Genomic DNA, 55,674 nt, shown 5'->3' with positions numbered 1-55,674 from the left:
ATCGCATCGCCGAGCACATCCACGACGAACTCCTCGACCGGCACGTCATCGAAGAATTCACTGTCGTAGAGGATCGTGGCCAGGTCCGCTGTTCCCGGCCTTCACCGGCGAACTGGCCTACGCTCCCGGCGACTACCCAAGAGCCGAAGAGCTCCACCACACCACCCTCGTGTGCCGTTCAGGCCGACGTGACTCCCTGTTTGGCATCGAGACGAGGACCTGCCGCTCGTCGACCGCTACGTCGAAGCGCTCTACAAAGTCATCACCCACCACGCCGATTTGAAGGGGTAGAACTCGATGATCGAGACCACGCTGCTGGAGAAGTTGACGCGGGAAGCCGACCGGGACGAGGTGCAACAACTCGCCGTGGGAGCTGTCGTCCAACACAGCGGCAAAGTCCTTCTGCTGCAACGCCCCGCCGACGACTTCATGGGTGGGATCTGGGAACTTCCCAGCGGCAAAGTCGATTCCGGCGAATCCATCGACCAAGCCCTGATCCGGGAAGTCAAGGAAGAGACCGCAACTGGCGGTCGCAACAACGTCACGGATCAGGGACGGCGGACAGGAATTGCCACGCGCGCGTTGCGGCTTGGAGATTGAATCGGATATTCACATCACGTAGGTCGAAGCCGGTGAGTTCGCGGATGCGGCCGAGGCGATAGCGCAGGGTGCTGCGATGGATGTGTAACACGGCGGCGGAATCGTTATAGTTGCCGCCGCATTCGAGATACTGGGCCAGGGTGTACACGAGGTCCGAGTTCCGGGTGGCGTCGTAATCCAGGAGGGCACCGAGCCATTCGCGCATGAAGTCGTCGACTTGACCGTCGGCGCGCGCCGCGTCGACCAGACGATAGAAGCCGAGTTCTTCGAATGCCGTCGCGCCGTCCGGTATCCGCGACCGCAGCCGGATTTGGACGGCACGGAGTGCGTCGGCGAACGATCGCGCGAAATCGCTCGGCTGCTCGCACCGGCCGCTGATGCCGATGGTTATCGGCGTCGCGTCGACGCGTTCGCGGATTGCGTGGTGGAAGGCGCCCGGATCCGGTCTGCGGTCGGTGATCAGCACGACCGTGCCGCCGTGGCGGCCCAGGATATATTGCAGACTCAGGGCCGACGCGGCGTGGCTCGCGGCCTCTGCGATCGTGTCGTCGGCGCGGCGCGCGCTGTGCACCAGGACGACGTAGTGCGGTCCGCGCAGGTCGTGTCCCAATGCTTCTGCGCGGGCGTAGGCGCTGTCATTGTCGGTGCCGGAGGCGAGATCGTCGACGAGCTCGCGACGTAGCCGCAGTTCGATCTCGGCGAGATTGCGTTGATGTGCGAGTTCGAGGGCGAGCATGGTGCTGCCGTACACCAGTGCGAACAGCTGAGCCTCGACCACGCGCTGGTCCGGGTCGATCAGTGCGAGCGTGCCGAGGACCTCGGTACGTGGTTTCACCAGCATGATCACCCGATCTTGGACCCGCAGCGGCGCATTGTGGGTCGCGAGACGATGCAGCAGTTGATCACGCTGCTCCGGTGCGGCTTTGGGATAGGGTTCCGGTCGGCCGGGTCCAGACCAGGCCCGCAGATTGCCGAAGGGGTCCTCGACCGCGACGGGCAAATCGGTCAGCTGAGCGAGGGCGTCGGCGATACCCTGTTCGCCCTGTCCGTACGCGGCGGCTCCGGCGAGCACCTCGTGCACCCGCGTCTGCCGTTCGAGGCGTCGCACCGTGGCGGTCAAGCGCTCGTTGATCTGGGTGAGCTCGGTCGCGTGGGCGGAAGCCCGTTCGTGCGTGGTCGCATTGGCCAGCGCCGCACCGGTGAGCTGCGCCAGCACTTCCAGCAGGAATATCTCGTCTGGCCGCGGCGCGCGGTCGGAGCCGACAATGAGTGAACCGACCGCTCCGGACGAACTTCGCAGGACGAACGCCCACCCCCACTTCTCGTCGGCCAGGTTCACGCTGCCCTCGCCGCCCTGGGCACTGACCTGCGTGTCCAGGCCGGGCTGTGCGGGTCGCGTCTGCGGGTACCGCAGGAATTCGCCGTCTACCCGGTGATAGCTCGCCCGCGTGCGACACGAGCCGAGGGACGGGACAGCCGCACCGGCCATTCGAAGTATTTCGACTTCTTCGTGCTCGCTCGACAGCGCCGCCGACAGCGTGCACAGCCCGTGCAGCGACGCCAGTTGTGCGCGCACCAAGCTGTCGGCGATTGGATAACTCAACAATTGCTGATTCATGGCGGGTTCTGGCCTGTGGCAGCAGGTTTCGAGGTCGGACCCGGCGCTGCGGCGTCCTCGGCCGCGCCCACCCCGAAATTTTCGGCCGTTCCACTCGCCGCCACGCGCACCGATCCACTTCGAACGACAACATCCAGGTGCGGATTAATTCTGCGGGCGTTGATCATCGACGGTACACCGATCAATCCGGCGTTTGCCGCCCATGCCGAATATGCCGTTGCCGCATCAAAGCAGCCGATGAAATATCTCGAATACCACGGACCATTCGGCGGTTCCCGGATTCTTGACCTTCGGTGCGATCGCGACGAACGTCTGCGCGAGCGCCACGCTCAGACCACCGGCGATCAGCGGCAGCCGACGCTCGGTGTCGTCCGAGAGGGCGAGGTCGAGCGGCGGGCGCGCGGCGAGTTGGTCGAGCAGCGGTTGCAGCTCGATCTCCTCATCCAGCTTCTCGAACCGATGGATGCTCTGCTGCAGTCCCGCGGTGATCGGCAGGTCCCACGATTCGATCACATCGCGCGAGTTCGCCTTCGCCGACGCCTTGGCAACGACGAACAGGTCATAGATCTTGTCGTCGATGAATTCGGTGTAGCGCTTGAGATCATTGCGGTCCACCTGCAGCCCGGCCGCGGCTCGGAAGAAACGCTGAAATTTGACAACGCCCATTACCGGCATTTCGGTCAGCTCCTCTCGAAGTACTCGTGAATATGGCGCACCGCCATCGCGCCTTCACCGACGGCGGACGCGACTCGTTTGACCGAGCCACTACGGACATCGCCCACCGCGAAGACGCCGGGCCTGCTTGTTTCGAGCGGTAGCGGTCGACGGCCGGAATCGCGCTGATCCTCGGCCGGGTACACCGCATCCGGACCGGTCCGGACGAAGCCGTGCGCGTCTAGCGCGACAGTGTCCGCCAACCAAACTGTGCACGGCACGGCCCCGATGAAAACGAACAGGGCGCGCACCGCGAGCTCCTCCCGCTCCCCGGTGCGATTGTTCTCGACTACGATTTCTTCGAGTTCGCTGACACCGGCTACCTCGCGCACCTCGGTGTTGCGGTGCACCGTCACACGCGGGTGCTGCTCGATCTGCTCGACCAGATACCGGGACATGCTCTTGCCGAGATCGCCATCCCGGATGAGTAGGTGCACGTGCTCGACGTGACCGGCGAGAAACACCGTTGCCTGCCCTGCGGAGTTACCGCCGCCGACGATCGCCACCGGGTCCACGCCGCACATCGACGCCTCCTGATGGGTCGCGGCGTAGTACACGCCGGCGCCTTCGAAGCGCTCGATTCCGGTCACGGCGAGTCTGCGATAGCGGGCGCCGGTGGCCAGGACGACGGTGCGGCCGAGCAGCGCGCCGCCACCGGCCAACCGCAGCAGATGGTGTCCATCCTCGGCTTCCAGCCCGACTACCTCCGCGGACACCAGCAATCGAGCACCGAACTTTCCGGCCTGGATGACCGCTCGCTCGGCCAACTCGGTGCCGGAGATGCCCGCGGGAAAGCCCAGGTAGTTCTCGATGCGCGAAGAGGTGCCCGCCTGTCCACCCGCCGCAATCGCCTCCAGCATCGAGGTGTCGAGCCCGTCCGAGGCGCCGTACACCGAGGCGGCCAGGCCGGCCGGGCCAGCACCCACCACGATGAGGTCGCACACCTCGCGCAGCGTGTCCGGCACCGGTAGGCCGATGAGGCGCCCCAATTCGGCATTCGTCGGATTGCGCAGCACCCGCTCGCCACGCCAGATGACGACTGGAGTGTCCTCGGGTGCGACCCCGAGATCACGCAGGAGTTTTTCGGCCCGACTGTCGCGCTCGAGGTCGATCCAGGTGTGCGGCAATCGGTTTCGCATCGCGAACTCGCGTAGCCGCCGGGTGTCGGGCGAGTAGCAGGAACCGATGATTCGGAACCCGGAGACGATACCGAGCAGCTGGCAGCGGCGGATCAGATACGCGCGCAGAATGAGGTCGCTGAGCACCGGATCGTGTTCGACCAGCGCGCGTACCCGCTGGATCGGGACGACCAGCACCTCGCCGTCTTCGATCATCTCTGCGGTGTAGAACGCGACCTGACCTTCCAGCAGGCCCAGCTCGCCGAGGAATCGGCCGGGCCCGTGGATGCGCAGCACCCGGCGTTCCCCCGCATCGTCATCGACGATCGCGACGTTGCCGGACAGGATCACGAAGAACTCGTCGCTCGGCGCGCCGGCGCGCACCAACGTCTCACCGGCACGCACCGCTCGCCGGGCGCCGCCGACGGCGAGCGTCGCCACCTGCGCGTCCGACAATCGCGGAAACGCGCCGACATCGTCCGGGGTTTCGACGTTCATCAGACGAAGTTCTGGTGGACGTAGCACCAGCGCCAATTCTCGCCGGGTTCCATCGATTGGACGATGGGGTGGTCGATCCCGGTGGCGTGCGCTCGCGCGTGCCGCATCGGGGATGAGTCACAGCAGCCGACGTGCCCGCAAGTCAGGCACAGCCGCAGATGCAGCCATGGCGTGCCGAGCCGAAGACACTCTTCGCAGCCCTGCGGTGTCCGCGGCGCCACCGGCTGGATCGCCGCGACGTGGGGATCGGTATAGATGGAGGTCATGCGGTCACCCCCTTATCCGCTCGATCGGAGAGGCCCTGGTCCAGCCACCTCCGCAGTTCCGGTACCGGAGCGGCGCCCGCCTGCCGGGCCAGCACCTCGCCGTGGTCGAGCACGAGCAAGGTCGGCACCGCCCGCACGACGAACCGCTCGGCGGTGCGGGGTGCGGCATCGACGTCGACCTTGACCAGCTTCAGCCGACCGGCACGTTCGGTCGCGAGCTGTTCGAGCGCAGGGCTGACCATCAGACAGGGCCGACACCAGGTCGCCCACAGGTCGACAAGGACTGGCACCGAAGACTTTTCGGTCACCTCGGTGAAGTCGTCGTCCCCCGCCGCGACGATCCATGGCAGCGGTTTGTGGCAGTTACCGCATCGCGGTGTGCCCTCCGCCGCGGCCGGAACCCGGTTGAACTTCCCACAGTTGGGGCATTTGATCTTCGCGGTTTCCATCGTCGTACCTCGTTTTCATGCCGCGATCGCGGGCGCGGTGTACGCGACCGCGAGATCGGCACCGTCCACGGTGACCGTGACGGCGCCGCCCTGACCGATATCGCCGCGCATGAGCGCCCGGCCTATCTTCGTCTCGACTTCGTGCGCGATGTAGCGGCGCAACGGCCGCGCACCGTAGACCGGATCGAATCCGTGCTGGGCAATGAGCCTGCGCGCCTCCGGAGTGATGTCGAGCCTGATCTGCCGTTCCGCCAGGCGCTGTCGGAGTTCTTCGAGTTGCAGCTCGACGATGTGCTCGATCTGCGGCAGCGTCAGCGGCGTGAACAGCACGATGTCGTCGACGCGGTTGAGAAACTCGGGACGGAAGTGTCCCCGCAGCTCGGCGAGTACCCGATCCCGCGCGTCCGGCTTGATTTCGCCGTGGGCGGTGACACCCTCGAGTAGATGGTGGGAGCCGATATTCGAGGTCATGATGATCACGGTGTTGCGGAAATCGACCTGTCGGCCTTGCGAATCGGTGATCCGACCGTCGTCGAGCACCTGCAACAGAGTATTGAACACGTCGGCGTGCGCCTTCTCGATCTCGTCGAACAGCACCACCGAATACGGCTTGCGGCGCACCGCCTCGGTGAGCTGCCCGCCCTCGTCATAACCGACGTAGCCGGGAGGCGCACCGATCAACCTGCTGACCGTATGCCGCTCCTGGTACTCGCTCATGTCCAGGCGCACCATATTGTCTTCGCTGTCGAAAAGCGCCGCGGCCAAGGTCTTCGCGAGTTCCGTCTTGCCGACGCCGGTGGGTCCGAGGAAGATGAACGATCCGATCGGCCTGCGTGGATCGCGGATTCCCGACCGGGCCCGGATCACCGCGTCCGCGACAAGTTGCACCGCCTCCTCCTGCCCGACCACCCGCTCGTGCAGGATTTCATCGAGCCGTAGCAACTTCTCCCGCTCGCCCTCTTTTAGCCGGGCTACCGGGATTCCGGTCCACGCGGCGACGATTTCGGCGATCTCGTCCTCGGTGACAACCTCTTGCAGCAGCGGCTGCTTGCCCTGCTTGGTTCGCAATTGTTCCTCTGCCGCTTGCAGATTGCGTTCCAGCTTGGTGATCTCGCCGTAGCGCAACTCGGCCGCGCGATTAAGGTCGTAATTGCGTTCGGCCTCTTCGGCTTCGTGGCGCAGTTGCTCGAGTTGTCCACGCAATTCCTGCACCCGCCGGATCGCTTGCCGTTCGGCCTCCCATTGGGCGTGTCTCGAGTCGGCCTCGGCCCGCAGATCGGCAAGTTCCTTTCGGAGCTCCTCGAGACGAGCCTTGCTTGCCGCGTCCGTCTCCTTGGACAGTGCCGCCTCTTCGATCTCCAGCCGGGTCACCTTCCTGGTGAGTTCATCGAGTTCCGCTGGCATCGAGTCGATTTCGGTGCGCAGCCGAGCACATGCCTCGTCGACCAGGTCGATGGCTTTGTCCGGCAGGAAGCGGTCGGTGATGTAGCGATGCGACAGGGTCACGGCCGCCACCAGCGCGCCGTCCTGGATCTTCACGCCGTGGAAGACCTCGAGGCGTTCGCGCAGGCCGCGCAGGATGGACACCGCATCCTCCATGCTGGGCTCGTCCACCAGCACAGTCTGGAATCGACGTTCCAGTGCCGCATCGGATTCGATGTGTTTGCGGTACTCGTCCATGGTGGTGGCGCCGATCATGTGCAGCTCGCCGCGGGCGAGCATCGGCTTGAGCATATTGCCCGCGTCGAGGGATCCTTCACCGCCGACCGATCCCGCGCCGACCACGGAATGTAGCTCGTCGACGAAGAGCAGAATGCGGCCCTCGGCCGCCTTCACCTCCGACAGCACGGCTTGCAGACGCTCCTCGAACTCGCCTCGATATTTCGCCCCCGCCACCAACGAACCCATATCGAGGGAGAAGATCGTCTTGTCGCGCAGGCCTTCTGGCACATCGCCACGGACGATGCGCTGGGCCAAGCCCTCCACGATCGCGGTCTTGCCGACGCCGGGATCACCGATCAATACCGGATTGTTCTTGGTCTTCCTGCTCAAAATCTGTGTCACCCTGCGGATCTCGGCGTCCCGGCCGATAACGGGGTCCAGCTTGCCCGCGCTGGCTTCGGCGACGAGGTCGCGGCCGTATTTCTCCAGTGCCTCGTAAGCGCCCTCCGGGGTCGCCGAGGTCACCCGCTGATTACCACGAACCGCGGTGAGCGCCTGCAAGAACGACTCTCCGGTGATGCCCTGACCCGCGAGGAGCCGGCCCGCCACAGTGCCCGATCCCTCTTCGGTCAGCGCCTTTACCAGGTGCTCCACCGAAACATAGGAGTCCTTGAGCCGCTTGGCTTCTCGTTCGGCCGATTCGAGCAGCGCCGCCAACCGCCGGGTGACCATCACCTGCCCCGGCGCGGCGCCCGGCCCGCTGACCTTGGGTCGGCGGACCAACTCGCGATTCAGGTCAGCGCGCAACGCGTCGAGATCCGCGCCCGCCTGGTCGAGCAGCCGGGGCACCAGCCCGTCCGGCTGGTCGATCAAGGCGAGCAGCAGATGTTCGCCGTCGACCTCGCTGTGCCCCAATCGCGTCGCTGCGTTCTGCGCTTCGCTCAAGGCTTCCCGAGACTTCTCCGTCAACTTGCTGGTGTCCATCGGGACGTCCTCCTTCTACGAGGATCGGCTTCGAGTTCTTCGATTCGGTCCAGCAGATCGAGCACCAACCCGATTGCCGCATAGTTCAATCCGAGCCCGGACCGCAAGCGCTGGATTCGGGCGACAACGGCCACCGCGGACGGTTCGAAGCGAAGTTCGGTACCTTCGCGGGCACCGTCGAGCAGTCCGAGCGCGACCAATCTGCGCACCATGTCCGGATGCAGACCGGACCGCTGTGCGAAATCGTCGAGCCGCAGCCCCGGTTGCCGCACGATCACGTATTGCGGTGTGGGCGCGCTCATTGCTCTCTCCTCGGATCGAAGGTCGATTCGGCGGCCAACTGCTCGAACAGCTCCCGTTCCCGCGCGGTCGGTTTCGACGGCACTATGACCTTGACCTCGGCGTACAGGTTGCCGTCGGCGCCGCGGGCATTGGGCATGCCCGCGCCACGCAATCGCAGCTTGCGCCCGGTCGAGGAGCCCGGCGCCACTTTGACTTTTGCCTCGCCGCCCGGAGTCGGGACCGCGACGGTGGCGCCGAGCACCGCCTCCCACGGGGACACGGGCAGATCGACGTAGATGTCGCGGCCAACCAACCGGAAGCGCGGATGCGGCTTGATGTGCACGACCAGGTAGAGGTCCCCAGCAGGCGCGTCGCCACTGCCCCTGCCGCCCTGCCCGGCCAGCCGGATCCGCTGGCCGTCTATCACCCCGGCCGGGATATCAACGTCGTAGCTGCGCCCGTCGAGCCCGAGCTTGCGCTTGCCGCCGCGGTAGGCCTCCTCAACGGTCAGCTCCAGGACCGCCTCCTGATCGGCGCCCGGAATCGGTCCGTATCCGCCGCCACGGCCACCGAAGACGTCGCCGAATATGTCGCTGAAGTCGACGTTGCCGTCGAAACCGCGACCGAAGTGCACGCGGGTCCCGCCACCGAAACCGCCCCTGCTGCCACCGAAACCACCGCTGCCGCCACCGAAACCACCGGTGGCCGCGCCGACCCGTTCGTCGTAGTCCTCCGGCACCCGCCGGAAGTCCTCACCGAAGCGGTCGTAGCGACTCCTCGTCGACGGATCGGACAGGACCTCGTACGCCTCGCTGACCTCCTTGAACCGATCCTCCGCCGCCGGATCGGAATTCACATCCGGGTGATATCGCCGCGCCAACTTGCGATATGCCTGCTGAATCTGGTCCTTGTCGGCGTCGCGGGGAACCCCGAGGACCTCGTAGTAGTCGCGCGCCATCGACGCTCACTCCTCGCGTCTGCTGACGATCACGGCCGCCGGACGCAGCTGCCGTCCGTTCTCGCCGTATCCGGGGCGCAGCACCTCGACCACGGTTCCCGGCGGGAAATCGGGCCGGTCGACCACGCTGACCACCTCGTGCATTTCCGGGGAGAACGGCACCCCGACCTCCGAATGCCTCGGGTAGCCGAGCTGTTCGAGTACCTGCACCGCCTGGTCCCGGATCGCGCGAACGCCCGCGACGAGTGGGTCCGCATCGCCTTTCGCGTGCGCCAGCGCCAGTTCCAAGTTGTCCAGCATCGGTAGCCAGGCACCTGCCACCTTCGATCGTTCGTCCGCGCGCTCTCGATCGAGATCCCTGGCGTAGCGCTTGCGTAGGTTGTCCAGATCGGCGGCGGCGCGGCGCCAGCGGTCTTCCAACTGTGCGATCTGGGCTGCGGGTTGTTCGGGCGCCGCATCCGGATCGGGGGTGTCGGTGGTCGACTGGTCTGCGGAGGTTTCCATCGGAAATCCCTCAGCTCCGGTCGAATTCGGCGTCGATCACGTCGTCGTCACCGGGTGAGCCCGCGCCTCCACCCGCGCCCGCGTAGCTCGACTGTCCGTCGCCGCCGCCGGTTTGCGCGGGCTGCAACCCGTACTGCAATTGCTGCAGTTCCGAGGTGAGCGACTGCACGCGATCCAGCGGCGCTTCTTCTTTGACGGCCTGTCTGGCGTCGGCGATCAGCATCTCGGCGCGTGCCCTCTCGTGCGGCGGCGCGCTGTCACCGAGTTCGGCCAGGCGCCGTTCCACCTGGTACGCGGCCGAATCCAACGCGTTGCGGGCATCGACGGCCTTGCGCAGTTCCTCGTCTTCGCGGCGGTGCTGCTCGGCCTCGGCGAGCATCCGGTCGACCTCGCTCTGGTCCAAATTGGACTGCTCGCTGATCGTGATGCTCTGCTCTTTACCGGTGTCCTTGTCGCGTGCGGTGACATTGAGGATGCCGTTTGCGTCGATGTCGAAGGTGACCTCGACGTGCGCCTGGCCGCGTGGTGCGGGCCGGATGTCCTCCAGTCGGAACCGGCCGAGCACGCGGTTGTCGGAGGCGCGCTCACGTTCGCCCTGGAGCACCACCACATCGACCGCGCGCTGGTTGTCCTCCGCGGTGGAGAACACCTCGCTGCGCCGGGCCGGAATGGTGGTATTGCGCTCGATGATCTTCGTCATCACGCCGCCCTGGGTCTCCACGCCGAGCGACAGCGGCGTTACGTCCAGCAGCAGCACATCGGAGACCTCACCCTTGAGCACACCGGCCTGGACGGCCGCGCCGAGCGCGACGACCTCGTCCGGGTTGACGCTCATGTTCGGGTCCTTGCCGCCGGTGAGCCTGCGCACCAGCGCCTGTACCGCCGGGATACGGGTGGAACCGCCGACCAGGATCACCTCGTCGATGTCATTGGCGGTGACCTTGGCGTCCTTCATGGCCTGCTCCACCGGGCCGAGGCAGCGCTGCACCAGATCCGCGGTCAGGTCATCGAACTTCGAGCGCATGATCGTGGTGGTGAGGTGCTTGGGTCCGTTCGCGTCGGCGGTGACGAAGGGCAGATTCACCTGTGTCTGTGACACCGAGGACAGCTCGACCTTGGCCTTCTCTGCCGCCTCGAAAAGTCGTTGCAGCGCTTGCGGATCGGCACGTAGGTCGATGTGCTCTGCGCGCTGGAATTCGTCGGCGAGATAGTCGACGATGCGCCGGTCGAAGTCGTCGCCGCCCAAATGGGAATCGCCCGCGGTGGAGCGGACCTCGACCACACCGTCCCCGACGTCGAGCAGACTGACATCGAAAGTGCCACCACCGAGATCGAATACGAGCACCGTCTCGTGGGTCTGCTTGTCCAATCCGTACGCCAATGCTGCGGCGGTCGGCTCGTTGATGATGCGCAGGACGTCGAGTCCCGCGATCCGGCCCGCGTCCTTGGTGGCATTGCGCTGTGCGTCGTTGAAGTAGGCGGGCACGGTGATCACCGCTTCTTTGACCCGCTCCCCGAGATATTTGCTCGCGTCATCGACCAGCTTGCGCAGCACCAGCGCGCTGATCTCCTCGGGCGCATACTTCTTGCCTCGCACATCGAACCTAGCAACGCCGCCCTCACCCTCGACGACGTCGAAGCTCACCGCCTTGGCTTCCTCCGATATTTCGTCGAAGTGGCGACCGATGAATCGCTTCGCCGAATAGATCGTGCCCTTCGGATTCAAAATCGACTGTCTGCGGGCAAGCTGACCGACAAGTCGCTCACCGCTCTCGGTGAAGGCAACCACCGACGGTGTGGTGCGCGCGCCCTCGGCATTGGCGATCACCACCGGCTCCCCGCCCTGCCAGCTCGCGATGACAGAATTCGTAGTTCCCAGATCGATTCCTACAGCAGTGGCCATATCAATTCCTTCGGATCGGCGCGACCGGCCGGCCGCCGGATATTCGACACCGCCAATCCTCCCGACCGCGCCACAGGCATGAAACGGTCCGACAAGGCGAAAAACGGAAACCGATTGGTCCTGCCGGAACAGGGGCGCCGGTAGACGGCCTTCGGCAAGCTGTTTCGAGGCCCTAACGACCAGTGACGCTCCGCCGTCCACGCATGTCCTGATCGGAGGTCAACGGTCTCGATCGCGCTCGAGGTCCTGGCGATCCTGATGCCGATCCAGCTAATGCCAGTGAGGAGACCGGGGTTTTCATAGGCCAGCGCCAGCCGGCCGAACTGACGGCCTTCGAAGGCAATTGGAAGACAGACGACAACGGTGACAACCCGAGAGCGCCGGTGGTGGACATAGCAACTAACAAGTGGAAGCGACAACCGGATGCGGCGTGATCGCCGGCGGAATAGTTCCGCTCCGACGCGGGTTAGTTTCCATGGAAACCAAATTGTGGGTCGGTGATCAGGCCGGCACCGATCTTGGAGGAAGGCACCTCATGAGCACCATCGACTTGACTCCCACCGTCGACATCCGCCGCGCCGAGGACCGGTTCAAGTCCGACTTCGGCTGGCTGGATTCCAAACACTCGTTCTCCTTCGGCCACCATCTCGACCAGGCCAACACTCATCATGGGCTGCTGCTGGTCAACAACGACGACATCGTCGATCCCGGTACGGGGTTCGACACCCATCCACACCGCGACATGGAGATCGTCACGTGGGTGCTGGAGGGCTCGCTGGTCCACCAGGACTCCACCGGCCACAACGGCGTGATCTACCCCGGCCTGGCGCAGCGCATGAGCGCCGGCACCGGCATCCTGCACTCGGAGAAGAACGACTCGTGGCGGCTCAGCGGCGACGTCCACCAGGACCCGGTGCACTTCGTGCAGATGTGGGTGGTGCCCGACGAGGCCGGTATCACCCCCGGTTATGAGCAGTTGGAGATCGAGGCGGAACTGCTGTCCGGTGGTCTGCTGCCGGTCGCCTCGGGTATGCGCAAACATGACGGCCACGCCGCGATCCGGATCCGGAACTCGCACGCGGCCCTGTACGTCGCGCGGCTCGCCCCAGGACAGTCGGTGCACCTGCCCGACGCACCGTTCCTGCACCTGTTCGTGGCCCGCGGCGCGGTGACACTGGAGAGTGCCGGCCCGCTGTATACCGGCGACGCGGTGCGCTTCACCGCTACCGGCGGCCAGCAGGTCACCGCGAGCGAGCCCGCCGAGATCCTGGTCTGGGAAATGCACGCCAGCGTCCAGTTCTGACCCTCGGTGTCCCCCGTCAGGGAGACCGTTCCGTGCAGCCGGCGTGGCAGACATTGTCGAGGCGGAGTGCTCCCTAACGTAGGCACCGCCGCCCCGCCGGCTTTCGCCGAACACATGGGTATGGAGATGCGCCTCAGTGGCAGAAGGTCTCGACAAAACTCTTGACCACATCTGGCAGTACCGACGTGGTTCGCGATTCAGTCAGCTGGCGGCGCCGAAGGCGCATGTTCAGACACCGCAGCGACAACCACGGCCGGGTCCCACTCATCAAGCCCAGCGAAGACGACCGCTGCCGCCGAGCGGGCTCGTTGCGCGCGTTGGATCGGCACGCGCAGCCACTGCCGCCCCGACGATCCCCGCAGTGTTCTGCAACGCGGCGGCCACCACCGGCGTGCGGTTCTTCAGCAACGGAATCCATTTGTCGCCCTTGCGGCTGACCCCGCCACCGGCGATGAACAGGTCGGGCGAGATCGCGTTTTCGATGGCGACCAGCACCTTCGTCACCTCCGGGGCCCACCGTTTGTAGCTCCAGGCGTGCCTTTCCTTGACCGACGCGGCGCCCCGACGCTCGGCCTCCATTCCGCCGACCTCGATGTGACCGAATTCAGTGTTGGGCAACAACACCCCGTTGTGGATTACCGCCGAACCGATGCCGGTGCCAAACGTCAGCAGCACAATGACGCCGTCGCTGTCCTTGCCGGCACCGAACTCGACTTCGGCCAATCCCGCCGCGTCGGCGTCATTGAGCAGGGTCACCGGCTGTCCGCCGAGTTCGGCGCTGATCACCTCCTGGGCGTTCACTCCGATCCAAGACTTGTCGAGGTGCGCGGCGGTACGGGCGACGCCGCCGCTGACCACACCCGGATAGGTGACGCCAAGCGGCGCGTCCCACTGGAAATGCTTCACCACCTCGTGGATCGTGTCGGCGAGAGCCTCCGGAGTAGCCGGCCGCGGGGTCGGGAGTTTGAAGCGGTCGCCGATCAGCTGCCCAGTGCCGAGATCGACAACGCCGCCCTTCACGCCGCTACCGCCCACGTCGATGCCGAAGCCCCAGCAATGCGGCCTAGCCTGGCTCGGCTTTTTCGGTGACCGAAGCGGTGGTATCGGTCATGGACACTCCCGAGTACGTGGCGGCGGCCCGAGGTCGGCTCGCTCCACAGATTCCGGGCGGATGGTTGCCGTGGGATTCATCGAGTCCCCCTGGTCACGAATCGGATATCGAGGCAGAGATTTCGGGAGGCTGCCCGTTATTCCAACAAAAAGGGCGCAAGGGTTCATTCACAACGGCACTGCCCGCTTCGGGCACCCCGCTGGACGGACACGGCGCATGTCAGGGACATACCCAAATACTGATGGTGCACATAACATCAGGCATCTATTCTCTCCCCCGCACCGGTATTCCCGCTACCTGCAAAAGCGGCCGGTCCCCCTTGCAGTTCGGCAGCGTATGTCAACACTGCAATACCCGCGGACCTGCGAGGGAACCGTCAAGATCAAATCAGCGCTCGGCGGCCTGCGCCTGTGGGATGCCACCACATCCCGTATCGATGCGCACCTGAAACGGATCGTGCTCGACGGCCACCGTGAGAAGGCGCGGCGACAGCGGGTCATTCCCTCCGAGATGATGAGCATGGCCGTCCGCCATGACGCCATTGACCGCACCCGGTCCGCGAGGTCGCGGACCTTCCTCGAAGCGCCAGAAATCGCGTGCAGCCGACATGGAGACCCTCACAGAGCTGCGCGCGCAGCTACAGGCGTGGGTGGCCGGAAAAGCTATTCGATGGCGCGCTGGCCTACACCCACGGCCCCAAACGCAACCCGCGGGTCCTCGACGTCGCCGACATCGAACTCGGAACCGGCCCATGCCCCGGAGAAGCACTCGCCCTGCGTTGGGCCGATGTCGACCTCGACAACAAACCGGCGCGAATCACCTTTTCCGGCACAATCATTCGAATCAAAGGCAAAGGACTTATCCGCCAGGAATGGACCAAGACCGACTCGGGCTATCGGACAGTGGTCCTGCCCCAGTTCGTCGTCGAGACCCTCCGGCGAGTCAAGCCGAAGCGGTCGACAATGACCTGGACCTGGTCTTCCCCAACCGCGACGGCGGGATCTGGGACCCGCACAACTTCAACCGGCTGTGGCGACAGGCCCGCGGGGAGAAGTTCGCCTGGGTCACGCCCAAGACCTTCCGCAAGACCGTCGCATCCCTCATCGCCGACGAATACGGCCCCCAGGCCGCAGCCCAACAACTCGGCCACGCGAACGACTCGGTCACCAAGCGCCACTACATCGACCAACCGACCGAAGCACCCGACTTCACGGCGGCCTTGGGACGCCTGTCCGGCTGAAAACGTGTCGTTTCCGTGTCGTTCGACCCCGAAAACAGACAAAACCAGGGTCGAACTGATACGTTCGCCCTGGTCAAAGCTCCCCCATCTGGACTCGAACCAGAAACCTGCCGATTAACAGTCGGCTGCTCTGCCAATTGAGCTATAGGGGACTATCCTTGGCTCGTCCGTACTGGGCGGGCCGAGGTGAAACTTTAGCGTATCGGCGCTCGCCTTCCCAAATCGCGTCTCTACCTGGAGACATGCGGGGGCTTCGGCGTGTCTGGGGGTGGCGCGCGGTGGGGGTGGATCCGGATCGACAGGTGTACCCGGCGTCGGGCAGGATGGTAGCCGCGCACAGGCACTTTGGGAGGAGCTCTACGAGATGCTGCGGTTGATCATCGGCATTGCGGCCGGTTACGTGCTCGGGACGAAGGCCGGGCGGGGTCGCTATGAACAGATCAGTGCGGCGACCCGCGCGGTCACCGGGAGCCCGGTGACTCGCAAGCTGGTTCTCTTCGGGCGACAGAAGCTGTCGGACAAGCTCAGTACCCAGGCGAAGTTGGAGCCGATGGTGCCGCTGGATGAGCGGACCACGATTCTGGTGCCGCAGGATCAGCTGCGCCGCTGAATTCGGGGGATTCGAGCCGGAAATGTGCCGGTTAGCAGTCGAAGTGGTGCACCTAGTCGTCCTCGGGTGCACCGCTAACCGCAGCGGCTGGCCGTCAGCGCGGCTACTTCTCTGATTACGACATGCGCGGTACGACGAATCGCACGCAGTGGCTACCCGGACTCCGGAGCTAGTCAGCCCGCTGCGAAATCGTCGTGATTCCCCATCGCCTGGGTGAGCAAACTCTTGCGGTACTGCTCCAGCGCCACGAGGTCACCGAACAGCGCCATATACGCGTCGGCCTGCTCGGTCGAGGACACACGCTGCAGCTTCGACTTCAGCTCCGCGATCTGACGGCCGACCCAGGCTTCCTGAACTCGGGCCAGCACCCCGGTGACGAACCGGGGAATGTCATTGGCCGACTTCACCGGCATCTGCTCGCCCGACAACTCGGAGACCAAGGCCCGCATGGTCAAATCATCGGTCCCGTCCGATACGGCGTTGACCCACTCGGCGCCGCTGAGCCCGGATGCCGTGCCACCGGCCTCGGCGATCATGGCGCGCACAGCCGCGTAAGCCGGATGGGTGAAGGCCTCGTTCTCGATCGAATCGAAAACCGCGCCCGCCATCGCCGGATACTGCAGTGCCGCGCCGAGCGCCTGCCGTTGCGGCAGCAGCGTCGGGTCGTTCGGGTTGGGACGGGCTGCGGGGTGTTCGGCGACGACCGCGCTGGGCTGCGGCGTGCCCGCTACTGGGCCACGACCGCTCGGGCGACCACCGTTGCGATTGCGCTTGGCTTCCTCACCGACGCGCCGCACGACGGTCTGGATATCGTCCCAGCCGACCCAGCCCGCCAGCTTGGTCGCGTACGCCTTGCGCAGCGCGTTGTCCTTGATCTGCGCCACCACCGGCACGGCACGGCGCAGCGCCTCCACCTGTCCCTCGGCGGTATCCAGGTTGTGGTCGGCGAGCAGACCGCGAATCACGAACTCGTACAACGGGGTTCGCCGGGCTACCAGGTCGCGCACGGCGCCGTCGCCGGAGCGCTGGCGCAGTTCGCACGGGTCCTGGCCGTCGGGGGCGATGGCGATGTAGGTCTGCCCGGCCAACTTCTGGTCGCCCGCAAAGGCTTTCAATGCCGCCGCCTGTCCGGCCGCGTCACCGTCGAAGGTGTAGATGATTTCGCCGCGCCAGAAGTTGTCATCCATGAGCAGTCGGCGCAACAGGGCGAGATGCTCGTCACCGAAGGCGGTGCCACAGGAGGCGACGGCGGTTTTCACTCCGGCCAGATGCATGGCCATCACGTCGGTATAGCCCTCGACCACTACCGCCTGGTGGCCCTTGGCGATCTCGCGCTTGGCGTGGTCCAGGCCGAACAGCACCTGAGACTTCTTGTACAGCAAGGTTTCCGGCGTATTGATGTATTTGCCGGGCATGGTGTCGTCGTCGAACAGCTTGCGCGCACCGAAGCCGATGACATCACCGCCGAGATTGCGGATCGGCCACAGCAGCCGCCGATGGAAGCGGTCGATCGGTCCGCGCTGGCCCTGACGCGACAGCCCGGCCGCCTCGAGCTCCTTGAAGTCGAAACCCTTACGCAGCAGATGCTTCGTGAGCGTATCCCAGCCCGCCGGGGCATAGCCGCAGCCGAATTGCTGGGCGGCATTGCCGTCGAAGTTGCGGTCGGTCAAGAATTTGCGCGCAACCTCGGCATCGGGCTCGCGCAATTTGGCCATGTAGAACTCGTGCGCGGCGGCATTGGCGGCAACCAACCGTCCCCTGGTGCCGCGGTCGCGCTGCACCGAGGTGCCGCCGCCTTCGTAGTTGATCTGGTAGCCGATCCGATCGGCGAGCTGCTCCACCGCCTCGACGAAACCGGTGTGCTCGACCTTCTGCAGGAAGGCGAAGACGTCACCGCCCTCACCGCAGCCGAAGCAGTGGTACAGGCCGTGGTTGGGCCGCACATGGAATGACGGCGACTTCTCGTCGTGGAATGGGCACAGGCCCCTCATGGAGTCCGCACCCGCCCGCTTCAGCGCGACGTACTCCCCCACCACATCCTCGATCCGGACGCGTTCGCGTATTGCCGCGATATCGCGATCTGGGAGTCGTCCGGCCACGGCGGTCAGTCTAGGCTAGTCCGGCCTCGACACGCCCAGCGGCTGGTCACGCGTCTACTCGCTCCAGTCGACTCTCGGTGTAGGACGCGATCTGGTCGACGATTACCCGGACCCGCGCGGTGTCGTCGGTCGCGGCGTGCCACCACGGGAGCAGCAGCGGATCCAACCCGTGCGGTGCCGTCGCCAGCAGTCGGGTCGCGACAGCCTGAATCCGCTCGCGCTGCTCGGCTTGGCGCTGCTTGTGCACGAGATCGGACATGACGTAGCGCAGGGCGACGGTTTTGAGCATCGCGACCTCGGCGGCGACGATCGGTGGAACCTCGAGATCCGCGGCATAACGGGACAGCGGCGCTGCCCCGGCGACCTCCCGTGTGGCCATGATCGCGGCCGTGGCGAAGCGGCCGACCAGTTCACTGGTGAGGCGCTTCAGCGCAACCGAGCTGGCGAGGGTGCCGTCGTAGGAGGCGGCTTCAGCCACTACGGGCAGTTCTGAAAGCCGCTGAGCGGCACCGATCAGGTCGTCCACCGAAAGCGTGGGATGCTGGCCGTGCCCGAGTTCGGCGAGTGCCGCCTGTTCGGACGGATCGGCCAGGGCGCGCAATTCGATGCGCCCCGCGATCACGCCGTCTTCCACATCGTGCACCGAGTACGCGACATCGTCGGACCAGTCCATGATCTGACACTCGAGGCTCTTGCGACGGTCCGGCGCGTCCTTGCGCACCCATTCCAGCCGATCCAGATCGATATCGTAGGCACCGAACTTGGTGCCCGAACCTGTTCTACCCCAAGGGTATTTGATAGCCGCGTCGAGTGCGGCGCGCGTGAGATTCAAGCCCGCGCTCGTGCCGTCCGCATCCAAAACCTTCGGTTCGAGCCGGGTGAGGATGCGCAGATTCTGTGCATTGCCCTCGAATCCGCCGTATGCGTCAGCGAAGAGGTCGAGGGCTTTCTCGCCATTGTGGCCGTAGGGCGGATGGCCGATATCGTGCGCCAATCCGGCCAGGTCGACCAGATCTGGATCACAGCCGAGACCGTCGGCGATGCTGCGCCCGATCTGAGCCACTTCGATCGAATGGGTCAAGCGCGTGCGCGGGGTGTCGCCGTCACGCGGCCCCATGACCTGGGTTTTGTCGGCGAGTCTGCGCAGCGCCGCGGAGTGCAGTACGCGGGCGCGGTCGCGGGCGAATTCGGTGCGGTGGCCGGTTTCGAATTCACTGCGCGGCGGGCCCAGTCCGGCGGTCTTGGCTCCCTCCACCACCATTCGCTCGCGGGCGTGTTCGGTATACATCGAATCTCACTGCCCCGCTGAGTATTTGAAGTCCGACGAGAAGTGCGTGAGCTGATACCAGAGCAAAGCCCCGGTCTCCCTTGCGATTCCGTGTGCCTGCGATTCTCTGGTGTAGACGGCGGGGCCGGTCCGGGTCGGGGCGGTCCAGGCATCCAGCCCGGCGTCGCGGGCCATGGTTCTGGTGCGCAGCGAATGCCACGGATCGCTGACCAGCACCGCCGAGGACATCTCACGGGCGCTCATGGCGGTCGCGACGGCCTCGATGCTACGTAGGGTGTCCGAACCCGTTTCCACCGCGAGGATCCGGTCGCTCGGTATGCCGCGCTCCGCCAGATAGTTTTTGCCGGAGGCGGCCTCGGTGTAAAGATCGCCCTCCTGCTTACCGCCGACGGTGATCACCTTGGGTGCGACACCGGCCTTGAACAGTTTGTAGGCCTGATCCAGTCGCGCCTCGAACACCGTCGACGGTGTGCCGGAGTATTGCGCGGCGCCGAGGACGACGATCGCATCCGCCTTGGTGTAGTCGTCGATTCGCGCCACCTGCCACACCCGGAATGCTGTGCCGCCGACGAGCACCGCGCCCATCAAGATCGCGCCCAGGACCAGCCGCCGCGCCCAGCGCACCAGCCCGCCTCCGACGCCGCGGGACGGGCCGGTTCCGGTAGCCGAGGCCAGGGTCGCCGAATTCACCTCATCAAGTCTGCCAGGTCACCGTCGACGAGAACGTAACCGGCGGATATCGATCGGCCAATGCTTACCTTTTGGTTAGTACTGAACTTATTAGTCAGTACTTGTCGATAGTGCAGCGGCTATCGAGAATGGATTCCGGCGCCGACCAGCATCTCGATAACTTTGAGGAGTGGATATATGACGACATCGGTGACGGTCCTCGGGCTCGGCGCGATGGGACAGGCGCTGGCCGCGGCCTTCGTACGGGCCGGACACCCGACAACGGTCTGGAATCGCAGTGCCGGTCGGGACGCGGAACTCATTGCGGCAGGGGCGAAGTCGGCGCGGACGGTGACCGAAGCGGTGACCGCGAGCGATCTCGTGGTTGCCTGCCTGTTGGACCATCGGTCCGTGCACGAGGTACTCGATCCGGTGACCGATAGCCTGGCCGGGCGCGCCCTGGTCAACCTGACCAGCACCGAGCCGCGCGGGTCGCGCGAGCTGGCCGAATGGGCCGCGAACCACGGCATCGACTTCCTCGACGGCGGCATTATGGCCGTCCCGCCGATGATCGGCCGGCCCGGCTCGTCCGTGCTCTACAGCGGCTCCCGCCAGCTTTTCGACGACCATTGCGCGACGCTCGAATTGCTCGGCAGCGCAGAGTATTTCGGCGCGGACGCCGGGCAGGCCGCGCTTGTCGACTTCGCCCTGCTCGCCGGGATGTATGCCATGTTCGCGGGCTTCTACCACGGGGCAGCCATGGTTCGCACGATCGGCATGTCGGCAGCAGAGTTCGGCCAACGCGCATCGGGTTGGATCGCCGCGATGACCGGATCACTCCCGAGAGCCGGAGCCACCATCGACTCCGGCGATTACTCGAAACCGTTCCAACCCTTGGATTTCACCAAGGCCGCCGTGGATGCCATCGTGTCGACCAGCCGCGATGCGGGTGTGGACCTGGACATTGTCGGCGCGATCAAGAATCTCGTCGATCGCCAGGTCGCCGACGGCTACGGTGCCCACAGCAGTGAGCGGATGTTCGAAAGCCTCAACCCGCGCACCGCATAAGTCCTACCAGCCGCGTTCGCGCCATTCGCCGAGGTGCGGACGTTCGACGCCGAGCGTGGTGTCATCACCGTGACCGGGATAGACGACGGCGTCATCGGGATAGCGATCGAAGATCTTGGTGGTGACGTCGGTGTAGAGGGAGTTGAAATCTTCCGGGTTGGTGGTGCGGCCGAGGCCGCCCGGGAAAAGGGAGTCGCCGGTGAACAAGTGCACGCCCGGGCCGTCTACCAGGGCGAGGGCAACCGAACCGGGGGTATGACCGCGCAGGTGGACGACCTCGAAGGCCAGGTCGCCTACCTCGATGAGGTCGCCGTCGGCGAGTAGTCGATCGGGGCGCACCGGCAGCGGTTCGGCATCGAGTGGATGCGCGGCGGTCGGTGCGCCGATGGCGGCGGCGACCTTTTCCAGGGCCCACCAATGGTCCCGATGCTGATGGGTGGTGACGACCAAGGCAATGCGGCCCGGCGTCTCCTGGTTGACGAGTTCGACAATGCGGTCGGCTTCGTTGGCTGCGTCGATGAGCAGTGCCGCGCCTGTGGCGGTGCACTGCACTAGATAACAATTATTGTCCATGCCACCGACGGACATTTTGATAATGCGGGCACCGGGGACGTCCCGCTGTTGCGGATTCGATCCAGGGGACACGTGACCGGTGTACGGCAGGTCGATCGTGATCACGCTTCGATGCTAGCCGTGCTCCCAATTGGCTGGGCGACGGCAACTTGACGGACAGTCAGATTTTGATCGTGACGGTGTGAAAGCCGGCTGGCCCGGAGGGGAAGGGTGAGCGTGGGGCGCCGTCCTGGATCTCGCCGGAGCGGCTGATGGCGCGGGCCTGCACGGTGTGTTCGCCGGGAGGCAGGTCGACTGTGGTGCGCCAGCGGCGCCAGGCGGCGGGGGCGAGTTCGGTGCCGAGATCTACTGGGCGCCAATCGCCTTCGCCGATGCGGAGCTCGACGGACTCGACGCCGTGCGGGGGCGCCCATGCGACACCGGCGATGTTGGTGGTGCCCGCGCCGGGCGAGCTGACGTCGATGCGGGCCTGCGGTGTCACCCAGATCGGATCCGAGGGCCAACCGCGCTTCCACCAGTAGTCGACATGGTTGTCGTCGGTCAGTTCCAGTTCAGCAAGCCATTTCGCGCCGGTGTACTGGCCGTAGAGGCCGGGCACGAAAACGCGCGCCGGGAATCCGTGCTCCGGGGCCAGTGGCTCGCCGTTCACACCGATCACCAGATATCCGGGCCACGCACCGGAGCGCAGCGGCTCCACCGGCAGTGAGATGGTGTAGCCGTCGGTGGCCCTGGTGACCAGCCGGGTCGCACCGGTTTCGGGTATGGCATGCTCGAGCAACTCGGCCAGCGGAACCCCGTACCAGCGGCCGTTACCGGCGCGACGCTCACCGGGCCGATTATGCACGCACACCATGACCGCATCGAATTCCACTGCGTCCGCGGCCAATTCGGCCAGCGACAGCCGCAGCGGATGCGCGACCTTGCCGGTCACCGACAGCCGCCAGCGCGTCGGATCGATCCGCGGCGGACTCAGATTGACATCGGCCACGTAGAAACTTCGGTTCGCGGTGATCAGCGACGACAGACCGGGCTCGTCCTCCAACCCATCCCGCGGCACCATCGAAATCCCACCCACCGGGCCGACCCGACGGATCGCATCGCGGTGTCTGCGGTCGTGGTCGCGAATCAGCGCCCGCGCCCCGGCCAACAGTCCGGCACCGGCGCCTGCCCACAGCAGCGCGCCGAGCGGTCCACGCGGGCGCCTACGCAGCCCGAGGCCGAGCACACCTGCGGCGGCGACCGCACCGGCGACGGTGGCGGACGATCGGGTCGATCGACGGAAACCCAAAGCGGCTGCGGCGGCACCGACGGCTGCGAGGGCAGGGGTACGCGCTTGATCGGAAAGCACACCGAGCCCGACCGTCGCGGCGACCGCACCGGCCCCGACGCCGATGCGCGTCACGACCTTGTCGTGCTTACCGGATAAGGCGACGGTCGTCTCCACCACCGGCACCGGCGCGGTATCGGCCATGACCCGACCGATCGCATCGATCAGCGAATCACCGCGCGAGGCCGCGATCAACTCGCCGACGCCCAGCGCCCCGACGCCGATCGCGGCGGCACCGAGCACGCCCCCGCGTTCTCCGTTGGTCCGCACCGTTCGAACACCCGCTCTCCTCGACACATCTACGAACCTACCGCCTCCTCATTCCTGCAGCGCCTCGATGAACCGGGCCAACAACTCTCGCAACAGTTCGCGCTCCTTCGCACTGAAGGCGGCGGCCACACGGCGCTCGATCGCGGCGGCCTTGGCATCGGCCTTGGCGAAAGCTTTGCGACCCGCGGGGGTGAGGCGGGTTTCGAGCACACCGCGGTGCCAGGGATGCGGTGTGCGCTCCACGAAACCGCGCTCCTGCAGATTTTTGAGGACCACCGTCATCGCCTGCGGCGTCACCAGACATTCGCGGGCGAGGGCGGCAGCGGAGATGCCCGGGTTCTCCGACAGCGCGTAGAGAGCGGCGTACTGCGGCACCGTAAGCGGTTTGACCGCCTCGTGTTTGACGGCCATCAGCTCCTGCTCGGCGCGCTTGAGGTCCAGACCGAGCCGCTGCTGCGCAGGCAATTTCATAAGTGTCAAAGATAGCTGAACTATCAAAGCCTTGATAGTCTTTGAAGTATGGATAACCCCGTAATCCCCGAGAGTCACGCCGATTTGCTATCCCGGCCGCTGTTCGCCCATCTCGCCACGCTGAACCCGGACGGCACTCCGCAGGTGACGCCGGTATGGCAGGTGTGGGATGGCGGTCGCCTGCGCTTCACCACCACGATCGATCGACGCAAAGCCGTCAATACCAAGCAGAATCCCGAAGTCGCGGTGAGCATCAACGATCCGGACAAGCCCTACCGCTACCTCGAGGTCCGCGGCGTCATCGAGGCCATCGAACCCGATCCGGACGGCGAATTCTTCGATGTGCTCGCACGCCGCTACGACCTGCCGTATCAACGCCCGGTCGCCGACCATCCGCGCCGGGTCGTGCTCGTCATGCGCCCGACGCACGCCACCTATCAATAGTGGCCTCAGGAGTTGACGGCCTCCCCCGCGAGAGCCGTCAATTCACTGCGCACCGCGGACACGAGCCGGTCGGCGTCGCGGCCGAGTACCCCGACCGTTAGTCGGCCTTCGAAGGTGTAGACCAGGAAGGTGATTGCCGCCGAGGCACCCGCGGACGGACGCGGATGGGCGGAGACGTAAACGATCTCGTAGTCGGTGAGCGCGATATTCGCGGGGATGCGGAAGGCAGGCACGGCACCGGTATTCGTCACCGCGATATGCCCGGCCAAGGAGTGGATCCGGTTGGGGCCGAAGTAATCCGGAAAGTGCAGCACCGATTGCTGGACGATGCCCTCGGCCAGGTCATGTTGCAATCGAGCCGAAATGTGTTGGGCCAGTTCGAGGATGTCCACGCAGAGGTCGACCGTCGCGGCGAAAGAGGCCAGACCCGCCATATTGGTGCCCTCTGCGCGCGCGACCGGCGGATCCAGTCGGGTGCGCATATCCACCGGATACAGACAGCCGAGCAGCACCGGATCGCCGGTGGCCCTGGCCTTTTCCGAAGCGAAGGCACGTAGCAGGGCGGCGGTTACGAGCCCGTTGACGGTCACTCCCGGATAGCGCCCGAGGCCGATGATGCGGGCGCTCGCATCCTCGTCCAAGATGATGCGTCGCGGCCGGTCCAGCGCGGGCGGCGCGGGGATCGCGGGTGCGGGCGGAATGACCACGGGTTGCAGCGGCTTGGTGACGTCCTCGAAGCCGGAGACCGAAGAGCGGGCGATCCCGCGCGCCGATACATGCCATTCCAGCGACTGCGGATAGTCGTGCGGCACAACGGTTGTCGTCCCGGATTCGACGTAATCGGTGTAGAAGTCCCATAGTCGGGACAGCAGTTCGACGCAGTGGCCCGCGTCAGCGATGCTGTGGTGGGCGAAAAGTGTGACGCGCGAGCGGCCCCGCTCGGAGTGCACCACATCCAGGTAGGCCAGCTGTCCGGCCGGATCGATAGGCTCCGGAATGCGGACGGGATCCGGATCACCGAGACTCGACGTCATACCGATCTCCGGGGTTTCGCCACGTCGGAGTAGATATCCGCGGCCGGTGGCGTCCTCGCCGATCCGGCAGCTAACCACCGGGTAGGCATGCTGTAGTGCGGTGAACGCCGCCCCCAATGCATTCGTATCGAGATCACCGACGACCGTCACGGATCGTCCGGTGTAGGTCCCCGCCCGCACGAAACGTTGTTCCGAGGCACCCAACACCCGCACCAAAACCTCCTCTTCCCACAACACATGGCCCAGCGTGCGGCAACTACAAGCGGGGCGCAATCCCGAAACCCCTCCGACTGAGAGAGACTGCCCACATGAGTCCCGCGGCACACATCAGTCTCTCGGCGCACCTGGAGGAGCTCGGTTTTCCGCTGGTTATAAGCCAGCTGGCGCATCCGACGGTGGCGGGCATCGCCGGAGGCGATCTGCCCGCATCGGTCTTCCGGTCCTGGCTCGAACAGGACTATCTGTTCCTGCTGGACTATGTGCGGGTATTCGCCCGGCTGGCCTCGCAGGCGCCCGCAGCGCATCTGGGCGACCTGGTGGATCTCGCGCACGCTACTTATCACGAGGAGCTGTCCCTGCATCGGTCGCTGGCCGCCGAATTCGGCGCGGATCTCGACGGTGCGACGAAGGGTGCGCCGTGCGCGGCCTACACCGCATTCCTGCTGGAGTCGGCCGCGTGCTACGCCGACGGACTGGCGGCGCTGTATCCGTGCATGTGGGGCTATTCGACCCTCGGCGCAATCCTCGCCGAGAATCCGCCATCGGAACCGCGCTATCGGCGCTGGGTCGACACCTACGCCGACCCCGGATTCGCGGCGCTCACCCGCCGCTGCGGGCAGATGCTCGATGAGGCGGGTGGCGACCCGGCGCGTGCGGAAGAGTTATTCCTACAGGGCATGCGCCACGAATACGAATTCTGGGATGTGTCCGGCTAAGGGTGCAGCACGATCTTGCCGCGCGTGTGGCGCTGCTCCAGTTCGCGATACGCCTCCTGGACCTTGTCGAGCGGATAAACAGCCGCGATGGGTACCTCGACGGTGCCAGCGGCGGCCAGATCGGCAAGTTCGGCAAGCACATCGATGGTGCCCGCGGCAGCGTTGCCGTCGGTCTTCACGCCGTACCGCTCGGCAGCCTCCCAATTGATGATGGTGTCGATACGATCGACCGCAATGCCGAGTTCGATTGCGAGATCGACATATTCGGCACCGAAGGTATCGATGAACGCGTCGACGCCCGCAGGGGCGGCCGCCCGGATCCGGTCGATCAGCCCCTCACCATAGGCCACCGGAATCACCCCGACCTTGCGTAGCCAATCGTGATTGACCTCGCTCGCGATGCCGAGAACCGTTGCGCCCCTGGCCCGCAGGAGTTGTACGACGACCGAGCCGACGCCACCCGCGGCACCCGAAACCGCGACGGTATCGCCCGCTTGCGGGTCCACTGCCCGCACGGCGGCGAAAGCCGTTGTCCCAACGACATACAACGATCCCGCGACATCCCAATCCAGTTTCCCGGGCTTGAGTGTCACCTGTTCGGCGGGCACCACCACGTGCGTGGCATGACTGGCCCGCTCATCGGTGAATCCGAGCACCTCGGCGCCGATCTCGATCCCGCCGACGCCGGATCCGACCTCGACGACGCGACCCGCGAAATCGGTGCCCTCACCCGAAGGAAATGTCGCGGGCCAGCGCTCGTGCAGCGCGCCCGAACGGATATACCCCTCCCCCGGATTGATACCGGCCGCTACCACCTCGACGACGACCCGACCGGGCCCCGCCTGCGGTGTCGGCACCTCGACCACCTTCAGTTCTTCGATTCCGCCATAACGATCGAACTTCACAGCTCTTGCCATATCCGGCTCCCGCCTACTCGGTGACATACGCCGTCAACCGAGTAACCGCGTGGGAAATTTCCATGCACCGACGATCGTCGAGGCGTACTGCCACCGACGGCACCAGCCCTGAGCTGACACCCGTGGGTGCGGAAAGGCTGCTGGCAGAGGACGCAGACCGTGCGAAAATTGATACTTCTGGCCGTTCTGGTCGCGGTGTCCTGGGGCGCTACTGCTACCGAGCGGGAACGGACTGATCCTCCAGTCGGACCGGAAACCGGACAGGCGCTGAATTCACCTGCGGTGCAAGCTACGAAAACGCCCTGCCGCAGCGCGACAGGGCGTTGATCGCTATCGAATTCAGGCGCCGATGAGGTGCTGCGCCAGGTAGCCCTCGACCTTGTCCAGCGCGATCCGCTCCTGCGTCATGGAATCGCGCTCGCGGACGGTGACCGCTTGGTCCTCGAGAGTGTCGAAGTCGACGGTGATGCAGAACGGCGTGCCGATTTCGTCTTGGCGCCGGTAGCGGCGGCCGATGGCGCCGGCATCGTCGAATTCGACATTCCAGCTCTTACGCAGCTGTGCAGCAAGATCTTTCGCCTTCGGCGTCAGATCCGCATTCCGCGACAGCGGCAGCACCGCCGCCTTGACCGGCGCGAGCCTGCGGTCCAGCCGCAGACTGATGCGCTCCTCCATGACGCCCTTGGCGTTGGGCGCCTGGTCGACGGTGTACGCATCGACCAGGAACGCCATCAGCGAGCGGGTCAGGCCGGCCGCGGGCTCGATGACGTACGGGGTGTAGCGCTCATTGGTGGTCTGGTCGAAGTAGTTCAGGTCATTGCCGGAATGCTCGGAATGGGTCTTCAGATCGAAGTCGGTGCGGTTGGCGATGCCCTCCAGCTCACCCCATTCATTGCCCTGGAAGCCGAAGCGGTACTCGATATCGGTGGTGCCTGCCGAGTAGTGCGACAGCTTGTCCTTCGGGTGCTCGAACAGCCGCAGGTTCTCCGGGTCGATGCCGAGGTCGGTGTACCAGGCGAACCGGGTGTCGATCCAATACTTGTGCCACTGCGCGTCCTCACCCGGCTTGACGAAGAACTCCATCTCCATCTGCTCGAATTCACGGGTGCGGAAGATGAAGTTGCCGGGGGTGATCTCGTTGCGGAAGCTCTTGCCGATCTGCGCGATGCCGAACGGCGGCTTCTTGCGCGCGGTGGTCATCACATTGGCGAAGTTGATGAAGATGCCCTGTGCGGTTTCCGGACGCAGGTAGTGCAGGCCCTCTTCGGACTCGACCGGGCCGAGGTAGGTCTTGAGCATCATGTTGAAGTCACGCGGCTCGGTCCAGCGACCGACTGTGCCGCAGTCCGGGCACACCACCAGCTCCATCGAGACGGAGTCCGGATCGTCGATCTTGTGCTTGATCGCGTAGGCCTCCTGCAGGTGGTCCTGCCGGTGCCGGTGGTGACAGTTCAGGCATTCGACCAGCGGATCGTTGAATACGCCGACGTGGCCGGAGGCGACCCACACCTGACGCGGCAGAATCACCGACGAGTCGAGGCCCACCACATCCTCGCGGCTGGTGACCATGGAGCGCCACCACTGCTTCTTGATGTTCTCCTTGAACTCGACACCCAGCGGACCGTAGTCCCACGCCGATTTGGTGCCGCCGTAGATCTCACCACACGGGTACACCAGACCCCGGCGCTTGGCGAGGTTGGCAACGGTGTCCACCTTCGACTTGGGTGCCACGCGAGAATTCTCCATCCAGTACGAGTCGGATTCAGATCGGCCGGATCGGGTGAGGCCCGATGCGGTATGCCCCGACGCCACAGCGTTGATCACAAACATATAGCGTTGACCACAACCTATAGCGTTGACTACAGACTATCGCCCAGGTCCCAGCCGTCTTCCACCGCACGGGCCATTCGGTTTTCGCGCCGCATTCACCGACGTTCGTTCGACACTCCGAGGCAGGCCTCGTTTGACATGCGCACCTGTGCATATCAAAATGGTAATGCTTTCCAATAAGGAGTTGGTTCGATGACCGCCGAGACCGCCACCGCCCATCCGCACAACCCGTACCGATCACCCGCGCCAGTGCCGGTGCCGACGCGGAGCGTCCTGGAGGACGCGGGCGAACTGCTGCGCGCACTCGCCGCCCCGGTGCGCATCGCCATTGTGCTGCAATTGCGTGAATCGCCGCGTTGCGTACACGAATTGGTCGATGTCCTCGGTGTCACCCAACCGCTGGTCAGCCAGCATCTGAGGATTCTCAAGTCCGCGGGCGTGGTGCACGGGGAACGCTCCGGCCGCGAAGTGCTGTATGAACTCGTCGACGACCACCTGGCGCATATCGTTGTCGACGCCGTGGCCCATGCCGAGGAAGGGTGATCGTGCCAGATAAGACGGCCTTGCCGGAGAAGCCGGTTGGCATTCGCAGTACCCGACAGCGCAGTGCGATCGCCTCGCTGCTCGGTGATATCGAGGAGTTCCGCTCCGCGCAGGAGTTGCACGACGAATTGCGCCGCCGCGGCGAGGGCATCGGGTTGACCACCGTCTACCGCACCCTGCAGTCGCTGGCCGATGCCGGACTCGTCGACGTATTGCGCACCGACACCGGCGAATCCGTCTACCGGCAGTGCTCCACCGGACACCATCACCATCTGGTCTGCCGACACTGTGGTCGTACCGTCGAGGTCGAGGGCCCGACGGTCGAGGCATGGGCCGAAACCATCGCGGGCGAACACGGATTCACCGAGGTCAGCCACACCATGGAGATCTTCGGAACCTGCTGCGAATGCGCGAAGGCGGACCGCTCCAACGTGTGACGACAGTCACACAGTTAACGGCGCCGGTGCCGAGGAAGATTTCACTGCGAATCACATAACGTCCGGGGGTTCCGGGCGTCGCGCACTGAGATCGAAATCTTCTGGGAGGCAGCGTGCGATCGACCATTTTTGCGGCGGACAGACGCCGGAAAATCACCACAATCGGAGCGGCCGTGCTCATCGGCAGCTCCGCCCTGCTCATGACCGCGTGCAACGACAAGGACGCCAAGTCGGGACCGACCACGACGGCGTCCGCGCAGAGCACCGTCGGCCAGAGGCAGCCGGGGGCGAAAACCGGTCAGTCGACCGTCCGCAGTATCGGCAAGACCGGATGGTACGAGGGCTTCGATATCACGGTGGACAAAGCGACCGTGGTGCCCGACGAGTTCGGCGGCGCCAAGGTGCTGATCGATATCACCTACAAGAACACCACGCCCGACAACAAGACGATCAGCAATAACACCTACCTGCAGGTCGACAAGGAGATCGACGCCGGAGCGAGCTTCGACTCGCCGACCGTGCCCGGAAAGGGTTCGGCCACCGGAAATGTCACCACGTCGGTCAAGACGCTGCACGATGCCGAGCACCTGCTCGACACCATTACCGTGATCTACGGACAGGCCTCGGATAACCAGACCAAGATTCCACTGAAGGCCTCGACTCAGGTCGAAGGTGTCGCGCCGAAGACGCTGAATGTCACCGGCAAACTGGTGCAGGATCAGACGACGATCGAAATCACCAGCGGTACAGTGGCTCCGAGCTACACCAAGAACGAGCGCGACAAGATGGATCTCTCGTTGCGCATCAAGATCATTGGTGGCCCCGGGATCTCGGCGGGCGGACTGAATGTCTTCTACGACTACTTCACCGTGAAAACCCCGGACGGCCAAACGATTCCGGCCGATATCCGCGGGCCGATCAACGAACTGCTGAATACCAACGAAACTATCGACAACGCAAAGAATTACGTCGTTTTCGTGGTTCCGTCCCCGCCCACCGGTACCTACGTGGTGGCCTACGACGCGGAGAAGGGTGCGGGCAGCGCCCCGAATTTCTCCTTCACCATCTCCTGAGAATACCAGCGGGCCAATATCATTCGGATAACTCGAACGGCGCTGGCCCGCTTGTCTCGCCGCTCCTTTATAGGCGCGCACAACAAGTGCGGGTCCCAGGGATACGGATCGCTCACGCCGTGAACGCGATGCGTCGCGGCTGACACATGACACAGGCCGCCACCGCCGGATTACCCGGTAGTGGCGGCCTGCAGTCGATTTCGGAGCGTTTTGGGATCAGACGGCGACCGGGTCGCCGGAGCGGACCGGGGTCGACTCCGCAGCCGAACGGCGTTCGCGAAGTGCGCCTACACCCAAGAGGGCAAGTGCGGCCAGAGCCCAGATGCCCAGGACCACAAGTGGTTTGGTGGCGGCGGCGCCGTCGAAGAAGGCAACCGAGCGCAGCAGTGATGCGGCGGCGCCCGGCGGCAGCAGTTGGCCGATGGCTCCCCACGGCTGCGGCAGCAGTTCCGGAGCCGAGGTCGCGGCCGAGAACGGGTTGCCGACCAGGAGCATGGTCAGCGCGGCGATACCGATGCCCGCGCGGCCGATCGCACTGGACAGGCCGACGACCGCACCGGAGACCGCGAAGGACACCAGGCCCGCGACGGCGGCCAGCGTCAGATAGGGGCCGGGAACAACCGACATCCAGGCCTGGATGATCACGATGCTCAACAGCCCACCCGCGATGCCGAAGGTGATCAGTCCGATCGTCTTACCACCGACCGACGGAATCAACAGGCTGAGCACGACACCCGCCGCGATACCGGACATGACCAGCGGCAATACCATCGCCCCGAAGGCGGTGCCGCGCGGATCGTCCGGATCGGCGGCCACCACATCCTCGACCGCCGGGGCCGGCGCACCGGACAGCTGCTGGGCGATCGCGGTGAGCTGTTGTGCCACAACGGGACTCGCGCCGGAGGCGACCAATACGCGCGGGGCGCCGCCGCCGGTGATGACGGCACCGTAGACGTCCCGGTTCTCGATCGCTTCGCGCGCCTCCGCTTCGTCGGCGGGGTTGCTGATATCGAAGGCATCGGGATCGTGCTGGGTCAGTTTGTCGGCGACCACGGCGGCCAGCGGGCCGCTGACGGCGATGGGCAGATCGCGCGGCGCGATATGGGCCGCTGGCCAGGCGAAGGCGATCAACATCAATGCCTGGAGCAGGGCCGCGGCGACGCCGACACCGACTGCCCGCTGGATTGTATTCATGACGTTCTCCCGAAAATCGAATGACCGTTCTCTTTCGATGTGGATACCGTCGCACGACCTCTCGAGGTTGTCAAGAACGAGCATTCGTTTTATTTTGGAGCCATGCCCAGAGTCAGTGAAGAACACCTGGAACGTCGCAGGCAGCAGATCCTCGACGCCGCGCAGCTCTGCTTTGCCCGCAAGGGTTTCTACGAGACGTCGATGCAGGACATCTTCACCGAATCGGGCCTCTCGGCCGGGGCGGTCTACCGGTACTTCAAGAGCAAGAACGACATCATCGCCGCCCTGGCCGCCGAGACAACGGTCGAGCTGCGCGCCACGATGACCAGGGCAATCCGGTCCGATCCGCTGCCGACGCCGGCCCAGCTCGTCCGGGTCATCGCCGAGTACATAGTCGAGCGCAGCGGTCCGGAAGGTCCGGTCCGGCTCGCACCGCAGGCGTGGGCGCTGGCGCTGGTGCACGAGGAGGCAGCCGAATACGTCAAGGACGCCGTGCGCGCGATGCGCGATCGGTGGTACGAATACGTCGAACGCATGGTGGAGGTCGGCTGGTTACCGCCCGATACCGATATCCACGCGGTCACAACGGCGATCATCGGCTTGGTGCCGGGATTCATGTTGCAGCACTTGATCATCGGCGACGTGGATCCGGAAACCCTGGCTCGCGGCGTCGCGACCCTGCTGCCCTTCGGCCAATTGGCCGCCCACACCGGCGACACATAGTCCGAGGTGCACTCCGGCCGTTCGACGCGAGCCTCGGATCCGCGGGCGCCTCAGTCAGAGCGAGGCACGGTCGCATATCCAGTTGCTACCTCGCACTAGTTGCAGCCTCGCAAGGTAGGCATTGGTTATGCGGCAGCACAGTCCGGCTGTCACCCGCCGAGCGCTCAGAGCCAGCCGAGGCGTTCGGCGGCGCGGACGGCTTCGGCGCGGGTGCTGGTTCCGGTTTTGCCGATGACGGATGAAAGGTGGTTGCGGACAGTGCCTTCCGACAGGTGTAACTGTTTGGCGATGGCGCCGGCGGTAGCACCGTCGGCCGCGGCGGCGAGGACCTCGCGTTCGCGGGCTGTCAGTGGCGAAGTACCGACGGTCAAGGTTTCAGTGGCGAGGGCGGGATCGACAACGCGTAAGCCCATGTGGACTCGGCGCACCGCGTCCGCGAGTTCGCGGGCCGGGGTGTCCTTCACGACGAATCCGCTTGCGCCCGCATCGATTGCGCGCCGCAAATAGCCGGGACGGCCGAAGGTCGTAACCATGAGGATACGGAGATCCGGATGAGCGGCATGCAGTTGCGCCGCGACCGCGATGCCGTCCATGCCCGGCATTTCCACATCCAGCAGCACCACATCGGGTGTGGTGCGCGCGACCGCATCGAGGACTTCATCACCGCGGCCGACCTCCGCGACGACTTCCAGATCGGATTCCAGGCCGAGCAGTGCGGCGAGTGCGCCACGGACGAGTGCCTGGTCGTCGACGAGGAGCAGACGGATCATGCGAGGTGGTCCTTCGACGACGGGAATTGGCCTGAGCGTGCACTTTCGGCCGAATCGCAGCGGAAACTGCACGAGTGCAAACCCATTTCCGGATCACTCGGGCACCGTTGCACGAACACGAACACCTCCCTCGGACGACAGCGTCAATGTTCCCCCACCGGCCCGCACCCGTTCGCGCAGGCCGGACAGTCCCGACCCGGATTCGACGGTCCCCAGCCCGCGACCATCGTCGACGACCTCGATGCTCGTATCGGTCACCGTGACCGTGCAGTGTCGTGCGGCACTGTGCCGAATCACATTGGTGACCGCCTCGCGCAGCACCCAACCGAACAATTCGCTGTGGCGTGTATCGGGTACGGCATCCGGCAGCGCGGCGTCGATATCGGCGGCTGCCAGTGCGGTTCGCGCATTGGCTAATTCACCGCGCAGCGATACCTCACGCAGACCGCCGACGGTATCCCGCACTCCAGCCAGCGCCTCCCGCGCCAGCCGCTCGACATCGGCCATCTCAGCCTTCGCCCGCGTCAGATCCACATCGATAAGACGTTGTGCGAGTTCGGTTTTCACCGTGATCACGGTAAGTGAGTGGCCGAGGATATCGTGTACGTCGCGCGCGACCCGGTTGCGTTCCTCGACAATCGCGAGTTCGGCCTGCTGCCGTCGGGCCAGCTCGGCCAACCGCTCGCCACGCACGCCCAACTGCCTGGCCATCCAGATCAGGGCGGGTACGAACGACACGTAGAACGGCACCCCGGACAGGCGCGGCAGCACCATCGGCACGAGCAACATCGCGAGCGTCACCGTGAACGCGACATAACCGGATTCCCGCGAGGGCATATGAAAGATCGCGATCACGCTGACAAAGATCAATGTCGGCAGTGCGACCGCGCCTAGCAATGCCATCAACCCCGCGCTGCACGCCGTCATACCGACGAGCACCGGCCACATGCGCCGATCGACCGGACGCTCCACCAACTGGCTGGTGCCATCGGTCCGCCGGAAGACAATAAAAGAACCGACGATCAGCGCCGCGTACGCGAGCAGTGTCGCGGTCGCCAGACTCGCCGTCGGCTGATCCGCGTCCTGCCAGCTCTGGATGATCGGTCCGATCATGTACGACAGCCAGATGACCGACATGAACCCGCCGAACCATCCGCGCCGCTTCCCGTTCGCCCCGATTCCGCCGTCGCGGACCACCCGATCGAGTAATTCGGATGCCGCACCACCCCGCAGCACGGACTTCACCCGCATCGGCACTCCCACACCAACAGCACACACGCCGAACCCAGACCCCGGTTGCGCGCACAGTGGTCGATCACGAGTCTCGACGCTACCGAACCCGCACTTGTCCGCGCCGCCGAAACCCCACGCCCCGCACGATCTCCCCAGCCGAGCGGCTCCGCCGCGCCAACCGACCCAGGATGACCGCCCGGCATCACCCCGCCGCCTCGCATGTGACTGTCGCCCGGCACGTCAACGCCGCCTCGTACAGTCACCGCCACACCATCGCCTCCTAGCTGCGCACTTCCGGACCGACACTGCATCGCTACCCTGCACAGCGCAACCACCTCGCGCATCACCACCGCCTCGCACAACGCCCGGCGCGCAATCTCCTCTTCGCTCCGCACTCCGGACCGACACCGCATAGCTACCCCGCGCAGCACAACCGCCTCACACAACATCCAGCACGCCACAGCATCTCACTCTGCATTCCGGACCGACACCGCATCGCCGCCGCGCACAGCGCGCACTAACGCTGCCTCGCACCGCGCCCGACACGCCATCGCCTCTTGGCTCCATATGCCGGGCCGGGGCCACATCGCCACTCCGCATCGCGCAACTGCCTCGCACGCCACGGCATCCCCGTCCGAACGCCGACACCGCATCGTGTACCCGACTCGCATGTCAGCGCCGTGCACGGCGTGCCACCTGCACGGCACAGCCGCCCAGCACCGCACACCCGCCCAGCCTCGTGGCCGCGCGACACCGTATTGCCCGCCGATGCGGAATCGCTGAACAGCCGCGCCCGGCAACCTCGCATCACGTGGTCAACTCGCACGACGCCACCGCACAACACCGCCCAGCACGTCACGGCGGACCCGGCACCGTAGGGCCACTGGCCGCGGGCACTGAGCACTGCATAGCCGCCCACCCTCCTGGGCAGGCGGCTGGTCGTGCCCGATCGTTCAACGTGCGGTGTCACGGCGGAACAGAATGGCCGCGCCGCCGACGAAGATCGTGGCCCAGACGACGACATTGAGGATGGCCAGCGCGATCGATCCTGCGCTGGTGTCGCCGAAGGGCATGCGGGCCAAGGTGGCGACGCCGTTTGTCGGGAAGATCTTGGAGACCGTCTCGAACCAGCCGTGCAGCGGCATGAACAGGCCGCCCGCGAAGGACAGGCCCGCGAGGGCTGGACCGAGCAGTTGCATGACATTCTCCGAGGGCAGCAGGTAGCCGACGAACAGGCCGAAGGCGGCGAAGACCAGCGAGCAGATCCACGCGAGCAGGAAGCAGCTCACCCAGGCGGTGACCGTCAGGTGGGCGCCGAAGATTCCCCCGATGAGGAAGACCGCAGTAACCGAGACCAGCCCGAGCACCATCGCGACGGCGACCTTGGTGGCTATGTAGGCGACGGGACGCAATGGGGTGAGCCGCAATTGGCGGCTCCACCCCTGCGCGCGTTCGATCGCGACCATGGCGCCGCCGCTAGTGGTGGCCAGCATCGCGCCGTACACCGCCATCGACACCATCACATAGCCGGTCACATTGCCCGATCCGAATGACTCTGTCCGGTAATCGGATTGCACGCCGAAGATGACGAAGAACAGCGGCGGCATGACCAGTGTGAAGATCATGGTGCGCCGATTGCGCAGCATGCGGCGCAGTTCCAGGCGCAGGAAGCCGAGACTGAAGCCGCCGAGTGAGATGCGCGTCGAAACAGCTTGTGGGGCAACGGTTGTCATTTCAATTGTCTCCGGTGGTGAGCGCCAGGAATGCGGATTCGAGATTGTGCGAGGTGATTTCGAGATCGACTGCGGTGGTCTCGGTGAGCAGATAGCGGGCGATGGCGTCGGAATCCTTGGTGTGCACGATGATTCGGTCACCGCGCAGCTCGACGTCATCGATGCCCGGGACCGCGAGCAGGCGGGCAGGATCGGCACCGGGCAGTGTCGCACTGACGGCGCGTCCCGCGGCCAGGTTCTTGATCTCGGCGGCACTGCCGTCGGCGACGACGCGACCCGCACGCACCAGCACGATCCGATCGGCGTATGCGTCGGCCTCGTCGAGGTAATGGGTAGCGAACAGGACGGTGCGGCCGCGATCGGAATCCTCGCGCATCGCATTCCAGAATCCCCGGCGTCCTTCGACATCCATGCCGGTGGTCGGCTCGTCGAGCACGATGAGATCCGGATTCGGCAGCAGCGCGAGTGCGAAGCGCAGCCGCTGCTTCTGGCCGCCCGAGCATTTGCCGACCAGCCGACCGCCGATATCGGCGATACCGGCGCGCGCGAGCACCGCATCGACCGACCGCGGATGCGCGTGCAGGGTGGCCACCAGTTGCACGGTCTCGGCGACGGTCAGATCAGGCAGTAGGCCGCCGGACTGCATGACCGCCGAAATACGGCCTGCCGCAAGCGCTTCCGCTGGTGGGCCGCCGAAAACCCGGACACTGCCGGAGTCCGGCGTTGCCAGCCCGAGCAGCATATCGATGGTGGTGGTCTTACCCGCGCCATTGGGGCCGAGGAAGGCGATGATCTCCCCCGGCGCGACCACCAGGTCGAGTCCGTCGACAGCATGCACCTCGCCGCCGCCCGGGAGTCGGAAGCTCTTGTGCAGGTCGCGCAGTTCGATCGCGGACGACGCCCGGTGCCTGCCCGAGCCGCCCGCCACGGCCAAGATGGCCGTGGATGTCAGTGCCGATGTCATGACTCAACAGTCACGCAAACCGGGGGCCGGTACCTCGCATGTGTGTCACGAACCTGCCATGACATCTGTCATGCGGTCAGCGGCCATGCAGTCAACGGCCATGCAGTCAACGGCCATGCGGTCAGCGGCCATGCGGTCGACGACTCAGGGCAGCAGTCCCTGCCGCGCCTTACCCGCGCCGGAGAGCACCAGCAGCAGCATGGTGGCCAGCGCCTGATCGTCCAGACCGGCGGCCGGAAAGGTATAGCGCAACATGACATCGGCCTGATTGCCGCGGGTGATCAGCGTGATCGAACCGAACTGAAGCGCACTGTTGCGCTCGGCGACTCGCTTGTGCAGCTGCGGCTTGAGCGGGCGGTCCCAGGCCAGCACGCAGGTCAGCGTCAGCACATCCAGGCCGGGTGCCAGCGTTACCGCGCGCAACGAGCACAGCGCGCCCTGGTATTCGAAGCCGATCGAACCCTCCGGGTCGACGCGCACATCGACGTCGTAGAGCGATAGGCAGGCGCCGGCGCGGGCCTGTAGCTCTTGTTCGGGGGTGACTGCTGCGTCCATATCGGTGCCGCCGTTCATTTGCTGCCGCCGTTCACTTGGTCCCCCCGAAGCGGCGATCACGCGAAGCGTACTGGAGACAGGCCTCCCACAAGTTGCGCCTGTCGAAATCGGGAAACAACGTGTCCTGGTAGACGAACTCGGCATAGGCGGACTGCCAGATGAGGAAGTTCGAACTACGGAATTCGCCGGACGGGCGCAGGAACAGGTCGACGTCCGGCATATCCGGCTCGTCCAGGTATTTGGCGATCGTCGCCTCGGTCACCCGCTCCGGATCGATCTCACCTGCGGCCACGCGACGCGCGATTTCCCTTGCCGCATCGGCGATTTCGGCGCGACCACCGTAGTTGACGCACATGGTGAGGGTCATCACCGTGTTGTCCTTGGTCAGCTCCTGCGCGGTCTCGAGTTCGTTGATCACGCTGCGCCACAGGCGCGGTCGCCGCCCCGCCCAGCGCACTCGCACACCCATTTCGTGCATCTCGTCGCGGCGGCGGCGGATGACGTCCCGGTTGAACCCCATGAGGAAGCGCACTTCATCCGGGCTGCGCCGCCAGTTCTCGGTGGAGAAGGCGTAGGCCGAGAGCCACTTCACACCGATCTCGATGCAGCCCTCGACGGTGTCCATCAGGACAGCCTCGCCGCGCTCGTGCCCCGCGGTGCGCGGCAGCCCGCGCTCCTGCGCCCAACGACCGTTGCCGTCCATCACCAGCGCCACATGATTGGGCACCAGCTCCGGCGGCAGTTCCGGTGGCGTCGCCCCCGATGGATGCGGCGACGGCGGACGGACGGTGCGTTCGGCACCCGACCGTGCGCTGGTCGACCTGGTCGGCGCGGCAGAGTCTCGACGGAGGATCACGGCAACTATCCTGCCTGATGGTTGTGGAGAGATTGTGCGGACCACCTGATCGGATGTGCAGGCGGTTTGGTCCGAGCGACCATTCAACGCAGAATTCCGCGGGATCCCCCGTGAGTGGCGAGGGAATGGGCGCTCAGGCCCTCGGACCTGGCGCCGTTCAGCCCGCTTGTCCGGCCGTAGCGGATACCGTGCTCGTTCCGGGTGAGCGCTCGACCAGCGGCAGGGTGCGCAGCTGACGCTCCAGATGCCACTGCAGATGGGCGGCGACCAGGCCGCTGGCCTGTCTGCGGACTTGTTCGGGGACCTGCTCGACGTAATCCCAGTCGCCCTTCAGCAGGGCGATCAGCAGGTCGAGCACGCCCGGGGCCGGGGTGGCCGAACCGGGTGGGCGGCAGTGCACGCAGACCGCGCCGCCGGCGGCGACATGGAAGGCACGATGCGGGCCGGGCGTCGCACAGCGCGCGCATTCGTCCAGTGCGGGAGCCCAACCGGCAAAACCCATGGCGCGCAACAAATATGCGTCGAGAATCAGCTCGTGCGGGCGCTGTTTGGCGGCGATCGCCCGCAGCGCGCTCGCGGTCAATGCGTGCAGCTTCGGTGCGGGTGCGCGCTCCTCACCGGCCAGCCGCTCGGCGGTCTCCAGTACCGCGCATGCCGTGGTGTAGCGCCCATAGTCGTCGACGATATCGGCGGCGAATGCCTCCATGGTGTGCACCTGGGTGACGGTGTCGAGATTGCGCCCCGGATGCAACTGCACGTCCACATACGCGAACGGCTCCAACCGCGCCCCGAACCGCGACTTGGTCCGCCGCACCCCCTTGGCCACCGCCCGCACCAACCCGTGCTGCCGCGTCAACAACGTGACAATGCGATCCGCCTCCCCCAGCTTATGCTGGCGAACCACAACCGCCTCGTCCCGATACAACCGCACGCCCCTATCCTCCCACGAACCCCCGACCCTCACGCCCAGGCACGGCCTTCGGAACACATCGACGCCATTCGCGGTGTTCGAGCACGCCTCACTCGTCATCGAGCGCAGGCGACGGCGTCGACGAAGGCCTGATCTTTCTGCTCGTATGGGTAGTCGGCGAGTCGAACGGATTGCCGGTGCCCCTCGGGCGACGCGGACGAGTATGGCTCGCGAGGACCGTCATAGATCCAACTGGAGGGGAACGTGCGTGGAGATCGAATTCCGTTCGACGTGGCTGCCTACCTAACGCGGGTGCGATCGGGTGGCTGCTTCATCTGCGGCCTGGTGGCGGGTGCACCCGGTTCCGAGCACGAGGTCGTCTTCGATGACGGCACGCATATCGCATTTCTCGGGAGATATCCGACGATGTACGGGCACGTCCTGGTGGCTCCGAAGGCGCATATCGAGCATGTTGTCCGGGATTTCGAACAGGACGCGTTCCTGCGATTGCAGGCGGTGGTCTATCGGGTCGCGCGTGCTGTAGAAGCCGTCGTGCCGTCCGAGCGCACCTATCTGCTCTCGCTCGGTAGCCAGCAGGGGAATACGCATGTGCACTGGCATGTGCAGCCGCTTACGCCCGGGACGCCGTATGAGCGTCAGCAGTTTCATGCGTTGATGGCGGAGAACGGGGTGATTCCGTGGTCGGCTGCGGAGGCGGCAGAGTTGGGCGGGCGGTTGCGCGCGGAACTCGGTCCGAGAACGTAGATCGGTGGTTATGATCTGCGAATGCGCGGAATTCGGTTCTGCTCAGCGGTTTTGGCGGCGGTCGCGACTGTCGCGGTCGCGAGTTGCACAGACGACCCGAGCTCGCCCGCGGCCGATGAGACGGCATTCGTTTCGGTGACGGAGCTCGATCCGACGATCGTTGTCGATGCGCGGTACTTCGGGGAGCACAACTTCATCGGTGGGCGGATCAATGGGTATGAGGCGCCGAAGTGCTTGTTGACGAAGCAGGCCGGTGCGGCGCTTGCGGAAGTGCAGCGGGAATTGCGTCCGATGGGGTTGGGGCTGAAGACCTACGATTGCTATCGGCCGCAGCGGGCGGTGGACCAATTCGTCAGTTGGGCAAAGGATCTCGGCGATACCAAGATGCGCGCGGAGTTCTATCCGATGGTGGACAAGGCGAATCTGTTCCGGGACGGGTACATCGCGGAGAAGTCCGGACATAGCCGGGGCAGCACCTTGGATCTCACGATCGTCGCGCTTCCGCCCGCCGATCAGGAGCAGTATCACGGCGGTGATCCGCTGCGCGCCTGCACACTGCCCGCCGACCAGCGCTTCCGGGACAACAGCCTCGACTTCGGCACCGGCTACGACTGCTTCGACCCGCTCGCGCATACGGCCAACCCGACACCGAACGGTAACCAGCGCGCACTCCGGGAGTTGCTCGCAAACCTCATGGACGAGCACGGTTTCAAAAACCTCCCCGAGGAATGGTGGCACTTCACCTTGAAGACCGAGCCATTCCCAACCACATACTTCGACTTCCCTATCCAATAGCCGACTCGACACAACCCGTGCCCTCCCACACAAGTTGCGACCTATGTGTGGAGACCACCAGTTATGCGACACCGGGCAAATGTCAGGTGCGGAGAATCCCTCCGATGAGCAGCATCAGCGACTGCTGCGCCTGCGCTTGCGCGGCCGCCTTATCCGTGGCGTGGGCAACGATCAGTCCCGCTTCGGCGACCGCGCTGAAAATCAGTTGAGCCAGGACCGGAATCGGCGCGTCGGCGATCAGCCCCGCATCGCGGGCGCGTTCCAATTCGGCGATGACCAATCCCAGCCCATGGCGCGCCTCGAACTCGCGAAACGCCTGCCAGCCGAGGACGGCGGGGGCGTCGTAGAGGGTGATACGGATCATCTCCGGGCGCTGACAGATCTCCAGGAAGACATTCAGGCCGATGGCCATCGAGGTGAGGATGTCATCGGGATTCCCTGCGCCGATGGCTTTTTCGATTTCCTGCGTGGTCTCGACCTCTATTTGCTCGAGCACGGCCAGGAACAGTCCGCGCTTATCACCGTAGTGGTGGTGCAGGGCACCGCGAGTGACTCCCGCCTCGGTCACGAGTTCCTCGGCCGAGGTCGCCGCGAAACCGCGCTCGGCGAACAACCGGCGACCGGCTTGTTCGAGCGCGGCTCGGGTGGCACGGGAGCGATCCTCCTGACTACGGCGTTGCATGCGCCCGAGTGAACTCCAGAATCGTTTCGGAGAGCAACTCGGGCTGATCTTCGGGCAGGAAGGTGTAGGAGTCGTCGATGAACTTCAACGTCGCGTTCGGCAGCTCCGCGGCCAGGCGTTCGGCGAATTTCACCGGGAAGATTTTGTCCTCGCGGGCCCAGGCGATCAGCACCGGAATCCGCACCGACGGAAATCGGGTGGCGGCGTCGAGCGTGTAGCGACGATGCACGGTCTTCAGAAACCGGCGCAGATCCTTGCGGATCGCCGCCGAATTCCGGCTCGGCCACAGGTAGGAGTCGGCGATCTCCGGCGGGACCGGGCGCTTTGCCACCCAGCCGAAGGCGATCGGCAGACGATGCAGCGCACGAATCCGCATCAACTCGGTCAGCGGCCGTAGCGAGCCGGGCACCCGCGCCAGCACGGGCAGCGCCGCGAAGGCAGGCGGGAAGAACGCCTCGTAGGCGTCGCACGAGGTCAGCACGACGCGGCCGATCCGCTCCGGTCGACGGGTCAGCAGCAGTTGGGTGATCGCGCCGCCGGTGTCGTTGGCGACCACGGTGACGTCGGTGAGGTCGAGTCGCTCCAGGAACTCGGCGATCAGATCGGCGACCCCGGTGGGCGTGAGATCGGCTGTGGGGACCGGGATTTCGTGTGAGCCGAGCGGTAGGTCCGGACTGAGGCAGCGATAGCCCGCCGCCGCGATGGTGGGAACGACTTTGCGCCAGAGATCGGAGTTGACGAGCAGACCGTGTACGAAAACGACCGGCGCGCCCTGCCCCGTGTCGTGAAACCGAATGCGGCCGCCGGGGAGATCCACCTCATGCGTGCGGCCGAGTGACGTACTGATTCCCATGGTTCCTCCATGTGTTGGCAGTGTGTTTCCACCATTACATACATACGGTATGTATGTCCACAGTTCAGCCTCCTACCTGGGGTGGAGATTCGTGAGCCGATGTGGACGGTTGACCAACTCCGCGCTACGGTGCAACGAACGATTGAAGGAGACGGAGCTCACATGACGGTGTCCGACGCCACCCTGCGCCCATTCGAGACCGCCGAACTCGGCCTCGCCGACTTCGCGGCCGCCCTCGCACAGGGCAGGATCAGCTCCGTGGCCGCGGTCGGCGCCGCGCTGGACCGGATCGAGGCGAGCCAGCCGACCCTCAATGCCTTCCGCATCGTCCGGCGCGAAAAGGCACTCGCCGAAGCGGCAGCGGCCGACGAGCGCCTGGCCTCGGGTGCACGACTCCCCCTGCTCGGCGTACCGATCGCGATCAAGGACGACACCGATATCGCCGGTGAGCCAACGGCATTCGGCTGCGGCGGCGATCTCCCGCCGAAAACCGAAGACGCGCAAGCGGTTCGACGGCTGCGCGCGGCCGGTGCGGTGATCGTCGGCAAGACCAATACCTGCGAACTCGGCCAACTGCCGTTCACCAGCGGTGCCGCCTTCGGCCACACCCGCAACCCATGGGGTGCCGAATACACACCGGGCGGCTCATCCGGCGGCTCCGCGGCCGCCGTCGCGGCCGGATTGGTACCCGCGGCACTGGGTTCCGACGGCGCGGGCTCGGTCCGCATCCCGACCGCGTGGACCAATCTCGTCGGCATCAAACCGCAGCGCGGCCGCATCTCCACCTGGCCGGCCGCCGAGGCATTCCACGGGCTCACCGTGAACGGACCGCTGGCACGCACCGTCGCCGATGCCGCACTGCTGCTCGATACCGCCGCCGGACCGAATCCCGGCGATCTGCACACACCCGAACCACTCACCGTGTCCGATGCCGTCGGCCGCGATCCGGGACGACTGCGCATCGCCCTCTCGCTGCGAATCCCGTTCACCGCCACCAGAACCGCGCTGCATCCGGAGGTCGAAGTCGCGGTGCAGCGCATCGCCACCACACTGCGTCGCCTCGGTCATTCGGTAACCGTGGCGGACCTGCACTACGGCATCATGATCGGCGCTTCCTTCCTACCGCGCTCGCTGGCAGGGGTCAGCCACGTCCACGACAGAATGCCCGGCATACAAGTGGATCCACGCACTACCGCGAATGTCCGGTTCGGCCGTGCACTCAGCGGGCCTGCACTGTTCGCGGCACGTCAAGCGGAAACGTTGCTGCACAAGCGAATCGGCGGCTTCTTCCGCGACTACGATCTGGTGCTCGCCCCGACCACCGCGACTCCCCCGCCGCGTGCCGAAGAGATCGATGGCATCGGCGTCAACGCCACCAACGACCTCATCACAGCCGCATGCCCATACACCTGGCCCTGGAATGTACTCGGCTGGCCGGCGGTGAATGTTCCGGCCGGTTTCACAGATAATGGCCTGCCGGTAGGCGCGCAACTCATGGGCACCGCGAACACCGAACCACTCTTGGTTTCCGTTGCGGCACAACTGGAATCGGAGATACACTGGGAACGCCACCGCCCCGAACCGTGGTGGTGAGTCAGCGATCGGGCGAGGTCCAGACCTCCCGCACTTGCGTCGCGAACCTTCCGAAGCACTCCCGGCGGCCCGGAATCAGCACGGACAGCCGCCAACGGGCCGACTATAACAGTGCGGGCGCATTGCCACAGCGGGCTCGAATGCTCCCCATTTTCGGGGTATCCCTGCCGTCAGAACCCCAGCTTGCCAAGCTGTTTCGGGTCGCGCTGCCAATCCTTGGCAACCTTGACGTGCAGGTGTAGGTAGATGCGGACACCAAGGATGTGTTCGATTTGTTGGCGGGCGTTGGTGCCGACCTCTTTGAGTCGCGCGCCACCCTTGCCGATGACGATGGCCTTCTGCGAGGGGCGTTCGACGTAGAGCAGGGCGTGCACGTCGAGCATGTCTTCGTTCTCTTCGCGCGGAAGGACCTCTTCGATGACCACGGCCAGCGAATGCGGGAGCTCGTCGCGCACGCCCTCCAGGGCGGCCTCGCGGATGAGTTCGGCCATGAGGGTTTCCTCTGGCTCGTCGGTGAGCTCACCGTCGGGGTAGAAGGCCGGACCCTCTGGCATTTTCGAGGCGATGACGTCGACGAGGACCTCGACCTGTTCGCCCTTGACGGCGGAGACCGGTACGACATCGTTGTCCGGGCCGAGTAGTCGCGACAGCGCCATCAGCTGTTCGGCGACCTGGTCGCGGCTCACCTTGTCGATCTTGGTGACCACACCGAGCAGGGTCGTCTTCGGCGCCATCTGCTTGATCTGCTGCAGGATCCACTTATCGCCGGGGCCGATTTTCTCGTCGGCCGGAATGCACAGCGCGATCACGTCGACTTCGGAATACGTATCGCGGACAAGGTCATTCAGGCGTTGACCGAGCAAGGTGCGCGGCCGGTGCAGCCCCGGGGTATCGACCAGGATGAGCTGGGCATGATCGCGGTGCACGATGCCGCGGATGGTGTGGCGGGTGGTCTGCGGACGCGAGGAGGTGATCGCGATCTTCTGCCCGACCAGCGCATTTGTCAGGGTCGACTTGCCGGTGTTCGGGCGGCCGACGAAACAGACGAACCCGGAACGGAATTCGGTGGTCTTCTCAGCCACCCTGCACCTCCGCGCCCGCGGCATCGTCGACGATCTCGAAGACCGCACCCGAACGATCGGTGAAGACGATGCGCGCCTCGGGCGAAACCTCGCGAACCGCGGAGACCCCCGCATCCGATAATCTGCCGCCGACGACCACGGCCGCCTCGAATCCCTCTGCACCACTGGAGATCGCGGCCGCGACCGCCGCCTGCAGCGCGGTCAGTCGCAGGGACTCCAAGGCGACATCACCGGCCGCGTAGGTGCGGCCGTCGGTATCGCGGATCGCCGCGCCCGAGTTGCCGTCGGTGCGGCCGAGCGCGCCCTTGGCAAGCACCACGAGTTTGGTGTCCTCGGCATCCAATTCGGTCATTCGCTATCTCCGTTCTCATCACGATCGGACGGGATTTCCCGCTCGGATCCGTTACTTTTGCGCTTGCCGTTGGACTTCTCGGCATGCGATTTTTCCTGCGCCTTGCGCACCACGACGGTGTGCACCCGCACCCGTCCCCGCGCGTCCGCACCGCCTTCACCACGCAGCAGCAAACCGTGCACAACGGCTTTGGAGCCGGGCAGCGGCACCCTGCCCAGTGCGTGTGCGAGTAGCCCGCCGACGGTATCGACGTCCTCCTCCTCGATTTCCAGGCCGTACAGTTCGGCCAGATCGTCGACCGACAGCCGCGCCGAAACCCGGTAGCGGCCCTCGCCGAGGTCCTCGATGGGCGGAGTTTCGTCGGTGTCGTATTCGTCGGCGATCTCACCGACGATCTCCTCGAGCACATCCTCGATGGTCACCAGCCCGGCGATGCCGCCGTATTCGTCGACCAGCAGCGCCATATGGTTTCTGCGGCGCTGCATTTCATCGAGCAGGCTATCCAGCGGTTTGGAGTCGGGCATGAACACCGCCGGACGCATGGCATCGCGCACCTGCACCTTGCGACTTCTATCCGCATACGGCACAAGATCTTTCAGATATACCACGCCGAGGATGTCGTCGACGTTCTCGCCGACCACCGGAATGCGGGAATGACCACTGCGCACCGCGAGCGACATCGCCTGTGCCGCGGTCTTATCCGCCTCGATCCAGACCATTTCGGTACGCGGCACCATCACCGCGCGGGCCGGGGTATCGCCGAGTTCGAAGACCGACTGGATCATTCGGCGTTCATCGTCGGCCACCACACCGCGTTCACCGGCCATCTCGACAACTTCCCGCAACTCGATCTCGGATGCGAAGGGGCCATTGCGAAATCCCTTACCCGGGGTGATCGCATTACCGATGAGGATCAGCAGCCTGCTGACCGGACCGAGCACCGTGCCGATGAACTGCAGCGGCAGCGCCGATGCCAAGGCGATGGAGTAGGCGTGCTGTCGACCGAGTGTGCGCGGTCCGACGCCGATCACCACATAGTCCACCAGCACCATGACGGCGGCGGTGAACAGCAGCGCCCAATTGTCATCCCACAGCGGGATCAATGCCGCCGCCAACAGCACCGTCGCACAGATCTCGCACAGAATACGAAGCAGCACAAGCAGATTCACATATCGCGGCCGATCGGCCACGATCCTGGTCAGCCGCACCGCGCCGGGCCGCTCCGCCCGGACCATATCGTCGAGACGTGCCGGTGAGATGGTGTTCAGCGCCGAATCGACTGCGGCGAACACTCCACCGACCGGGACGAGCAGAACCGCCAGCAGGATCAGGGTCAGCGAACTCACGCGGGGCCTAGCGCCTCACCGGGCGTTGTGAAACCGGCCTTCCCCAGCAGCCGGGCATCGCGCTCGGCCAATTCGGCTCGCCGCTGTGCCTCGCGCAGGCTTTCATACCACTCCTCGAGCAGCCGCGCCTGCAGCGCGAACATCTCCTTCTCCTCCTCCGGCTCGGCATGGTCGTAGCCGAGCAGGTGGAGCACGCCGTGCACGGTGAGCAGCGCGAGTTCGTGATCGAGCGAGTGACCGGCCTTGCGGGCCTGGCCCGCGGCGAATTCGGGGCACAACACGATATCGCCGAGCATGGACGGACCCGGTTCGGCACTGTCGGGGCGACCACCGGGCTCCAGTTCGTCCATCGGGAAGGACATGACATCGGTCGGGCCGGGTAGGTCCATCCAGCGCATGTGCAGATCCGCCATGGTGTCGAGATCGACGAGCACCATCGACAGCTCGGCCGCCGGATGCACATCCATCCGGCGGATCACGAATCGCGCGACACTGACCAGGTCTTCTTCGGGTACGTCGACACCCGACTCGTTGGCGATCTCGATGCTCACCTGATCAGGGTATTCGGTGTGCCCGGGTCCGCACCGCGCGGCTGGCCCGGACACGTCCGTCCCACTATCGCCGATCTCCCCGGCTCGCGGCACGACGCTGTGCGCGATTGCCCGGATAGTGCGGTCCGACCTGGGTGACCCGTTCGGCCTCGGCCCGCTCGTAGGCGTCGACGATATCGGAGACCAACCGGTGCCGAACCACATCGCTGCTGGTGAGCTGGGCGAAATGGATATCTTCGATGCCGGTCAGGATCTCACTCGCCGCGCGCAGACCCGAGCGCGCGCCATTGGGCAGGTCGACCTGGGTGACGTCACCGGTCACCACGATCTTCGAGCCGAATCCGAGCCGGGTGAGGAACATCTTCATCTGCTCGGCCGTGGTGTTCTGCGCTTCGTCGAGAATGATGAACGAATCGTTCAGCGTGCGACCGCGCATATACGCCAGCGGTGCGACCTCGATGACACCGGCCGCCATCAGCTTCGGAATGGCCTCCGGATCCATCATGTCGTGCAGCGCGTCGTAGAGCGGTCGCAGATACGGGTCGATCTTCTCGTTGAGTGTGCCTGGCAGGAAGCCAAGACGCTCGCCCGCCTCGACGGCGGGACGGGTGAGGATGATCCGGTTGACCTGCTTGGTCTGCAGTGCCTGTACGGCCTTGGCCATCGCCAGATACGTCTTGCCGGTGCCCGCGGGGCCGATGCCGAACACGATGGTGTTGGCGTCGATCGCGTCGACGTAGCGCTTCTGGTTGAGCGTCTTGGGCCGAATGGTTTTACCGCGCCGGGACAGAATGTCCAGGCTCAGCACCTCAGCCGGGGATTCCGAGGAACCCTCGGTGAGCATGGATACGGTGTGGCGCACCGCCTCCGGGGTCACCACTCGATTGCGACCGGTCAGCGCGACGAGCTGCTCGATCACCCGCTCGGCGAGCGCGACATCGGCCGCCTTGCCGGTGAGGGTGACGGAATTGCCGCGGACATGGATATCCGCATCCAGCAACTGCTCGAGTTCACGCAGGTTCTGGTCGGCCGAACCGAGGAAGGGGAAGACGGATTCGGGAGCGAGTTCGATGCTGGAACGCACGGTGCGCGCTGCCGGGCCCGAACCGTTGTCTGCGGCACCGATGCCTGCCGTGGGGGTGGTCGGGTCGCCGATCTCGCCTTGTGTTCTCAAAAGTGGCTATAGCCTGCTTTCCGGTCTCGAATTGCTGCGTCGTTGATGAAAGTTTAACGCGCCCCACTGACAACACGCATTGAATAAACGGCTACCTACGCCGTAGCGATTGCTTGCAGGTCGCTCGAAAATGGCCAGCGGCCAGCGTGGCGATTGCCTGGCGGTCGCTACTTACCGTCGTGGCATCGGGATCCCCCCGCGCCGACGTGCCCAATCCTCGGTGAAGTCACGAAATCGACGCACCGCATCCGATGGCGGAGCGGTCGCCGACCAGATCAGCCCCACATCACGGGCCGCTGCGGCATCGGCGAGCGGGACGGTCACGATGCCTGATAGCGAACCGGCTGCGGGCGTGGGATCTTCCAGCGGCAGCAGCGCGACGCCGAGTCCAGCCGCGACCAGACCCGCGGCGGTGCGCAGATCGCTCGATTCGAAGGCGATGCGGGGGCGGATATTCGCGGTGGCGCAGAGTTCGTCGAGAATGCGGCGCATACCGAAACCCGAGTGCATGGTGATGAATTCGGCGTCGCCGAGATCGGCGAGACGGATCTGTCGGCGGGCGGCGAGCCGATGTTCCGCGGGCACGGCCAGCGCGAGCGGCTGCGCGAGCAGTTTGCGCCAGCCGATGCCCGGGACCGACGGACGGGGCGACACGATCGCCAAATCCGCTGTGCCGTCCACTATCTGATCGATTACCGCATCGAACGCACCCTGCCAGAGGGTGAACGAGATGCGGGACGAACCGCGCCGGAAGCCGCCGATCAGTTGCGGGATCAGCCAGCTGCCGAAGGAGTGCTGAAACGACAGGCGGACAACGCCTTTCGCTGGATCAGCGAGATCGGCGACGGCCTGCGCGGCGGCATCGAGTTCGGACTGGGCACGGCGGGCGTGTTCGTAGTAGGTCCGGCCGAACTCGTTCAGCACGATGCGTTTTCCGTGGCGGTCGAAGAGTTCGACGCCGAGACGGCGCTCGAGACGGGCCAGCATGCGCGAGAGCGTCGGCTGGGCGATATGCAGCCGCTCGGCGGCCGCGCCGACGCGCTCCAGCTCGGCGAGTGTCGTGAACCACAGCAGGTCGTCACCCAGCACGTCCGGACCTTTCCTTATGCATCTAGCACATTAGAAACCAGATTACTATTCATTTCCTTTCTTAATGGCGAGTCTCGATCCTGGTGCCATGACCAGCACATCGCACGAACGTCGGATCACTACAGCGCTGTTCGCCGCAGGGCTGGCCACCTTCGTGTCGATGTACAGCGCGCAGGCGTTGCTGCCGAGCCTGTCGGCCGCATTCGGAGTCGCCCCGGCGCAGGCCGCGCTGGCCGTGTCGTTGACCACCGGGTTTCTCGCGTTGGCGATCGTGCCGGTCAGTGCGTTGTCCGCACGGATCGGACGGACCAGGGTGATGACGGGGTCGGCGGTGATGTCTGCGGCCATCGGTCTGCTGCTGCCGTTGAGTCCATCGCTGGAGGTGCTGCTGGCGGGGCGGGCGCTGCAGGGCGTGGCGTTGGCCGGAGTGCCTGCCGTCGCGATGGCGTATTTGGCGGAGGAGATCAGTGGGGACGGGTTGGGCGCGGCGATGGGCGTCTATGTCGCGGGCACGTCGATCGGCGGGTTGTCCGGGCGGTTGATTCCGGCATTCGCTTTGGATCTGGCCTCGTGGCGCTGGGCCGAGGCCGCGGTTGGCGTTGCGGCGGCCGGTTGCACCGTTTGGTTCGTGCGTGGGTTGCCGCCGTCGCGTGGGTTCGTCGCCCGACCCGCCGGAATGCGCACCGTGCTGCGCGATATCGGCGCGCCGTTGCGGCACGGCGGGCTGCTCGCGCTGTTCGGGTTGGCCTTCGTATTGGTCGGCGGATTCGTATCGATCTACAACTTCCTCGGCTATCGGCTGACCCGGCCGCCGTTCGAATTGCCTGCGGCCGTTGCGGGCTCGGTGTTCCTGCTGTACCTGGCAGGCACGATCGCCTCGGCCGCGGCAGGGCGTTGGGCCGATCGGATCGGTAAGCACCGTGTGCTCGCGGCCTCCGTCGCACTGATGGGCATCGGAATACTGGTCACCATTCCGGACCAGTTGATCGCGGTCATCTTGGGGATAAGCCTTTGCACCGCAGGGTTTTTCGGTGCCCACGCGGTGGCGAGCACCTGGGTCGGCGCGATAGCTCCCGGTGGCGCCGCATCGTCGCTGTACCTGTTCACCTATTACCTCGGAAGCGCCATCATCGGTGGTACGGCAGGCATCGCATATGCGAAGGGAGGATGGGTTGGTCTGGCGGCCTGCGTCGGGGCGCTGCTGGTCGTGGCCGCAGTTCTGGTGTGGTACTTGACGATTCACGCTCGCAGCGGAGTCGAAACCGTTGCCGCTTCCGAAGTATGCGCCGCGCCGACGGCGTGATATCCGACAGTCACCTGCGGTGTCGGCGCTCATGACCGCGGGGTCGCAGGCCAATGATCTCGGAGCCTAGGGCGAACGGGCTGTACGCACCTGAGTTCGGACGTTTTCAGCAATCGAATAGCAATGTCGCCAGATACCGCTCCACTGATAACATCACAGGGTTCGGGCCATATGCGCCAACCGCAGAGGTGGCCGCCTGTTAACTAGATAGTCGCTTGGCCGATCAACTACTGTGACCGACATCAGATTCTCTTTCTTCGGGGGTTTCACATGCTGATCTTCGGCTGGCAGAGGCGTCTCCACACGCTCGCCATGATCACCTTGCTCTGCGGCCGCTGCGGCAACCCCGCCGCGCACGCGCTGCGCAGACTCGCCACCACATTCACAGTCTTCTTCATCCCGATCCTCCCACTCGGTAACAAGCACTACATGGAATGCACTTGGTGCGGCGCATCGACACCCCTCGCCGTACCCCAAGTCACCGGCCTCATCGCACGCGCCAACGCCGAGAAAATGGGTTCCGCCCAGTACCAGCAGCCTTCCCCAGGCCCTAACGGACAGTGGCCCGCCCCCGGCGCACCCAACGCCCCCTGGCAGCAGCAGCCCGCCCCCGGCGCGCCGAACGGCCCGTGGCAGCGCTGACCCAATCGAGGGTCGGCCCGCGACGACCGCAGTCGAATGGCAGCACGCCCCGACACACCGCAACAACCGGGTCAGCCCCCGCGTCGTCCGTTCGGCTTCCGTTGCGCGATGATCGCGGCTCCCATCCAGCGTCGTAAATATCGACGCAGCTCACCGTCGCTCCGTGGCGGATTGCCCGGAGAAACGAAGAACGACTGCATCGTTCGCAGAATGTATTCGACGAGTTCGTGCAGCGATGTGTCGTCGTATCCGTACCGCTCCCAATCGACGTCGAAGCGTTTGATCATCGTCATGCCGAAGGTTTGCGCCTCTTGGGAGGTAAGGCTTTCGGGGTGCACATTCGAATATGTGCTCGAAAGCAGAATGCCCAGGTGGGGCGTCCGACGCACCTCGGCCAGCGTGTAGACCACGCCCTCGGTCATGGCTTCGACCGGGTCCTCGATGCCGCTGACCTGCTGTGTCAGCCGATCCAGGAAACCATCGACCGAAGCGATCGCCGCAGCCTGCATCAGCGCGTCCGAACTGGGGAAGTATCGATACACCGTCTGACGGATGACCCCCAGCGACTCCGCGACGTCGGCAATGCTGATCTCCGAACCCGTCCGTCCGATGAGATCGACCGCGGCGGCGACTATTCGACGGGACGCTTCTTCATCGCTGTCCGGCGGGCTCCCGCCCCACCCACGCCTTCCTGCCACTGCTCGCTTCCTCGGCTCGAACCAATGTCCGTCGCGTGCGAAACCGACAGCGGGACAACCCCGCCGACCGTCCTGATCAGGGACTCGACGCTACCACAGGGCGATCTTTGCCCAGCCCGAGCAATTCTCATCATACACTCGAGCCGATTTATGTATGATCACTCATCGAAGCTTCGGCGTGTCCGAACACGGCTACAGCCCCCTTTCGAAACACGAGGTACAGCCAAGTGACCGATCTACAAATCCGAAAGATGCGATTCGCATTCGCGGACTACGACGTTCCGTTCTTGTGGAACGAACAGAATCCGGCCTTCTCGTCCATGGCCAATGCGGTGTCCTTCCTGGCGATCGGCTTCGAGAAGATGATCGTCAATATGATTCGCGAGGCCATGCCGCGGATAACCGATCCCGAGGTCGCGGAGGAAGCCGACGCGTTCGTGCGTCAGGAGGGGCAGCACTCGACCGCCCACCGCCAGCACGCCAACGCTCTGATCAGGCGATACCCCGGGCTCCAAGAGACTCTCAACGAAGTAATCGCGGAATTCGACCGACTCACCGTGAACACCTCCCTGGAGTATCGGCTCGCCTACACCGCCGACCTGGAGGCCACCTTCACCCCGGTGTTCAAACTGATGCTCGACAATGATTCGACTCTCTTCCGTCCCGGAGACGACCGGGTCGCATCGCTGTTCATCTGGCACTTCGTCGAGGAAGTCGAACATCGCAGTTCTGCGCTGATCATCTTCGATTCCATTGTCGGCAGCGACGCCTACCGCATGCGCATGGCTCCGTCGATCTTCCGGCACGTCATGAAGGTCATCAAGGTGGCCTGCGCGGGATTCAATAAGCATGTGCCGCAGGAGGATCGGCGCATCGATGCACTGGCGATGTTTGCGACGCACCGGAGTAAGCAGAAGCTGCGGAAGTTGTTGCGACTGCCCGTCGAGGACAACGGTCCGATGTCGCGCGCGTTCGACGATCTACGACTCGGCGAACAACTGGTCGCGATGGTCGGCATCGTCCGCAGTCAATTGCCCAAGCACAATCCGGATCACGAGAAACTTCCCGCACTCGCCGATGTGTGGTTCGAACGCTATAACGCCGGTTACGACGTATCGCACTGGTACACCGCCGATACCGTCGCAGCGCAGGGGGACTGATGGCCGATCATTGCGCACCCACCTTCGACGAACTCGCGAAGGCGCTCGGCTTTTCCTGTCAGGAGGCCGGTGGACTCGTCGAGGTGCGAAATCCGTTCGCATTGGAGAACTGGACGCTGCCGGTGCTGGAGTTCACCATCGTCCTCGGCGCGGTGCTGGCACTGATCTACGCGATTGTGCGGTTGCGTCGGCACGGCGATCCCACCAATCTCGTGGTCTGGTTCGGTGCGACGGCGTACCTGTTCATTATCGAACCGCCGCTGTACTTCCCCGCAGCCTTCGGCATCGACGAACATGTCGACACCATGTTCGCGCACAACGTCTTCACCGTGGATTTCCTCTGGGGTCGACTCCCCCTCTATATCGTGGCGATCTATCCATTGATGGCCACATTGGCCTTCGAAATCGTTCGAATGCTCGGCGTTTTCCGTCGATACGGCGTTCTCGTCGGCGCGGTCTGCGTGGGCTTCGTACACCACGGCTTCTATGAGATCTTCGACCATCTCGGACCGCAGCTGCGCTGGTGGGAGTGGTCGATCGAAAACTCGCTCAATCAACCGATGTTCGATTCGGTACCGCTACCGAGCGTGGTGGTATTCGCCGCGCTGTGGCCGATGTCGCTGGCGTTCTTCGTCCAGTTGTTCGTCGGTCGCCATGTCGACCAAGGGCGCAGCTTCTCCGGACCGCAATTGGTGTGGCGCACCGTCGTCATCGGTATCCTCGGGTCTTTGGGAACCGGCGTATTGCCCATCCCGGCAACGGTTTTCGGTGCCGGTAGCACCTCGGTGCGTGGATTCCTCTATGCGGCCGAATTGGTCATCGTCAGCATCGTCGCGATTCCGGTTCTCACTCGACAGTGGCTGCGGCTACGAGACGACCACTCGGATTACTCGAACGGCTTCGTGCGAATTTACAGCGTCGTCTATCTGGGCGTGATGGCATTGCTCTGGGTGACCGCGCTGCCCGATTACTTCGCTGCCGTCGACGGTTCGACGAGTAATGGCGACCCCATCGGGAATCTCTGGTACGCGCTGGCGTGCTTCGCGGTCGCAACACTCTGCGTGTTCGCGATCTTCACGGTGCCGTACCGCCCCGACCGGCTACCAGCGGGAGGTCAACGCACCCAAGGCGCCGAGGGCGACGGCGGCGGCAGTGGAGGTGCGCAAGACGGTGGGACCGAGCAGGGTTACGTCGGCGCCCGCACCAGCGAAGGCGGTGAGCTCGGAGTCGTCTAGACCGCCTTCTGGGCCGACGATGAGCAGGATTTCGGTGGCCTTATCGAAAGGCAGCTCGACGAAGCGGGCGGTGCCGGATTCGTGTAGTGCCACCGCGATTCCACCCGCGGCGACGACCGCGCGGATCTTGTCGAGCAGGTCGCGGGTGCGGTGCAGGTCTGCGATCTCGGGGATATAGGCACGGCGGGACTGCCGGGCTGCCGTGCGGGCAGCGGCGCGCCATTTCTCAACGGCCTTGCCCGCCTTGGCTTCCCAGTTTGCGATGCAGCGCGCGGCCTGCCACGGGATGATGACATCGGCGCCGGCCTCGGTCATCAGCTCGACGCTCAGCTCCGAACGGTCGGACTTCGGCAGCGCCTGCACGACAGTCACCCGCGGCGTCGCAGGCGCGGCGAGCACCCGGTCGAGCACCTTCAGCTCGAGCCGATCCTTCTGCGCTGCAACGACTTCCGACGCTGCGAGCAGACCGGAACCGTCGGACAGCGTAATCGGCTCGCCGACCCGGATGCGGCGGACCGTCGCGGCATGGCGTCCCTCCGGCCCGTCCAGCACCGCGATGGCACCCGGCTGCGGAATATCGGAAAGATAGAAGACCGTGGCGGCCAACGGCTATCGCCC

The 55,674-nt window shown here is 65.1% G+C and carries 57 protein-coding genes, 1 tRNA gene and 2 pseudogenes (2 of these 60 cut by a window edge); 19 read left to right on the top strand and 41 right to left on the bottom strand.

The genetic code is table 11. The annotated features are described in order from the left end of the window. A pseudogene (locus AB0J47_RS01900) lies at positions 1-14 on the top strand (hypothetical protein); its annotated part reaches 88 nt to the left of the window's first position; the annotation flags it as partial. Between the two features lie 283 nt (positions 15-297). Next, complete coding sequence (locus tag AB0J47_RS01895; protein WP_364339369.1) at positions 298-600, top strand: NUDIX domain-containing protein; 303 nt, start codon at positions 298-300, stop codon at positions 598-600. On the opposite strand, the gene AB0J47_RS01890 is transcribed toward AB0J47_RS01895, so the two are convergent. The 10 genes from AB0J47_RS01890 to dnaK all read right to left on the bottom strand — a co-directional run bounded on the left by AB0J47_RS01890 (position 542) and on the right by dnaK (position 11,556). After that, a complete protein-coding gene (locus tag AB0J47_RS01890; RefSeq protein WP_364339367.1) occupies positions 542-2,218 on the bottom strand; it encodes a helix-turn-helix domain-containing protein in 1,677 nt (558 codons plus the stop codon). The genes AB0J47_RS01895 and AB0J47_RS01890 overlap by 59 nt on opposite strands. Before the next feature lie 225 nt (positions 2,219-2,443). Then, positions 2,444-2,884: a DUF1931 family protein gene (locus tag AB0J47_RS01885; protein ID WP_364339795.1), complete on the bottom strand. Its 441-nt coding sequence runs from the start codon at positions 2,882-2,884 to the stop codon at positions 2,444-2,446. A gap of 14 nt (positions 2,885-2,898) precedes the next feature. Further along, positions 2,899-4,548 carry an FAD-dependent oxidoreductase gene (locus AB0J47_RS01880; protein ID WP_364339365.1) on the bottom strand — a complete coding sequence of 550 codons (1,650 nt, stop codon included), beginning with the start codon at positions 4,546-4,548 and terminating at the stop codon, positions 2,899-2,901. Beyond that, positions 4,548-4,814 (bottom strand): UBP-type zinc finger domain-containing protein, encoded by a 267-nt coding sequence (locus tag AB0J47_RS01875; protein WP_364339363.1) that lies wholly within the window; start codon positions 4,812-4,814, stop codon positions 4,548-4,550. Before AB0J47_RS01875 ends, AB0J47_RS01880 begins: the two co-directional genes overlap by 1 nt. Then, positions 4,811-5,263, bottom strand: coding sequence for a thioredoxin domain-containing protein (locus AB0J47_RS01870; protein ID WP_364339361.1), 453 nt, complete (start codon positions 5,261-5,263; stop codon positions 4,811-4,813). Before AB0J47_RS01870 ends, AB0J47_RS01875 begins: the two co-directional genes overlap by 4 nt. A gap of 15 nt (positions 5,264-5,278) precedes the next feature. Beyond that, a complete protein-coding gene (gene clpB, locus AB0J47_RS01865; protein WP_364339359.1) occupies positions 5,279-7,909 on the bottom strand; it encodes an ATP-dependent chaperone ClpB in 2,631 nt (876 codons plus the stop codon). After that, positions 7,891-8,211 carry a chaperone modulator CbpM gene (locus AB0J47_RS01860; protein WP_364339357.1) on the bottom strand — a complete coding sequence of 107 codons (321 nt, stop codon included), beginning with the start codon at positions 8,209-8,211 and terminating at the stop codon, positions 7,891-7,893. The genes clpB and AB0J47_RS01860 overlap by 19 nt, the downstream gene beginning before the upstream one ends. Then, positions 8,208-9,149 carry a J domain-containing protein gene (locus AB0J47_RS01855; RefSeq protein WP_364339355.1) on the bottom strand — a complete coding sequence of 314 codons (942 nt, stop codon included), beginning with the start codon at positions 9,147-9,149 and terminating at the stop codon, positions 8,208-8,210. The genes AB0J47_RS01860 and AB0J47_RS01855 overlap by 4 nt, the downstream gene beginning before the upstream one ends. 6 nt (positions 9,150-9,155) lie before the next feature. Continuing rightward, positions 9,156-9,653, bottom strand: coding sequence for a nucleotide exchange factor GrpE (locus AB0J47_RS01850; RefSeq protein WP_364339353.1), 498 nt, complete (start codon positions 9,651-9,653; stop codon positions 9,156-9,158). A gap of 10 nt (positions 9,654-9,663) precedes the next feature. After that, positions 9,664-11,556 carry a molecular chaperone DnaK gene (dnaK, locus tag AB0J47_RS01845; protein WP_364339351.1) on the bottom strand — a complete coding sequence of 631 codons (1,893 nt, stop codon included), beginning with the start codon at positions 11,554-11,556 and terminating at the stop codon, positions 9,664-9,666. Between the two features lie 535 nt (positions 11,557-12,091). Between dnaK and AB0J47_RS01840 the strand changes: the two genes are divergently transcribed. Next, complete coding sequence (locus tag AB0J47_RS01840; protein ID WP_364339349.1) at positions 12,092-12,859, top strand: pirin family protein; 768 nt, start codon at positions 12,092-12,094, stop codon at positions 12,857-12,859. 267 nt (positions 12,860-13,126) lie between these two features. Here the strand turns inward: AB0J47_RS01840 and ppgK are convergent, their stop codons facing one another. After that, positions 13,127-13,963, bottom strand: coding sequence for a polyphosphate--glucose phosphotransferase (ppgK, locus tag AB0J47_RS01835; protein WP_364339793.1), 837 nt, complete (start codon positions 13,961-13,963; stop codon positions 13,127-13,129). A gap of 394 nt (positions 13,964-14,357) precedes the next feature. Further along, positions 14,358-14,579, bottom strand: coding sequence for a hypothetical protein (locus tag AB0J47_RS01830; RefSeq protein ID WP_364339347.1), 222 nt, complete (start codon positions 14,577-14,579; stop codon positions 14,358-14,360). A 262-nt stretch (positions 14,580-14,841) separates the two neighbouring features. Here AB0J47_RS01830 and AB0J47_RS01825 point away from each other — a divergent pair, with 262 nt between their 5' ends. After that, complete coding sequence (locus AB0J47_RS01825) at positions 14,842-15,210, top strand: tyrosine-type recombinase/integrase (protein ID WP_364339345.1); 369 nt, start codon at positions 14,842-14,844, stop codon at positions 15,208-15,210. A gap of 79 nt (positions 15,211-15,289) precedes the next feature. Here the strand turns inward: AB0J47_RS01825 and AB0J47_RS01820 are convergent. Further along, positions 15,290-15,362: transfer RNA gene (locus AB0J47_RS01820), tRNA-Asn, on the bottom strand. Positions 15,363-15,574: 212 nt separating this feature from the next. On the opposite strand from AB0J47_RS01820, the gene AB0J47_RS01815 reads away from it, so the two are divergent. Beyond that, positions 15,575-15,820 (top strand): hypothetical protein, encoded by a 246-nt coding sequence (locus AB0J47_RS01815; protein WP_063040910.1) that lies wholly within the window; start codon positions 15,575-15,577, stop codon positions 15,818-15,820. Positions 15,821-15,993: 173 nt separating this feature from the next. Here AB0J47_RS01815 and dnaG read toward each other — a convergent pair whose 3' ends face one another. The 3 genes from dnaG to AB0J47_RS01800 are packed head-to-tail and all read right to left on the bottom strand — an operon-like array spanning position 15,994 to position 19,792. After that, entirely contained in the window at positions 15,994-17,919 is a 1,926-nt protein-coding gene (gene dnaG / locus AB0J47_RS01810) for a DNA primase (RefSeq protein ID WP_364339342.1), read from the bottom strand. Between the two features lie 46 nt (positions 17,920-17,965). Beyond that, the gene (locus AB0J47_RS01805) at positions 17,966-19,207 is read right to left on the bottom strand and encodes a deoxyguanosinetriphosphate triphosphohydrolase (protein WP_364339340.1); all 1,242 of its coding nucleotides are present in this window, start codon (positions 19,205-19,207) and stop codon (positions 17,966-17,968) included. Between the two features lie 6 nt (positions 19,208-19,213). Further along, positions 19,214-19,792 (bottom strand): YdcF family protein, encoded by a 579-nt coding sequence (locus AB0J47_RS01800; RefSeq protein ID WP_364339791.1) that lies wholly within the window; start codon positions 19,790-19,792, stop codon positions 19,214-19,216. A 282-nt stretch (positions 19,793-20,074) separates the two neighbouring features. Here AB0J47_RS01800 and AB0J47_RS01795 point away from each other — a divergent pair, with 282 nt between their 5' ends. Further along, entirely contained in the window at positions 20,075-20,944 is an 870-nt protein-coding gene (locus AB0J47_RS01795; RefSeq protein WP_364339338.1) for an NAD(P)-binding domain-containing protein, read from the top strand. A gap of 3 nt (positions 20,945-20,947) precedes the next feature. Here the strand turns inward: AB0J47_RS01795 and AB0J47_RS01790 are convergent, their stop codons facing one another. From AB0J47_RS01790 to AB0J47_RS01780, 3 genes are read right to left on the bottom strand one after another with little or no spacing between them, the layout of a single operon-like run. Beyond that, complete coding sequence (locus tag AB0J47_RS01790) at positions 20,948-21,622, bottom strand: MBL fold metallo-hydrolase (protein WP_364339335.1); 675 nt, start codon at positions 21,620-21,622, stop codon at positions 20,948-20,950. A 55-nt stretch (positions 21,623-21,677) separates the two neighbouring features. Beyond that, on the bottom strand, positions 21,678-23,114 hold the full coding sequence (locus AB0J47_RS01785) for a molybdopterin-dependent oxidoreductase (protein WP_364339333.1): 1,437 nt from the start codon (positions 23,112-23,114) through the stop codon (positions 21,678-21,680). Between the two features lie 48 nt (positions 23,115-23,162). Further along, positions 23,163-23,585: a MarR family transcriptional regulator gene (locus AB0J47_RS01780; RefSeq protein WP_364339331.1), complete on the bottom strand. Its 423-nt coding sequence runs from the start codon at positions 23,583-23,585 to the stop codon at positions 23,163-23,165. A gap of 48 nt (positions 23,586-23,633) precedes the next feature. On the opposite strand from AB0J47_RS01780, the gene AB0J47_RS01775 reads away from it, so the two are divergent. Continuing rightward, positions 23,634-24,029 carry a PPOX class F420-dependent oxidoreductase gene (locus AB0J47_RS01775; RefSeq protein WP_364339329.1) on the top strand — a complete coding sequence of 132 codons (396 nt, stop codon included), beginning with the start codon at positions 23,634-23,636 and terminating at the stop codon, positions 24,027-24,029. Positions 24,030-24,034: 5 nt separating this feature from the next. Here the strand turns inward: AB0J47_RS01775 and AB0J47_RS01770 are convergent, their stop codons facing one another. Continuing rightward, positions 24,035-25,300 (bottom strand): acyltransferase, encoded by a 1,266-nt coding sequence (locus tag AB0J47_RS01770; protein ID WP_364339327.1) that lies wholly within the window; start codon positions 25,298-25,300, stop codon positions 24,035-24,037. A gap of 71 nt (positions 25,301-25,371) precedes the next feature. Here AB0J47_RS01770 and AB0J47_RS01765 point away from each other — a divergent pair, with 71 nt between their 5' ends. Further along, positions 25,372-25,998 carry a transcriptional regulator gene (locus AB0J47_RS01765; protein ID WP_364339325.1) on the top strand — a complete coding sequence of 209 codons (627 nt, stop codon included), beginning with the start codon at positions 25,372-25,374 and terminating at the stop codon, positions 25,996-25,998. Here the strand turns inward: AB0J47_RS01765 and AB0J47_RS01760 are convergent. After that, entirely contained in the window at positions 25,995-26,915 is a 921-nt protein-coding gene (locus tag AB0J47_RS01760; RefSeq protein WP_364339322.1) for an NADP-dependent oxidoreductase, read from the bottom strand. The two genes, AB0J47_RS01765 and AB0J47_RS01760, sit on opposite strands and share 4 nt — an antisense overlap. A gap of 339 nt (positions 26,916-27,254) precedes the next feature. After that, on the bottom strand, positions 27,255-28,646 hold the full coding sequence (locus AB0J47_RS01755; RefSeq protein WP_364339320.1) for a glycine--tRNA ligase: 1,392 nt from the start codon (positions 28,644-28,646) through the stop codon (positions 27,255-27,257). Positions 28,647-28,937: 291 nt separating this feature from the next. On the opposite strand from AB0J47_RS01755, the gene AB0J47_RS01750 reads away from it, so the two are divergent. The 3 genes from AB0J47_RS01750 (at position 28,938) to AB0J47_RS01740 (ending at position 30,798) form a co-directional block, all read left to right on the top strand. Next, complete coding sequence (locus AB0J47_RS01750) at positions 28,938-29,288, top strand: metalloregulator ArsR/SmtB family transcription factor (RefSeq protein ID WP_062991218.1); 351 nt, start codon at positions 28,938-28,940, stop codon at positions 29,286-29,288. A gap of 2 nt (positions 29,289-29,290) precedes the next feature. Beyond that, the gene (locus tag AB0J47_RS01745; RefSeq protein ID WP_364339318.1) at positions 29,291-29,725 is read left to right on the top strand and encodes a Fur family transcriptional regulator; all 435 of its coding nucleotides are present in this window, start codon (positions 29,291-29,293) and stop codon (positions 29,723-29,725) included. A 173-nt stretch (positions 29,726-29,898) separates the two neighbouring features. Further along, complete coding sequence (locus tag AB0J47_RS01740; protein ID WP_364339316.1) at positions 29,899-30,798, top strand: hypothetical protein; 900 nt, start codon at positions 29,899-29,901, stop codon at positions 30,796-30,798. A 216-nt stretch (positions 30,799-31,014) separates the two neighbouring features. On the opposite strand, the gene AB0J47_RS01735 is transcribed toward AB0J47_RS01740, so the two are convergent. Continuing rightward, a complete protein-coding gene (locus AB0J47_RS01735; protein WP_364339314.1) occupies positions 31,015-31,992 on the bottom strand; it encodes a hypothetical protein in 978 nt (325 codons plus the stop codon). 102 nt (positions 31,993-32,094) lie between these two features. Here AB0J47_RS01735 and AB0J47_RS01730 point away from each other — a divergent pair, with 102 nt between their 5' ends. Next, positions 32,095-32,715 (top strand): TetR/AcrR family transcriptional regulator, encoded by a 621-nt coding sequence (locus AB0J47_RS01730; RefSeq protein ID WP_364339312.1) that lies wholly within the window; start codon positions 32,095-32,097, stop codon positions 32,713-32,715. Positions 32,716-32,879: 164 nt separating this feature from the next. Here AB0J47_RS01730 and AB0J47_RS01725 read toward each other — a convergent pair whose 3' ends face one another. The 7 genes from AB0J47_RS01725 to recO form a co-directional block, all read right to left on the bottom strand. Then, the gene (locus AB0J47_RS01725) at positions 32,880-33,485 is read right to left on the bottom strand and encodes a response regulator transcription factor (protein WP_364339310.1); all 606 of its coding nucleotides are present in this window, start codon (positions 33,483-33,485) and stop codon (positions 32,880-32,882) included. A gap of 93 nt (positions 33,486-33,578) precedes the next feature. Beyond that, positions 33,579-34,736, bottom strand: a complete 1,158-nt coding sequence (locus tag AB0J47_RS01720) for a sensor histidine kinase (RefSeq protein WP_364339307.1) — start codon at positions 34,734-34,736, stop codon at positions 33,579-33,581. A 935-nt stretch (positions 34,737-35,671) separates the two neighbouring features. Then, positions 35,672-36,451, bottom strand: a complete 780-nt coding sequence (locus AB0J47_RS01715) for an ABC transporter permease (protein WP_364339303.1) — start codon at positions 36,449-36,451, stop codon at positions 35,672-35,674. Position 36,452: 1 nt separating this feature from the next. Next, a complete protein-coding gene (locus tag AB0J47_RS01710; RefSeq protein WP_364339301.1) occupies positions 36,453-37,415 on the bottom strand; it encodes an ABC transporter ATP-binding protein in 963 nt (320 codons plus the stop codon). 144 nt (positions 37,416-37,559) lie between these two features. Further along, positions 37,560-37,988, bottom strand: a complete 429-nt coding sequence (locus AB0J47_RS01705) for a YbjN domain-containing protein (RefSeq protein ID WP_364339299.1) — start codon at positions 37,986-37,988, stop codon at positions 37,560-37,562. A 13-nt stretch (positions 37,989-38,001) separates the two neighbouring features. Further along, the gene (locus tag AB0J47_RS01700) at positions 38,002-38,823 is read right to left on the bottom strand and encodes an isoprenyl transferase (RefSeq protein WP_364339789.1); all 822 of its coding nucleotides are present in this window, start codon (positions 38,821-38,823) and stop codon (positions 38,002-38,004) included. Positions 38,824-38,983: 160 nt separating this feature from the next. Then, a complete protein-coding gene (recO, locus tag AB0J47_RS01695) occupies positions 38,984-39,757 on the bottom strand; it encodes a DNA repair protein RecO (protein ID WP_364339297.1) in 774 nt (257 codons plus the stop codon). Positions 39,758-40,000: 243 nt separating this feature from the next. Between recO and AB0J47_RS01690 the strand changes: the two genes are divergently transcribed. Then, complete coding sequence (locus tag AB0J47_RS01690) at positions 40,001-40,501, top strand: HIT family protein (RefSeq protein WP_364339295.1); 501 nt, start codon at positions 40,001-40,003, stop codon at positions 40,499-40,501. A gap of 21 nt (positions 40,502-40,522) precedes the next feature. Continuing rightward, a complete protein-coding gene (locus AB0J47_RS01685; protein ID WP_364339293.1) occupies positions 40,523-41,296 on the top strand; it encodes a M15 family metallopeptidase in 774 nt (257 codons plus the stop codon). 82 nt (positions 41,297-41,378) lie between these two features. Here the strand turns inward: AB0J47_RS01685 and AB0J47_RS01680 are convergent, their stop codons facing one another. Together AB0J47_RS01680 and AB0J47_RS01675 are read right to left on the bottom strand one after the other, a co-directional pair. After that, positions 41,379-41,978, bottom strand: coding sequence for a TetR/AcrR family transcriptional regulator (locus AB0J47_RS01680; RefSeq protein ID WP_364339291.1), 600 nt, complete (start codon positions 41,976-41,978; stop codon positions 41,379-41,381). Then, complete coding sequence (locus AB0J47_RS01675; RefSeq protein WP_364339289.1) at positions 41,965-42,831, bottom strand: alpha/beta hydrolase; 867 nt, start codon at positions 42,829-42,831, stop codon at positions 41,965-41,967. Before AB0J47_RS01675 ends, AB0J47_RS01680 begins: the two co-directional genes overlap by 14 nt. Before the next feature lie 162 nt (positions 42,832-42,993). Between AB0J47_RS01675 and AB0J47_RS01670 the strand changes: the two genes are divergently transcribed. Continuing rightward, positions 42,994-44,424, top strand: coding sequence for an amidase (locus AB0J47_RS01670; RefSeq protein ID WP_364339287.1), 1,431 nt, complete (start codon positions 42,994-42,996; stop codon positions 44,422-44,424). Between the two features lie 170 nt (positions 44,425-44,594). On the opposite strand, the gene era is transcribed toward AB0J47_RS01670, so the two are convergent. The 6 genes from era to AB0J47_RS01640 form a co-directional block, all read right to left on the bottom strand. Further along, positions 44,595-45,530 carry a GTPase Era gene (gene era / locus AB0J47_RS01665; protein ID WP_364339285.1) on the bottom strand — a complete coding sequence of 312 codons (936 nt, stop codon included), beginning with the start codon at positions 45,528-45,530 and terminating at the stop codon, positions 44,595-44,597. Beyond that, positions 45,499-45,858 (bottom strand): cytidine deaminase, encoded by a 360-nt coding sequence (locus AB0J47_RS01660; RefSeq protein WP_364339283.1) that lies wholly within the window; start codon positions 45,856-45,858, stop codon positions 45,499-45,501. The genes era and AB0J47_RS01660 overlap by 32 nt, the downstream gene beginning before the upstream one ends. Beyond that, positions 45,855-47,204, bottom strand: a complete 1,350-nt coding sequence (locus AB0J47_RS01655; protein WP_364339281.1) for a hemolysin family protein — start codon at positions 47,202-47,204, stop codon at positions 45,855-45,857. The genes AB0J47_RS01660 and AB0J47_RS01655 overlap by 4 nt, the downstream gene beginning before the upstream one ends. After that, on the bottom strand, positions 47,201-47,755 hold the full coding sequence (gene ybeY, locus AB0J47_RS01650) for an rRNA maturation RNase YbeY (protein WP_364339278.1): 555 nt from the start codon (positions 47,753-47,755) through the stop codon (positions 47,201-47,203). Before ybeY ends, AB0J47_RS01655 begins: the two co-directional genes overlap by 4 nt. A gap of 64 nt (positions 47,756-47,819) precedes the next feature. Further along, complete coding sequence (locus AB0J47_RS01645; RefSeq protein WP_364339787.1) at positions 47,820-48,881, bottom strand: PhoH family protein; 1,062 nt, start codon at positions 48,879-48,881, stop codon at positions 47,820-47,822. 219 nt (positions 48,882-49,100) lie between these two features. Then, positions 49,101-50,018 carry a LysR family transcriptional regulator gene (locus tag AB0J47_RS01640; RefSeq protein WP_364339276.1) on the bottom strand — a complete coding sequence of 306 codons (918 nt, stop codon included), beginning with the start codon at positions 50,016-50,018 and terminating at the stop codon, positions 49,101-49,103. A gap of 88 nt (positions 50,019-50,106) precedes the next feature. On the opposite strand from AB0J47_RS01640, the gene AB0J47_RS01635 reads away from it, so the two are divergent. Together AB0J47_RS01635 and AB0J47_RS01630 are read left to right on the top strand one after the other, a co-directional pair. After that, complete coding sequence (locus tag AB0J47_RS01635; protein ID WP_364339273.1) at positions 50,107-51,321, top strand: MFS transporter; 1,215 nt, start codon at positions 50,107-50,109, stop codon at positions 51,319-51,321. Between the two features lie 312 nt (positions 51,322-51,633). Further along, entirely contained in the window at positions 51,634-51,963 is a 330-nt protein-coding gene (locus AB0J47_RS01630; protein ID WP_364339270.1) for a zinc-ribbon domain-containing protein, read from the top strand. A gap of 71 nt (positions 51,964-52,034) precedes the next feature. Here the strand turns inward: AB0J47_RS01630 and AB0J47_RS01625 are convergent, their stop codons facing one another. Beyond that, positions 52,035-52,661 carry a TetR/AcrR family transcriptional regulator gene (locus tag AB0J47_RS01625; protein ID WP_364339266.1) on the bottom strand — a complete coding sequence of 209 codons (627 nt, stop codon included), beginning with the start codon at positions 52,659-52,661 and terminating at the stop codon, positions 52,035-52,037. Positions 52,662-52,888: 227 nt separating this feature from the next. Here AB0J47_RS01625 and AB0J47_RS01620 point away from each other — a divergent pair, with 227 nt between their 5' ends. Then, the gene (locus AB0J47_RS01620; RefSeq protein WP_364339263.1) at positions 52,889-53,821 is read left to right on the top strand and encodes a metal-dependent hydrolase; all 933 of its coding nucleotides are present in this window, start codon (positions 52,889-52,891) and stop codon (positions 53,819-53,821) included. Next, positions 53,821-54,906, top strand: a pseudogene (locus AB0J47_RS01615) (hypothetical protein); the annotation flags it as partial. The gene AB0J47_RS01620 and the pseudogene AB0J47_RS01615, both read left to right, overlap by 1 nt. Before the next feature lie 15 nt (positions 54,907-54,921). Here AB0J47_RS01615 and AB0J47_RS01610 read toward each other — a convergent pair. After that, on the bottom strand, positions 54,922-55,662 hold the full coding sequence (locus tag AB0J47_RS01610; protein WP_364339261.1) for a 16S rRNA (uracil(1498)-N(3))-methyltransferase: 741 nt from the start codon (positions 55,660-55,662) through the stop codon (positions 54,922-54,924). 3 nt (positions 55,663-55,665) lie between these two features. Then, positions 55,666-55,674, bottom strand: partial view of a molecular chaperone DnaJ gene (gene dnaJ / locus AB0J47_RS01605; protein ID WP_364339258.1) — the final stretch only. Its footprint extends 1,146 nt past the window's final position; the window shows 9 of its 1,155 coding nt (coding positions 1,147-1,155); its start codon lies off the right edge, out of view — the gene reads right to left on this strand; its stop codon occupies positions 55,666-55,668.

Origin of the sequence: Nocardia sp. NPDC049737 (assembly GCF_040674755.1) — a bacterium.
Classification (GTDB): domain Bacteria; phylum Actinomycetota; class Actinomycetes; order Mycobacteriales; family Mycobacteriaceae; genus Nocardia.
Note: the sequence above shows the minus strand (reverse complement) of the source record. Positions and strands in the feature narration are given on the sequence as shown.

What these genes read in the sequence shown, in the direction of transcription:
- AB0J47_RS01895 (WP_364339369.1), top strand. Translation starts at nt 298, where the DNA reads ATGATCGAGACCACGCTGCTGGAGAAGTTGACGCGGGAAGCCGACCGG.
- AB0J47_RS01890 (WP_364339367.1), bottom strand. Translation starts at nt 2,218, where the DNA reads ATGAATCAGCAATTGTTGAGTTATCCAATCGCCGACAGCTTGGTGCGC.
- AB0J47_RS01885 (WP_364339795.1), bottom strand. Translation starts at nt 2,884, where the DNA reads ATGGGCGTTGTCAAATTTCAGCGTTTCTTCCGAGCCGCGGCCGGGCTG.
- AB0J47_RS01880 (WP_364339365.1), bottom strand. Translation starts at nt 4,548, where the DNA reads ATGAACGTCGAAACCCCGGACGATGTCGGCGCGTTTCCGCGATTGTCG.
- AB0J47_RS01875 (WP_364339363.1), bottom strand. Translation starts at nt 4,814, where the DNA reads ATGACCTCCATCTATACCGATCCCCACGTCGCGGCGATCCAGCCGGTG.
- AB0J47_RS01870 (WP_364339361.1), bottom strand. Translation starts at nt 5,263, where the DNA reads ATGGAAACCGCGAAGATCAAATGCCCCAACTGTGGGAAGTTCAACCGG.
- clpB (WP_364339359.1), bottom strand. Translation starts at nt 7,909, where the DNA reads ATGGACACCAGCAAGTTGACGGAGAAGTCTCGGGAAGCCTTGAGCGAA.
- AB0J47_RS01860 (WP_364339357.1), bottom strand. Translation starts at nt 8,211, where the DNA reads ATGAGCGCGCCCACACCGCAATACGTGATCGTGCGGCAACCGGGGCTG.
- AB0J47_RS01855 (WP_364339355.1), bottom strand. Translation starts at nt 9,149, where the DNA reads ATGGCGCGCGACTACTACGAGGTCCTCGGGGTTCCCCGCGACGCCGAC.
- AB0J47_RS01850 (WP_364339353.1), bottom strand. Translation starts at nt 9,653, where the DNA reads ATGGAAACCTCCGCAGACCAGTCGACCACCGACACCCCCGATCCGGAT.
- dnaK (WP_364339351.1), bottom strand. Translation starts at nt 11,556, where the DNA reads ATGGCCACTGCTGTAGGAATCGATCTGGGAACTACGAATTCTGTCATC.
- AB0J47_RS01840 (WP_364339349.1), top strand. Translation starts at nt 12,092, where the DNA reads ATGAGCACCATCGACTTGACTCCCACCGTCGACATCCGCCGCGCCGAG.
- AB0J47_RS01830 (WP_364339347.1), bottom strand. Translation starts at nt 14,579, where the DNA reads ATGTCGGCTGCACGCGATTTCTGGCGCTTCGAGGAAGGTCCGCGACCT.
- AB0J47_RS01825 (WP_364339345.1), top strand. Translation starts at nt 14,842, where the DNA reads ATGGACCAAGACCGACTCGGGCTATCGGACAGTGGTCCTGCCCCAGTT.
- AB0J47_RS01815 (WP_063040910.1), top strand. Translation starts at nt 15,575, where the DNA reads ATGCTGCGGTTGATCATCGGCATTGCGGCCGGTTACGTGCTCGGGACG.
- AB0J47_RS01805 (WP_364339340.1), bottom strand. Translation starts at nt 19,207, where the DNA reads ATGTATACCGAACACGCCCGCGAGCGAATGGTGGTGGAGGGAGCCAAG.
- AB0J47_RS01800 (WP_364339791.1), bottom strand. Translation starts at nt 19,792, where the DNA reads ATGGGCGCGGTGCTCGTCGGCGGCACAGCATTCCGGGTGTGGCAGGTG.
- AB0J47_RS01795 (WP_364339338.1), top strand. Translation starts at nt 20,075, where the DNA reads ATGACGACATCGGTGACGGTCCTCGGGCTCGGCGCGATGGGACAGGCG.
- AB0J47_RS01780 (WP_364339331.1), bottom strand. Translation starts at nt 23,585, where the DNA reads ATGAAATTGCCTGCGCAGCAGCGGCTCGGTCTGGACCTCAAGCGCGCC.
- AB0J47_RS01775 (WP_364339329.1), top strand. Translation starts at nt 23,634, where the DNA reads ATGGATAACCCCGTAATCCCCGAGAGTCACGCCGATTTGCTATCCCGG.
- AB0J47_RS01765 (WP_364339325.1), top strand. Translation starts at nt 25,372, where the DNA reads ATGAGTCCCGCGGCACACATCAGTCTCTCGGCGCACCTGGAGGAGCTC.
- AB0J47_RS01760 (WP_364339322.1), bottom strand. Translation starts at nt 26,915, where the DNA reads ATGGCAAGAGCTGTGAAGTTCGATCGTTATGGCGGAATCGAAGAACTG.
- AB0J47_RS01750 (WP_062991218.1), top strand. Translation starts at nt 28,938, where the DNA reads ATGACCGCCGAGACCGCCACCGCCCATCCGCACAACCCGTACCGATCA.
- AB0J47_RS01735 (WP_364339314.1), bottom strand. Translation starts at nt 31,992, where the DNA reads ATGAATACAATCCAGCGGGCAGTCGGTGTCGGCGTCGCCGCGGCCCTG.
- AB0J47_RS01730 (WP_364339312.1), top strand. Translation starts at nt 32,095, where the DNA reads ATGCCCAGAGTCAGTGAAGAACACCTGGAACGTCGCAGGCAGCAGATC.
- AB0J47_RS01725 (WP_364339310.1), bottom strand. Translation starts at nt 33,485, where the DNA reads ATGATCCGTCTGCTCCTCGTCGACGACCAGGCACTCGTCCGTGGCGCA.
- AB0J47_RS01720 (WP_364339307.1), bottom strand. Translation starts at nt 34,736, where the DNA reads ATGCGGGTGAAGTCCGTGCTGCGGGGTGGTGCGGCATCCGAATTACTC.
- AB0J47_RS01715 (WP_364339303.1), bottom strand. Translation starts at nt 36,451, where the DNA reads ATGACAACCGTTGCCCCACAAGCTGTTTCGACGCGCATCTCACTCGGC.
- AB0J47_RS01710 (WP_364339301.1), bottom strand. Translation starts at nt 37,415, where the DNA reads ATGACATCGGCACTGACATCCACGGCCATCTTGGCCGTGGCGGGCGGC.
- AB0J47_RS01705 (WP_364339299.1), bottom strand. Translation starts at nt 37,988, where the DNA reads ATGAACGGCGGCACCGATATGGACGCAGCAGTCACCCCCGAACAAGAG.
- AB0J47_RS01685 (WP_364339293.1), top strand. Translation starts at nt 40,523, where the DNA reads ATGCGCGGAATTCGGTTCTGCTCAGCGGTTTTGGCGGCGGTCGCGACT.
- AB0J47_RS01680 (WP_364339291.1), bottom strand. Translation starts at nt 41,978, where the DNA reads ATGCAACGCCGTAGTCAGGAGGATCGCTCCCGTGCCACCCGAGCCGCG.
- AB0J47_RS01675 (WP_364339289.1), bottom strand. Translation starts at nt 42,831, where the DNA reads ATGGGAATCAGTACGTCACTCGGCCGCACGCATGAGGTGGATCTCCCC.
- AB0J47_RS01670 (WP_364339287.1), top strand. Translation starts at nt 42,994, where the DNA reads ATGACGGTGTCCGACGCCACCCTGCGCCCATTCGAGACCGCCGAACTC.
- era (WP_364339285.1), bottom strand. Translation starts at nt 45,530, where the DNA reads ATGCCGCGGGCGCGGAGGTGCAGGGTGGCTGAGAAGACCACCGAATTC.
- AB0J47_RS01660 (WP_364339283.1), bottom strand. Translation starts at nt 45,858, where the DNA reads ATGACCGAATTGGATGCCGAGGACACCAAACTCGTGGTGCTTGCCAAG.
- AB0J47_RS01635 (WP_364339273.1), top strand. Translation starts at nt 50,107, where the DNA reads ATGACCAGCACATCGCACGAACGTCGGATCACTACAGCGCTGTTCGCC.
- AB0J47_RS01630 (WP_364339270.1), top strand. Translation starts at nt 51,634, where the DNA reads ATGATCACCTTGCTCTGCGGCCGCTGCGGCAACCCCGCCGCGCACGCG.